We start from the raw sequence: 43,160 nt of genomic DNA, 5'->3' as shown, positions 1-43,160 counted from the left end.
AAGGTACCGGTATCATCGCCGGCGGCCCGATGCGTGCTGTATTCGATGCAATGGGTATCCGCAACATCGTTGCTAAGTCTCATGGCTCATCCAACCCATACAACATGGTTCGTGCAACTTTAGATGCTCTCAGCCATCTTCGCACACCAAGCGAAATTGCTGCTAAGCGCGGCAAGACCGTTGAAGAGTTGTTAGGTTAAGAGATTGGAGAACAAAATGGACAAGAAGACTGTCAAAGTTACATTGGTCAAGAGCCCGATCGGCTGCAAAAAAGCCCATCGTGCTACTGTTCTCGGTCTTGGATTGAGAAAAATTCGTCAAACCCGTGAACTCGAAGATACACCAGCAGTTCGCGGCATGATCAACACCGTATCTTACTTAGTACGTGCTGAATAATTGAGGAAATAACAATGAGACTTAATACAATTCAGCCAGCTGAAGGTTCCAAGAGCGCAGCTCACCGCGTTGGCCGCGGTGTAGGCAGCGGCTGGGGCAAAACAGCAGGACGCGGCCACAAAGGTCAAAAATCCAGAGCCGGTGGATTCCATAAAGTTGGTTTCGAAGGCGGTCAGATGCCATTGCATCGTCGTCTTCCAAAGCGTGGTTTCACATCTTGGACACACGCTAATGTTGCAGAAGTTCGTTTGTCTGACTTAGAAAAACTTGGTCTTGATGAAGTCAATCTTGGCGATCTCATCAACGCCAATGTTATCAAAGCTGACTCCAAGGACGCACGTGTCATTCTTTCCGGCGAAATTACCCGCAAGGTAGTTGTTCGCGGAATGTCTGTCACCAAAGGTGCTAAAGCTGCTATTGAAGCAGCAGGCGGCAGCGTCGTTGTAGAAGAAAAGAGCAAGTAATCAATTCATAAGGAACCGTCAACGTGGCCAAAAATACTCCGGCGAAAGCCAGCAGCAAGTACGGCGATTTATATCGTCGATTGATATTCCTTCTTCTTGCTCTCGTCGTATTTCGTATCGGCACGCATATTCCGGTTCCGGGAATCGATCCAGTTACTCTGCGCGAGCTGTTTAATCAGCAGCAAGGCGGCATCTTAGGACTGTTCAACATGTTCTCCGGTGGCGCCTTGTCCAGGTTCTCCATTTTTGCACTTGGTATCATGCCGTACATCTCGGCATCCATCATTATGCAAATGCTCTCTTATGTGCTTCCTTCCCTTGAAGCCTTAAGAAAAGAAGGTGAATCCGGACGCAGGAAAATCACTCAATACACTCGATACGGTACTTTATTGCTTGGTGCATTCCAGGCATTAGGTATCGCAGTCGCATTGGAAACTCAGCCCGGATTGGTTATCGACCCGGGTATGTTCTTCCGCTGCGTCTGTGTAATTTCTCTCGTTACTGGCACCATGTTCTTAATGTGGCTTGGCGAACAAATTACAGAGAGAGGTATTGGAAACGGTATTTCCATCATTATCTTTGCCGGTATCGTTGCAGGTCTTCCGGCAGCCGTCAGCAGCTTGTTCCAGTTGGTTTCCACAGGAGCAATCAGCCCGCTGTCCATGATCTTCATTATCGCCATTGTGATTTTGGTTACCGCTTTCGTTGTGTTTGTTGAGAGAGGACAACGCAGAATCACAGTCAATTACGCTAAGCGTCAGATTGGCAACAAGGTTTACGGCGGTCAGAGTTCTTATCTTCCTTTGAAGATAAATATGGCTAACGTAATTCCTCCTATCTTCGCATCTTCCTTGATTCTCTTCCCAGCTACATTAGCCGGATGGTTTACAAGCGGAGATTCCACACGTTGGATTCGCGACTTGGCTGCTTCTTTATCTCCCGGCCAACCGTTATATACATTGCTTTACGCAGCTTTGATTATTTTCTTTGCTTACTTCTATACGGCATTGGTTTTCAATCCGAAAGAAACTGCAGAGAATCTTAAGAAGAGCGGCGCATTCGTTCCAGGTATCCGCCCGGGTGAACAGACATCACGCTACATTGATAAAGTTCTCCTTCGCTTGACATTAGCAGGCGCGTTCTATCTGGTGTTTGTATGCTTGGTTCCTGAGTTCTTGAACTTACGCTTTAACGTTCCTTTCTACTTCGGCGGTACATCCTTATTGATCGTCGTGGTAGTAACCATGGACTTTATGAGTCAGGTTCAGGCTTATCTCATGAGCCATCAATATGAATCGTTACTCAAGAAGACAAACTTCAAGGGTTTCGGTCCAGGTTCCCTTCCCCGTTAAAGGAAAGTAACCATAAATTTGCGCAAGAGTGCGTGATTTTTGATAAAATCACGCACCTTACGCTTAACTTGTCTTTATGCACTACATTTAGACAAGTTTTAACTTGTTGATTTTGCGAGAAGTCAACACACATTTGGAGATTAATATGAAAGTAAACGCTTCGGTCAAAAAAATGTGCCGTAAGTGCAAGATTATTAAGCGCAAAGGTGTGGTTCGCGTAATTTGCTCCGATCCACGTCATAAACAGCGCCAAGGCTAAAGAGGTTAAATAAATGGCTCGTATCGCCGGTATTAACATTCCACCGAATCAGCATGCTGAAATCGGTTTGACCGCTATCTACGGTATCGGTCGTCCACGTGCACGCCAAATTTTGGAATCGGTTGGTGTAGAAACATCTAAGAAGGTAAAAGACCTTACAGACGCTGAACTGGAAAAGATTCGTGATGCAATCGGCCAGTTCACAGTTGAAGGTGACCTTCGTCGTGAAGTTCAGTTATCAATTAAGCGCCTTATCGACTTAGGAACTTACAGAGGAATGCGTCATCGTCGTGGTTTACCTGTTCGCGGACAGAGAACACGCACCAATGCTCGTACCCGTAAAGGTCCGAAGAAAGCTGGTGTAGCGCTCAAAAAGTAAGGTATAGACGACTATGGCAGGTAAGATTCCAAACGCTCAGCAGATCGCTGCTCAGCGCGCACGTAGAAAAGTTAAGAAAGTTGTTAACGAGGGTATTGCTCACGTTCACGCTTCCTTTAACAACACTATCATCACAATTACTGACCGTCAGGGTAATGCAATTGCTGCATCCAGCTCCGGCGCTCAGGGTTTCAAGGGTTCTAGAAAGTCCACTCCGTTCGCTGCACAGGTTGCTGCAGAACAAGCCGGACGTCATGCTCTTGAATACGGTTTAAAGAATGTTGAAGTCCGTATTACCGGACCGGGACCTGGCCGTGAATCCAGCGTCCGTGCATTGAATGCACTCGGCATTCGCGTCACTTCGATTCAGGACGTTACACCAGTTCCTCATAACGGTGTTCGCCCATCTAAGCGTCGTCGTGTTTAATTTAACAAATTCCCGCGTTTATCAGTTCTAATCTGATGGACTGAATGTGGAACACACAGGATAAGAGAAACAAATGGCTCGTTATACCGGACCTAAAGAAAAGCTCGCACGCCGTGAAGGCTGCGACTTGAACTTGAAGAGCGCAAGACGTTCTTTCAGTTCAAAATGCAAATCCGAAGAAGCTCCTGGTCAGCATGGCCGCACTTCCGGTGCCAGATTGTCTGACTATGGTCAGCAGCTTCGTGAAAAGCAAAAAGTTAAACGTATGTACGGCGTTCTCGAACGTCAGTTCAGACTTTATTTCGAAAAAGCCAATTCTATGCGCGGCAACGTTGGCGAACAGTTACTCGGTTTGTTAGAGTGCCGTTTAGACAACGTCGTCTACAGAATGGGCTTCGGCTGCACACGTGCAGAAGCTCGCCAGTTGGTTAGCCACTGCGCCGTTACAGTCAACGGTAAGAAAGTAAACATTCCTTCCTACCAAGTTCGTGCCGGCGATGTTATCGCTATTCGCGAAAAAGCCAAAAACCAAACCCGTATCAACGAAAGCGTTAAGATGGCTGAATCTAACGGTTTCCCTGATTGGGTTGCAGTTGATTCCAAGAAATTGGAAGGTACATTCAAGAACGTACCAGCTCGTGACGAAATCGCTCACGACGTCAACGAATCTCTGATTGTTGAGTTTTACTCTCGCTAATTTATGTCAAAGCGGTGTAGTGCGCCGCTTGATACAATGTCTACGATCCGGTCTTTGGGGCTCGGATCGTAAACTCGTTTTTAAAGCCCCGTTTTTCCTAGCAGCCTTATCGGTGTAACGAGCCGAGGGTATTGTAAAAAGGATATTCAATGTCGGTTAACAATCTTTTAAAGCCACGCAGCATTGAAGTTGAAACAGCTGAAGGCAATCCATATTCCGCAACAGTAACCATGGAACCGTTTGAAACCGGTTACGCTCACACTCTTGGAAATGCTCTCCGCAGAGTTCTTTTGAGCTCCATGATTGGTTATGCTCCAACTGAAGCACAGATCGCCGGTGTTGTACACGAATACAGCCAGATCGACGGTGTTAAAGAAGACGTTGTGGACATTCTTCTTAACGTTAAGGGCGTTATCTTCAAACTCGAAAACAGAGATGAAGTTACCGTTACATTGCGTAAAGAAGGCACAGGCCCTGTCACAGCAGCTGACTTCGACTTACCGCACGACTGCCAGATTTTGAATCCTGACCATGTAATTGCCAACCTTTCCGGCGGCAAGCTTGACATGCAGATCAAGGTAGAAAAGGGCAGAGGCTACCAGCCAGGCGATATGAGAGCTCTCAAGGATGATTACAGCAAAGCCACTATCGGCAAGATCATCATGGACGCTTCTTTCTCTCCTGTTCTTCGTGTTGCTTACAAAGTTGAAAACGCTCGTGTTGAACAACGTACAGACTTGGACAAACTTGTTCTTTCCGTTGATACAAACGGCGCCATCCTTCCGGAAGAAGCAGTCCGTCAGGCTGCCCATATTCTTCAGGATCAGCTTTCCGTCTTCGGCGGCATTGCCACTATCGGCATTGAACCAGTTGTTCCGGTTCAGGCTCAGCCTGTCATCCCGCAGCAACAGGAAATCCCGGTTGTTAAACCACAGCCTCCAGTTGATCCGATCCTCCGCCGTCCGGTTGATGATCTTGAATTGACAGTTCGTTCTGCCAACTGCTTGAAGGCTGAAAATATTTACTACATCGGCGACCTTATTCAGAGAACCGAAAATGAACTTCTTAAGACACCTAACTTAGGCAGAAAATCTCTTAACGAGATCAAGGAAGTTCTCGGAACTCATGGTCTGACTTTAGGTATGAAGTTAGACAACTGGCCACCAGTAGGACTTGATTACTAATTTTTTGTAGTACTTGTCGTATTTATTGTTTTAAATCAGAAAGCTGTGTACAATCACGGCTTTCAAACCCGCCCGCCCGGTAGGGATAGAAGAGACGGGAGATGCCTAAAAGGCACCCTAACAAAGACTTTTTAAGGAATTTATAAAATGCGTCATAAACTTGGTCTCCGTAAATTAAACCGTACATCTGCACACCGTTTGGCAATGCTCCGCAACATGATGAACTCCCTTCTTCGTCATGAAGCTATCAAGACAACATTGCCTAAGGCAAAAGAACTTCGTCGCGTTGTAGAACCGATGATCACTCTTGCCAAGGAACCGACAGTTGCCAACAGACGTTTGGCTTTCAACAGACTTCGTGATCGCGAAATGGTTGTCAAACTCTTCAACGAAATCGGACCGATGTTCAAAGAAAGAAACGGCGGTTACACTCGTATCCTTAAGATGGGTTACCGTGTAGGCGACAATGCTCCGATGGCTTATGTAGAATTGGTTCAGAAGACTACGGATAACAAGCCAGCTGCTGAAGCAAAAGAAGAAGCTAAAGCTGAATAATTTTTAGTTTCGATGATATTTTCAAAAGTCCGCAAATTGCGGACTTTTGTTTTGGGAGGTACTAATGGGAAACAAGGCTGAAACAGAACTCGATTCCATCCGTTTAGATAAATGGCTTTGGGCTGCACGATTTTTCAAAACCAGAACTCTTTCTCAAGACAATATTGAATTGGGCCGTGTAAAGGTCAATAAGGCTCGTGCTAAGGCGAGTAAAGAGGTCAGAGTAGGAGATGAGCTGGAAATATTTCGAGGCTCTGAGCGCTTTATAGTGATTGTTAAAGCTCTTTCCGGAAAAAGAGGCCCGGCTCCTGTTGCAGCGACTCTTTACGAGGAGACGGAAGAAAGTAAATTTAAACGGGAACAGATTAAAGAAGCCGCGGCTTTAATACCGGTTCCGGGAGCTGACCATAAAGGGCGCCCGACTAAGCGTGAAGGGCGAAAACTCCGTGAGTTTCAGCATAATTTCAATCCGACCCATGATTTTTGACAGAGAAATCTCTATCTCAACTACCTAAATGGTTAGGTTGTTGCCTCTACGGATATCGATGATAATTTCTTCATCACTTTGGGAGGCAATATGAAAACTATTTTTAAGATTTCCATGGCAGCGGCTCTTCTTTCTCTTTCTGCCTTTTCTTCTTCCGTTGCCATGGCTGATGACACCCAATTACTCGGATATTCAAAAGGTGCCACTGTCATCTCTCCCAAAATAGAAAACGGTCAGATAGATACTATCGGCGGCATTATTTACTCTCAGATTAAAGGCTTAAGACATAATCGGGCGTTGCGCATGACAGTGCTGATTCCTCGTGACAACAAGCTCAAACCTGCGATCATTTATTTTCCCGGTGGCGGCTTTACTTCCGCCGATTATGAAAAGTACACAGAAATGCGGATGGCTTTGGCAAAGGCTGGTTTTGTCGTAGCTGCTTGTGAATATCGTACTGTTCCGAATAAATTTCCGGCACTCCTGCAAGATGGTAAAGCAGCCGTTAGATTTTTAAGAGAACATGCTAAAGAATTCGGGATTGATCCGGAAAGAATCGGTGTTCTTGGAGACTCTGCCGGCGGTTATGTCTCTCAGATGGTAGGGGCTACCAATGGCGAAAAGAAGTGGGATGCGGGCGACTATTTGAATCAAAATTCAGATGTTCAAGCGGTTGTGTCCATTTACGGCATTTCTGACCTAAGAAATATCGGTGAAGGACATCCGGAAAACATTCGAAAAGTACACGACTCCGCTGCAGTCACAGAAGCTCTTTTAGTCAATGGCCCGGCATTCAGAGATTTTGCCGGTGCCTCCGTTTTAGAAACTCCGGAGAAAGCATTAGACGCGAGCCCTATCGGACATGTTGACGGAACCGAACCTCCTTTCCTTCTGATGCACGGCGCAGAGGATCCTTTGGTGAGTCCCGTTCAGAGCAAACAGATGTATGAAGCTTTGAAGCAAAAAAACGTTGATGCCCAATATATTTTGATGAAAAATGCTAAGCATGGTGATATCAGCTGGTATCAACCTAATGTCATTAATGCCGTAATAGAGTTTTTCAAAGCGAAGTTAGGAGAACCCAAAGAAGGCGGTGCCAAGACGACCGCACCGGGAGGCAACCTCTAATTGGCTCTATAAACGTAAGGAGGTCTGATTTTCGGTCAAGCCTCCTTTATCACGAATAATTCACTCACTTTTCTGCTGTAGCACTTAAGTTGAAGCATTGCTTTGATTAACTTAAACAAAATAGTTAAAAATTAAAATACAAGGAAAACCTCGATTATTATCTAACGCTATAACAACATTTATTTCGACTATCTATAACAATAACAACCTAACCTCACATGGCAAAGTTCAGTCAAAGTTGGTACGCATCAATTGTTCAGGGGAAGAACAAAACCAATTCCGCGGATGCAATTTACTCTAAAGTGCCGGTCATGCCATGGATTCATCATCGTCTGCATCCCATTCTCGAAAAGCTCTTTATGAAGTTGGGAATCGTCAGAACATTGAGAGAAGGCGAGAAAATTTTTTCCTCAAAAGAGAAGGTTGACCACGTAGTTTTAGTGACAAAAGGTGTGACCGGTCGGGCAATTGGTTCTACTAGCGGCGAGACTCAGGCCATTGCTTTATCAACTCCCGGACATATTGCTGCCGGCAACCTAAATTTCTTTTCCGGCCGTCCTGCTGCCGGACATTACTTTGCAGTGACAAAGGCGGAGGTTGTCTGTGTTCCGCAAAGTATTTTGACAGGAGTCGCCAAACAGGATCGAATCATTAACGAGCTGCTCCAAGTCCAGTTTGAACTTGCAAGCCTCTCTGATCGTGTCGGTTTTTGCTGTTTGTCTCTATTGAGTACCGAAGACAAGCTCAAAGCATTGACTTCGACATGGGCCTTGAATTACGGAACTATGGTCTATGACAATGAAGGCAGAAAAATGATTCGTATGCCGGTGCCGTTGACTAGGAAGTATCAGGTTCTAGTGACAAATTGTTCTTCCGTCTGGCTGGACAAAGTCCTCCATAAATGGATTCGTGAGAAGAACTGGAAACGAGATGGTGAATTTGTTTTAGTTAATCCAGAGCTGCTGGAGCCGTTTTATCTGTGGATTAGAGGCTGCATGGACGAAGCTGATTCCTACAACTATCCTAGAACATTAGCCGAACAAATTCTGTTTGAAGATGAGCAGAGCTAATGCACATTGAACGCTGGTAACTTGTTGGCACTAGCCGGAAAGGCTCTGTTGGTTGTATTCGATCTTTTAGAAGACACGCCTTAAAAGTTCCGGATAGATAGGCCGATAAGGCGCATTCAGCTTAAGAGCCCGCATTTGGAACTCGTTAAGAGCAGCGATAAAGGAAATAATAAAGATTCCAGAGTTTCCAACCAAATTATTGGCATATAAATCAATAGGATATTTTTGTACTGAGAGATAACCCTAAGGATAATTTCCTAGGTAATTGGGATGAGAAATCTAGGGATAACCAAGGAAAGTACACTAGTCTAATTGAGGCTTTGGGAAAATATTAGAGTGATAGCACCCCACTATAACTTCCTTCTCTCGGAGGAGATAATTAATGACAAACCTCAATGTAACTTTGAGCCGTCGCGGCTTATTCAAAACTATCCCAATTGCTGCAGCAGTACCGAGTGCAGCCTCGATGTTTATCACAGGAGCCGCTAAGGCACAGGAAGCTGAAGAAACCGGCTTTACTATCTGCGATAACTGCAACCAAATGCCGATGTGCGGTATTAAATTCCAAAAACAAGGCAACACCATTGTGTCTGTCGGTAATTGGAAAGAACATCAGCAGAAACTTCTCTGCAACAAGGCTCTGGCAACTCTGCAGAGACTCTATAACCCGAATCGCCTTCTTTATCCAATGAAGAGAACAAACCCGAAAGGCAGTGATGATCCTGGGTTTGTCAGATGCTCTTGGGAAGAAGCTTTGGCTATGATTGCCGCCAATTTGAAGACGGTCCGTGAAAAATATGGTCCGGAATCCGTTCTTTTCTTCTGCGGTGACCCTAAGGAACCTCGTCCCGCTGTTATGCGCTTGGCTCGTCATTTCGGTTCTTGGCACTATGCTACTGAATCCTCCGTTGCTTGCCGTAAAGGCTCCATGCTTGCTGAAGAATTAACCTTCGGTGTGGAATATTCCGGCGGCGGCTGCGGCCCGAAAACTAAGAGCTATTTGGTAATCGCTACAAACGGCGCATGGTCAAAACCGCATGGTTGGTTAAACGGTGTAAGAGCCGCTAAAAAACGCGGTGTAAAGATCGTCGTTGTCGATGTCCGCCGTACAAAGACAGCTGAACTTGCCGATGTTCATCTGCAGCCTCGTCAGGGAACGGACGCTGCCTTAGCAGCCGGTGTTTGCCGTGTGCTGTTTGAGGAAGGTTTATACAACAAAGAATTCTGCGACAAGTGGGTTCATGGAGTAGAAGAGTACCGCAACTACTGCAAACAATTTACTCCGGAAAAAACTGAAGAGTTGACCGGTGTACCGGCAAATCTTGTTGTAGAAGCTGCTCATGCTTACGCTCAAGGTCCAGGCAGCTTTACTTTGACTTCTCAGTCATTGTCTCATTCTACAAACGGTGTAAATAATTCCCGTGCTTGGTTGTGCGTTCCTGTTATTCTCGGCTACGTAGATATTCCCGGCGGTGCATTATTCGGAGTCGGTCCGGAAGGCTATATCTGCCATGACAATGGTCTTACCAAAGAGTTTGTGGACTACAAGTGGTTCCAATCCCATAAGAAAGATCGTTTAGATAAGGACTTCGTGCCGGTTTGGAACTACACACAGGTTCAATTTAATCCTAATAAGCTTCCTGAATGGGTTAAAGAAGGCAAGCTTAAGGCTTTCTGCGGATTCGGTTTCAACGTCATGATTTGGCCGCAGCCGGATGTGTATGCCGAAGCTATCAAGAATATGGATTTTGCATTTGCAACCGACTACTTCTATCGTGATATTTCTCATAAGAATCTTGATTTGATTCTTCCGGCAGCGATGAACTATGAACGTTACGCTCCGTTTGCAACATTCGGAAATAAAGTAGCAGTCAGAAAACCGGTCAAACCATTGGGCGAAGCTAAAGAAGACTGGTGGATTGCATTCCAGATCGGTGCGCTTGTTGCCGATCCGAAAGACTTCTTTGACGGCGATCCCGTTAAAGCCTGCGACTCCATTCTTCAGAAGTGGGGAACAACGTATGCAGAAGCTCAGAAGAATCTGCCTAACATGACCGTTGTCAAAGCACAGAAACAAGAACCGTTGAAGTACGAAAAAGGTCTCTTGAGACATGACGGTCAGCCAGGCTTTGAAACACCGTCCGGCAAGATAGAGTTGGTTTCTGAAATCACCAAGAAGTTCAACTTAGGAACTTATCCGGAATATCAACAGCCGATGCAGCCGACCGCTCAGTATCCGCTGAAGTTAATCAACGGTACACGCGCTCCCTACATCACACACTCCAAAGTGCGCTCCGACTCTCCTTACTCTTTGGAAATCGAACCGATGTCTACTATCGATATCAATCCGAAAGACGCGGCAGCCAGAGGTATTAAAGAAGGAGACAAGATCGTTCTTAAGAATCAGAACGGCGAATGTCACGGAAAAGCCAGAGTCTCCATCATCGTTCCTCCGGGACTGGTAGGCATGCAGTACGGATGGAGAGGAAATCAGAACTCTCAGGTTCTTATTCCGCGTACATTCGACAAGCTGTCCGGCTATGCACCGTACTTTGAAACCTGTGTTGAAATCACTAAGGAGGCCTGATCATGAGCAGATACGGAATACTCGTCAATGTTGACAACTGCATTGGATGTCAGGCTTGCTTTATCGCCTGCAAACAGGAAAATAAAGTTGCGCCGAACATTCAATGGAATCAAATTCACCGCAACGAAAACGTCAAAGAAAACATCATTAACTACTACCGTGTAAGCTGCCAGCACTGCGATAATCCAGCTTGCTTGCCGGTTTGCCCGGTCAAGGCTATCTATAAAGGACCGAACGGTGAAGTCCTTGTCGATCAGAGCAAATGCGTCGGATGCAAGGCTTGCTTGGCTGCTTGTCCGTATGGCGCTCCGCAGTTTAATACCAGCGGAAAGACTTCTTATTACGACAAGGATGAGTTGGTTATTGTTCCGTTGCTGGATCACCAAAAGAGGACTCCGGGCAAAGCAGAAAGATGCACACTCTGCCCGCAGAGGACTTCTAAAGGCTTACCTCCGAAATGCGTGGAAGCCTGTGCAGTAAATGCATTGATGTTTGTCGACTATGACAACTTAACTGATGATCAGAAGGCCCTCGTGGCCAAGTCTGTGGCAATGAACGAAAAAGCCGGTACACAACCGAAGGTTCGTTATATTGCCAGCCATTGCGACATTGCCGGTCTAGCTGATAAAGTTAGATAACCGATAAGTTGTTCAAAAATTACATAAACATTTTTGCCCCCGCTTGAGCAATTAGGCGGGGATTTTTAACGAAAGGAAGTGTATGACGCAGAGTGCAAAAGAATTTCTGGAGGAATACAAAGGCAGCCGGTTAGGTTGTTACGAATTCTTCAGTCACTTTTTCGGCGATAAAAGAGTTCAGCCCTTGCTGGATGTTTTTCCGATGGTAGAAGCTTTTGTCCGCGGAGAAAATGCTTTTTTAAGCGGATCCAATGTGACGGCAGACACGCTTTCAGAACCTCCTCAGGAAGGAAATAAGCTGGAAGCCGAGTATGCAAAGCTGTTTTACGGCGTTGGTTCCAGAACCATCCCTTTGTCTGAATCCGTTTACAGAAGCGAAGAAGGAATTCTTTGCCAAGGGGCTTGGAGAGACATCAAAGAGCTTTACGGGAAGCATAATTTCCAGCCTAGGCCTGAAAAAGAAATGGAAGCTGATTCTCTTTCGATGGAAATGGCCTTTGCCACAGTTTTGGTCATGCAGGGCAAAGACGGGAAAGATCTTTTAGAACTGGTTGAGGATCATCTTCTTCCGGTTGGCAAAGCCATTGCAAAACAGATTCGGGAATCAACAGAAAACGAAGATCTGCAAAACATCGCTTCTACGATGACTGTGTTTTTGATGACGGAAAGAGCCTTGCTGGAGCAGAGTCTGAAGGAATAGGCTGAGAGCTTTTTGTAGTTTTGAAAAAGGACGCTAGTTGCGGAACGCCGTCCTTTTTTTGATCGTGTTAGGGGTCTATTTTTCTTGAAATTCTCTGTCCTTGCAGAATCTGTGGGCTAATAATTTTTTTTCTAAGGCAAGAGAGTTCTGAGATACACTCAGAATAGAAAGTTCAGGTCTCGGTTTATTGCCAGGCAGAATAAGGACAAAAGAAGGCCTGATTGACTTCAAATTAGACATCACCAAGGAGGAACTATGAACAAATTAAAGACTTTCTCAGCAACCGCTTTGGCCGCTGCACTGTCACTGGTCTCAGTGTCCGAAGCTGCTCCGCAGCGTGACCAATTTTATTGGCTAACGGAGATGAATAAGGCTTCCGTAGTCATCAACGCTGATGAGAATTTGTTAGATAAGGATTTGGCAAAAAGGATAGCAAAAGGAATTTCAGAAGTTGCTGCTGATGCTTCAAAACCTGGCGCCAAACGACCGAACAAAGTGATCGCTTATGAACCGGAGTTGATTAAGAAAGTCGGAATGGATGCCACGATGCTTCACATCGGCCGCTCCAGCCAGGATATGCATGCCTCATATAACACAATGATTCTCAGAGACTACATTCTCTCCATTTCCGAGGCTCTGGCTAAGACAATGCAGCTCCTGCAGAACATCGCAGAGAAAAATATCGACACCGTCGTTCCGAATTACACCAACGGTGTTGCAGCTCAGCCCAATAGTTATGCGCACTATCTTTTCGGTTACCTTGCTTCCTTTGAACGTGATCAGCAGAAGCTGAAAGAATGCTATGAGCGGATTAACTATTCTCCGATGGGAACGACTGTGCTGAATGGAACCAGCTGGCCGCTGAATCGTCAGCGCATGTCGGATTATCTGGGATTTAAAGCACCGGTATTAAATGCGTACGATGCCGCTCAGACAAAGCCGATTGATGAATTGATCGAAATCTCCAATGTTGTTACGGGAATCGCTTTGCATGTCGGAACCTTCATCCAAGACGTGATGACTCAATACGCTCAACCGCGTCCTTGGATTATTCTTCAAGAAGGGGGCGACAATACTTACGTTTCTTCCGCTATGCCGCAGAAACGTAATCCGGGACTGTTGATCAATACTAGGAAAGCTGCAAGCACAGTATTTGGCGATGCTCAGACAATGTTGATTCGTGCACACAATATCGCTCCAGGATTTAGTGATCCAAAAGGAGCTTCTTACTGGCCGACGATGGAACAAACGCTGGCTATGCTGAAAAGTTTTGACAAGTGCTTAACGGCGTTAAGAATCAATCCAAAGCGTGCCTTGGAGGAGCTCAATCTTGACTGGACTGCTTCTCAGGAAGTTGCTGACGTTCTGATGAGAGAGTACAAGCTGCCGTTCCGCGTGGGGCACCATTTTGCAAGCCAGGTGGTCGGATATGCACGAGCTCATGACATCAAGCCGTTAGATTTTCCATATGCAGAAGCAAAGAGAATCTACAGCGAAGTGATTAAGTCCGAATATCCAACCGGTAATCCTAATCTGCCGATGTCTGAAGAACAGTTTAAAGCTACTTTGAATCCGATTGAAATTATTAAGAACCGGAAAACTGCCGGAGGTCCGCAGCCGGCCGAGATGAGAAAGCAGCTTGATATCATGCAGGCTTCCATTCAGGACCAAGAGAAATGGACTCAGGAGCAGAAGCAAAAAATTAACGATGCTTTAGCCAAGCTCGATAAAGACTTTGCTGAATACTTGAAGTAATCAAGTAGTTTTGCAACGGACCGGTGAGTTTTTTCGTGACGTAACGAAAAGAAGCACCGGTTTTTAATTCACCGGTCAAAAAGTTTTACACGCTTACTGCTCAAATAAGGATGAACTCATGGAGGCTGTCGGCCGAGTTGATAAGCTTAATCACCATCATTTTGGAGATTTAAGCATGAAAAAACTATTAATCGCAGCTGCCGCAGCCTCTGCCGTTTTGTTTTGTTCCACGGGGGTCTTGGCCCAAACAGCAAAAAGCCAAGTACCTACACTGAAGCAGCAGGTTGAAGATTTGAAGGAAGCGGTGCTGATGCTCCAAAAACGAGTGAACTACCTTGAAAGTATCGTTCCCACATCCTCCATTCCTTTGATGCCGGCTGATCCTAAGCTTTCTCCGGTATCTACTTCCGGCGCAGTCTTTCTTCTAGGCATTGATCAGCCCGTGAAGAACGGAAACGGTTCGGAATTTGTTCTGACGGTTGTCAATCCGCAGAGCATTACCTATACGAATGCTCACTTTACGATTCACGTATTCGGCAAAGATGCCGAAGGCAATCCTGACGCCTACAAGAACGCTTATTTGCTGACGCGAGAAACCAAAGTTATTCAAGCCGGAAGCAAGAACCAATTCCGCTTTGTTGTTCCTGACATGCCGCTGGATAATTTTGCCGTTGCCTATGTGGTAGGTATTGAATTCGGCGGTATCGCCACAGAAAACGCCCAGTAAGACGAGATAATAAATTGAAAGCTCTCGCAGACGGCAGCGAGAGCTAATCGGCTTTATTCGAAATTTGGAACGAGACCTTTTGCTCGTGCCTCCTCGATTGCACTTCTAGCCGCCATAATTCGCTCGATGCATCCTCTGTTTTCTACCTGAGAAAACCAGTTTACAAAGTCTCTTATCGCGGGATCCGACAAATATCGATCACGCCGCGCAAGTATGTGCATATTCCAGTCCTGGCGCTCCCAGCCGGGAAGAATAGGAACTATTTTTCCTTCCTTGAGCTCTTGAACGACGTGGCCCAGATATAAATCCGGCGTAATGCCCTGGTGGTTCAACACCATGTTCCTAATAAGTAATTGATCGTGACTTAGATAAATTTCACGCCAATGAATAATGTTGCTTGGGACACCGTCACGATACAGAAGCATAGTCGGCGCACTATTGGGCATAACCTGTAATAGGCCGACATGCTGGGACAAATCTTCGGGAGTTCGAGGAACTCCATGAGCTTCCAAGTATTGCGGGGAGGCAAATATGGGCGTAGAGTTTGAAACCACGTGACGTGCAACGATTTCCGATTGATCTGCCGGTGAGTGGTTTACGACAGCAATATCGGTATCTCCGTTTAACAGATCCCGAACTGTCATTTCCGGAAGCATGGAAAACTGAACGCGAGGATTGAGCCGAGAATACTGCATCAATTCCTGCGAATAGAACTGCTGAGTCATCTCGACCGGAGCAGAAAACCGAATCAAAATCTTATAAGAGGTGCCTTCGCAAAATTCATCAAGTTTGCTGAATCCGTCCAACAAAGGTATGACCATCGGAAGAATCTGTCGACATCTATCCGTGGGAATGAACGGCCGTTTGTTTTTAACCAGAAGCTCAAAACCAACGTCTTTTTCTAATCCGGCAATAAGCCTGGAAACCTTTGCGCTGTCTAGATCAAGAAGCAACGCCGTCTGAGTAATGTTGCCTGTCTCTACAGTGACTGTGAGCGCACGCCAGGCAAGCAAGTTATCTTTTTGCTTCATACTGCATTTTGAGGGGGTAGGTTTAGAGGTGATCCTATAGGCAAAAATCGTTCTGATCAATACATTCGTTGCGTGGTGTTCCTAAAATTTATCTATAACTTATTGAATTATTGTGACATTGTTATTTTTGAAGAGTGACAGACAAAAATGCTCTATTAACAACTGAAGAAGAAAAATAGAATGGAGTCATCCCCAATAACTAATAGCTCCCCATCATGAAAAACGTCACTCAAATACCACTTAGTCCTAAAGATTAGGGCTGCAGTTTAAAGGCCAATCCCGGGCCCACAGTTTTATTTATCTCGTTCTCATCGGATGCCTGAAGAGCATCCGAAGGGGAGGAATTTGTACCAATTTTTCTATCCCCCAAACTCTTAATCCTTGGAGTAACTTTATGAAACTATCCCAAATTAGCCGCAGAAGTTTCGTCAAGGCAGCCGCCGTTGCCGGCGCAACAGCAGCTTCGCCGTTTTCTCCGGCTTTTTCTGCCGGAACTTCAACTGCGCAAAAACCAACGGACTCTCAAAAAGACGACACTCAGATTATTACTACTACCTGCCGTGCCTGCATTCATAATTGCGGTGTCCGTGCTCATGTCCGCAACGGCCGTGTCATTAAAATTGAGGGAGATCCGAACTATCCGATGACAGACGGAACACTCTGCGCCAAAGGTCTCTCCGGCATCAATGCTCTTTATCATCCGGACCGCAACAAGTATCCGATGATTCGAGTCGGAGAGCGCGGAGAGAATAAATGGAAACGCATCAGCTGGGATGAGGCAATTGATATCATTGCTCACAAAATGATGGAAGCCAGAGAAAAGTACGGTGCTGAATCGGTAATGGCCTCCACCGGAGGCGGCGGAAACCCGCACTTTAGAATGATTGCCAGATTCTGCAACATTTTCGGTACGCCTAACTGGTATGAACCGGGATGCGCACAGTGCTTCCTTCCCAGAACATTGGCCTTCGGCATGATGTACGGCGGACCTTCTACATCCATCGCTGACGAATGCGCTCTGGAAATCTACAACAAAAACACTCCGATGAAAAACATCGTCCTGTGGGGAACTGACGTCTCCTACAGCTGTCCGGCAGGCGGCGGTCATGCCCTTGCTAACCTTCGAGCAAAAGGGGTTAAAACTGTTTCTGTCGACCCGAGATTTGCGCCGAGCGCAGCCAAAGCCGATGTTTGGCTTCCTGTACGTCCCGGTACCGACGTGGCTCTTCAGCTTGCTTGGATACGCTACATCATTGCTCACAATCTTTTCGACAAAGATTTTGTGCTTAAATGGACAAACTTGCCTTATCTGGTCGACACAAAGACTAAGATGACAGTCAAGGCCAATGAGCTTTTCAAAGACGGTAAAAAAGAAGATTTTGTGGTTTGGGATGCAAAAACCAACCAGCCTCAGCCGCTTCCCTATCCATGGAACGACAATCTTGATCCGGTTCTAGACGGCGAATTCACTCACAACGGGAAAACTTACAAGACCGGTTTCCGCCTGCTCAAGGAAAGAGCAGAACCATGGACACTTGAAAAAGCCGGAGAAACCTGCTGGCTGAAACCTGAAAAGATTGAAGAAGCGATCAAGATCTACGCTGAGGGCCCGGGAGGAATCTCCTTGGGTGTAGCAACCGACCAGAACCCGAACTCCGTTCAGGCGGCTATGGGTGCCGTCATCCTTAACGCCTTAATGGGATATGTGGAAAAACCCGGAACGTTGATGAACAGAAATCCATTGGCTGTGCCGCCTAAGAACAGCCTGGTATCCCGCTGTGAACGCCTGCTGCCTCCGGGTCAGCTTGCTAAACGCCTCGGCGGCGTAGAGTTCAAAGGACTTCTGTCTTGGGACGCAGCTCAGCCAAGCCGAATCCAGGAAGCGATCATGACCGGCAAGCCATACCCGATCAAAGTATGGCTCGAGCGCTCCGGCAATAAGCTCGGAGTCGTCGGCGATGCAGGTTCTTGGGCTGAAGCCACTAAACACGTGGACTTCATCGTCCATATGTTTAACTACCCAACATCCTTCTCTATGTATGCGGACATGCTTCTGCCTACAACAGAATGGCTCGAAACCGATTTCCTTGCTGAGTCTCTCAATACGGTTTGGGCTCGTCAAGCTGTCGTGCATACTTGGGAAACACGCCACGAAACAGTTATTTGGTCAAAAATTCTCAAGCGCTGCGGTGAATTAGGTCACGAAGTATGCCGTAAGTCCTTTGATCCGGAATTCATGGGAGCAGATCTTCCGCAGTGGGATTCAATGGATGAAATCTTGGATCTGAAACTCAAGCCGCTCAATATTACGTTTGCTGAGCTGAAGAAAAAAGGCTTTATCGAAGCAATGCCGTATGACAAATGGAACAGCTACTACGTCTATAAGAAGATCAATCCGAAGACAGGTCTCCCGGTAGGCTTCGGCACAGCTTCAAAGAAATTGGAACTGTATACCGACCGTTTCATCACGATGGGACGCACCGGTGCTCCGTACGCTCTGCAAAAACTTGATCCGGTAGAAAAAGACTACGATCCGCTGCCTTACTACATGGAACCTTACGAAAGTCCGAACAGAGAAATTGCCAAAGAGTACCCGCTTGTGATGACCAATGGACGTCTGCCTATGTTCCACCACAGCACTCTCAGGAACATTCCTTATCTGCGTGAAATCTATCCTGTTCCCGAAGTTTGGATTAATCCGGAGACGGCCGCCAAGTACGGCATTAAGCAAGGGGATTGGACATGGATTGAATCTAAGCGCGGTAAGACACAGGGTAAAGCAAGATTAACCGAGGGTATCAATCCGGGTGTTCTTTACATGGAACGCTTCTGGTTCCCGGAAAAACTTGCCTCTGACACTCACGGCTGGAAAGAAGCCAATGTGAACGTTCTCTCTAAGAACACGGCTCCGTTTAACGACATGGTAGGTACGTACACACTTCGCGGCTACCAAGTTCGAATCTCTAAAGCAGATAAAGGACCGGAAGGCGTATGGACGAAACCGGAGCAGTTCAAAGTCTGGATGCCCGCTCCATCAGAGAACACCCCAAAGATCGAAGGATAAAAAATGGCACAAAAAACTCTCGTAATTGACCTCGACCGCTGCATCGGCTGCTTTGCATGTGAAGTCGCATGTAAGAATGAAAACAATGTTCCTCTCGGTGTGTACTACAACAAAGTACTTTCCATCGGACCCGTCGGAAAATTTCCCGAACTCAAGCAGTACTTCCTGCCAACCGTTTGTCAGAATTGCCGCGACGCACCTTGCGTGAAAGTCTGTCCTACCGGAGCTTCCTTCAAAACCGAAGACGGCCAAGTACTCGTGGATAAGGAAAAATGCATCGGCTGCAAGATGTGCATCGCCGCTTGCCCCTACGGTGCCCGTTCCTTTAATCCGGAAAATAAGGTTGTGGAAAAATGCACTCTCTGCCGTCATTTGCAGGAAGTCGGCGAGCAGCCGGCCTGTGTTAAAGCCTGCTGCGCAAGTGCTCGTTTCTTCGGGGATATAGACGATCCGGAGAGCGAAGTTTCCAAGGTACTTGCCGCTGCCGGCGAAGAGAACGTCCACAGCATGCCGGACTCCGGAAACCATCCTTCCGTCCGTTATATTCTTCATAAGAAGACCGGTGTATGGATGAACAAACCTCCGAAGATGCTATAAGGAGAAGAAATGGTCGGCGACTGGACTTTATCAATCTTTGCAGCCTTACTTTGCGTAGGTGCCGGTCTTTTCGCTGCCCTGGCCGCTTCAGAGTTCTCCGACTTTACTGAGAGGACTCTGAAGATCTGCGCAGCACTCGGGTTTGTGTGCTTAAGTCTGGGCGGTTTTGCGGCGATCTCGAATCTTGGAAGGCCAAGTATGATTTTGGGTGTCTTCGGAAATCCAAAGTCATGGCTATTCTGGGAGATGATTGGCGTCACGGGCGCTCTGGCCGCAGGCTTGATTTATCTTATCTGCCTTTATCGAGAAGCGGATCAGACAAAGACTCGGGCTTTCAGCTTGATTTCAGCGCTTTTTTCTCTCATTGCGGTTTTCGCGCTTGGAGCGAATATGGTGATGAGCTGGCGTCCCGTGCTCAACTCTTACATGCTGATGCTTCCTTTCATCGGTTTGTACTGGAGCGCCGCTTCACTTTGCTTTCTTGTGGAATGCGAATTTGAAGATGCTGAGATAGCTGAAGCAAAAATATCTTCTGCGGCTGCAGCTTGCGTTACCGGTCTTGGCTATGCGGCATATGCCGGATATCTTCTTTGGGATCCGGAAACGTCGGAGGGGGCTCGCGAAATTCTTTCCGGGAGTCTGAGTCTGAATTTTTGGATCGGATGCGGCCTCTGCGGCGTTGTACTTCCGCTGGCGGGCGCCTTTACTAGAAAAGCAAAGATGCTCTTGGCAGCTGTCGGGTTGGCAGGGATTTTTATCGCCGTATTTGTATGGCAGAATTTGCTATTGGACATCGGCCAGGCCGCGTGGCATTTCTTCAAACCTTAATTCATAGGGTCGGAGCTTCGGCCCCGACCTGTTCTTGGGAACCAGACATGCAGCTAAATGATTCTAAGATAGTACTACCTATGTACCCGAGCTACGAGGAGTTGTTCGATTTCGAAATTAACTACACCTTGCTTTCTCGTTTATTCAAATCCGAAATCACGCAAGACGCAAAGGAGGAGCTTCTCGGTCTTAAGCTATCTGACTATTGTGACCATCCTCTTATCAGCAAAGGGGCGAGATGGATCGATGAAGCGATCCGTCAAGAGGGGCCTGATAATCAACTTGATCTTTTGGCGGCCGAGTACGCGGCGGCCTTTATCGGAACTGCGGGCTCGAAAGCAGCTTATCCTTATGAGTCGGTCTACACCAGTGCTCAGGGGCTCGTCATGCAGGAAGCGTATGAACAAGTCCGCCGGATCTATAGAGAACACGGTCTCGAAAATCAGAGCGACCTGTATGACGATCATATAGCGCTAGAGCTGGATTACTTGGCTTATCTTTGCCGGAGAGCAAAAAATGAGAAGCCTGCATCACCGGAATATATGAATTTTCTGCGGGATCAAGCGACATTTCTTGAGACGCACATTTTTAATTGGCTGCCTAAATTTCTCAACAAAATCTACGAGAATGTTGACTCTTGCTTCTACCGCGGAGCGGCGATGATGCTTGAAGGAACCTGTCAAGACCATCAAAGGATGCTTAGCGGGGTGCAGTTTGACGAGGCCTCCAATTGAAAATTTAAATTTCCCCGATACCAAGAATTTCGTTACGAAGCTATAGGCAGATAGTCAGCTGGTAACTGAAACAATAAAACTATTGCTCTTTCCTCAAAAAATAATGATGACCTCGACTTATGCCCGCTTGGACTTTTGTTCTGAATCTCAAAAGTAAGGCATAGGCAATCTGTTGGATTAATCGGCAAGGAGGCTGCTGCTATGAGTTCTCAATCTTCTTCCATCGGCCGAAGGGGCCTTTTGTTGTCTGTGGGAGTTTCGGGTGCTCTTTTTGCGCTCGGGTGGGGCGCTTCCAAAGTCGAATCGGCACCAGTAATTCGACCGCCCGGTGGACAGGATAAAAACTTTTTATCTAAGTGCATCCGCTGTGATCGCTGCCGAAGTATTTGTCCCACCAATGTCATTTCGATTGGAGGTCTCGCAGACGGCGTGCTGAATCTGCGAACTCCGGTCATGAATTACCGATACGGTTCCTGCGACTTCTGCGACAAATGCATTGAGGTTTGTCCAACCGGAGCGCTTACGGCGTATTCGGGAGAGACTACACCGGTCGGAAAGGCTCGTTTAACCGATATCTGCATTGCTCTTAGAACTCGGGCTTGTACCAAATGCAAAGAAGCGTGTCCTTATGATGCTATTTCTTTAGCCGAAGGAAAGGTTCCGGTCATTGACAATGACAAGTGCAACGGCTGCGGCGTGTGTGAAAATATTTGCCCGGCCAATGTGCTCCAGGCTTATACCGGGCGAAATCAACGCGGCATTGAAATTGTGTCTTTAGAGGCAGAGAAAGCATAGGAGCAATTATGAAAAAATTTTCTATTCTTCGCGCATTGTCTCTTGGCCTTTTCCTTTTAGCTGTTGTCTGCGGTGTGATTTGGCAGACAGGGTGGGGGACTCTTTCTTCCTTTGGCATTGGGTCTATCGCTCAGATTTGTCCGGTTGGCGCATTAGAAACCATTTTTGCGTCCGGTTCTCCGGCTTTATCCGTTCTCATTTGTCTTGGAGTATTCGTAGCGCTTGTGGTGGTGTTCGGGCGATTTTTCTGCGGCTGGCTTTGTCCCGTTCCGCCTTTAAGAAAAATCTTCGGAGCCGAACCAAAGCAGGAGACATCTTGTGTGAATGATTCCGAAGATGAAGGCACAAGTCCCTCTCGAGAAGAGACTTCTTCGGAACCCAAAAAATCGAGTGCTTCGGCTCAAACGTCGTTGTCTTCCAAAGCTACTTTCATTAATTCAGCTGCACTTGAGAAGAAAGGGCCGTTTTTTGTGCTGGCGGCCGCGCTAGTTTCTTCTGCAATTTTTTCTTTCCCTGTTTTCTGTTTAATTTGTCCGGCCGGGCTAACCTTCGCATTCATTATCGGCATTGTTCATATGCTGAAGTTCAATGACCCGACAATTACTCCGCTTGTGATTCTCGGAGTGCTTTTCCTGGAAATCTTCTTTTTGAGAAGATGGTGTCAATTTATTTGTCCAATCGGAGCCTTTATTTCTTTAGTGAGCCGATTAAATAAGACATTCGTTCCGAAGGTTGATGGTCAGAAGTGCCTCCGAGCTTTCGGCCTAAACTGCCAGGTCTGCAGGAATGCTTGTCCGGAAGGGATTGATCTGAAGAAGACGGTTCCGAGTGCGGAAAGTTCCAGATGTCTGAAATGCGGAGCTTGTGCACAGCGCTGTCCTGTCTCTGCGATTTCTTTTCCATTATTAAAGAAGTCGAAATGTTCGGAGGAAAAGACGGCTAATGTTGTCTATCTAAAAGAGAGGTTCCCAAGAGGGGCTGCAACGGAACAATCTGTCGTTTCTAAGGCCTCTTTTGATGCTCCTCAAGAAACCTTCTCTTTGAAAAATGCCATTCTTGAAAGCAGCCGATGCATTCAATGCGGAGCGTGTGTGAAAGCTTGTCCGCAGCACAATCCTATTCCCGAGGTGCTCCGATCCATTGCCGCAGGGGATACAAAAGCTGCCGGGAAACTTTTGATGCAGTCAGGGAAAATGCCTGAACTTTGCTCTCAGCTCTGTCCCAAAGATAAATTTTGTATGGCGGCATGTCCCTTGGGCAATTTCTCAGATCCAATCAACATTCACGCATTGATGTACTTTGCCTCTTCTCGTTCGCTTGATCGAGGATACAAGATCGCAAGAGCTCGGACGATGAAGAAAAGTCCTTCCGTCGCAGTAATTGGTGCTGGCCCAGCAGGACTTGCTGCAGCTGATGTTCTTCGTGCTCAGGGGTACAAAATTACGGTTTATGAACGGGAAAAAGAGATCGGCGGTCTGACGATGTTCGGTATTCCGGCTTTCAAACTCTCTAAAGAAAGAATCCTTACCCGAAGAAAGCTCTACGAGAAATCCGGCATCGATTTTCAGCTCGGATATGAAATCAAGTCAGCACAAGAGCTCCTGAGTATCGTTGATACGCACGATGCAGTTCTCCTTGCAATTGGTGCAGAAAATCCAATTCATCTAAACGTACCCGGAGCAAATTCAAATTTTGTTTTTCAAGCTCTTGAGTATCTTCATGGAGAGCCGAAAAAGGATTCCTTGGCTCACGACAAACATGTAGTCGTTTTAGGAGTTGGAGGAACAGCCTTAGATTGCGCACGGACCGCACTGCGCCAAGGTGCTCGAACGGTTACCTGCGTGTTCCGCAAATCTTTGTTGAAAGCCAATCCGCCAAGGGAGGACTACGAGGGTGCCCTTCGGGAGGGAGCTAAATTTTTAGAGGAAACGGAAATTCAATCGGTTCAACCGGATAAAACAGTTAAAGTTATAAATCGGGAGGGGATCAGCGAAGTGTTAAAAGCCGATCTGGTGATTTGTGCTTATGGTTTCAGCGGGCCAAGAGATGAAGTTTTGAAAGAAGCCGGGATTGTTATTTCCAAAGGATCTTTACATACCAATCTTCCCAAGGTATTTGCTGCCGGAGATGCGGTGAGCGGGCCAAGCTTTGTGACGACGGCTATAGAAAGCGGACAGGGTGCGGCAAAGGCTATCAGCCAATTCTTGAGCGACGGCTGTCCAGAAAGGAAGCGTTCGAGGCAAAACAGGAAAAATAAAGATGACGGACAAATTAGTAATCGAGAACCTGCTCAACCGGCTATTAGTTAAGTGCAGTACTGAGATTGAGCGCAGAGCCCGGTCAGGAGGAGGGGAGGCAAATTCTGCGCAAATAACTTTCGAAAGGAATCGCTGTGTCAGAACGCTTTTCCCGAAATCTTCCTGCGAAAAGTGCATTGAAGTCTGCCAGCCAAAGGTACTTAGTCTTAAGAATCAGTCCGTTTCCATCGAAGAAAGCTCCTCTTGTACCGGGTGCGGTAAGTGCATTAGAGAGTGCCCGACCGAGGCTTTCTCTTTTGGCCGGTTCCCGCTCTATAACTTGCTGAGCGCATTGAAAACGCATTTCTGCAATCTTCACGAAAGACCTTCACGCTCTCGACCTTTAGTTTTTGTTTGTCCTAAGGTGGCTCAGGAAAGCCATGCGTTTCCGACAGGTTGCTTTGGCGGCGTAAGTCCGGCGCTACTGCTTTTGGCCCATTTAATTTTTAATGCTGAAATTAAGCTTCATTGTTCGGATTGCAAAAAGTGTTGTGCAGCCTCACTAAACAACGCCGCTCAAAATCTTATCAACGCTTGCGAAAAGCTTTCATCAGATTTGGGCGTTGATTTCCGACCGACGCTTTTCGAGGCGCAGCCGGAGAACAATGTAGATCTAGGGCGCAGAAGGTTTTTTAGCCGGGTCTCTGAACGGCTTCAAGGAATTTGCGACGTGGCCTCTCTTTCAGGAGGTGCGCCTAAAACTGATAAAGTTTTTCCGATGCTTGAACGAGAACTTCTCTTAGCTGTTATCGAAATACTCAAAATCAAAGATCCTAAGTTCGAAATTCAGGCGAAATTTTTTCCTTTGCCCGGCGTATTTAAAGAGAAATGCAACGGCTGCAATTTGTGCGTTCTCTTATGCTCATCTGGCTGTTTAACTAGTAAAACCGAAGACCAGAGATTCAAACTGCTCGCTGATCCCCTTCGCTGTGTTGATTGCGGAAGATGTGTTGAAGTTTGTCCTTCAAAGGCAATGGTCATGCGGTTAATTCCCGGTTCCGAAGAAATCCTTTCCGATTCCGTAAGGATTGTTTTAACGAAAGACAATGCGCATGAGGATGAACAGGATCAATCTGCAGAAGCCCGGATGCGGGAATTTTTTGATACGCCGATCTATCGAAGCTGATTTTGGGAGATTTTGGAGCAGTGGATACCTACTCCAAATTAATGGGCTAGGAAGGTCAGAAAAAAGCTCCCACGTACTCTGAGACTTGAGCACAAAAGAGTTTTTGGAGCAAAGAATTCTTGAAAATTTTTAAGAGGTGCAATATCTCCAGCCACTGCGGCCTCTACAAACAAACAGACTGCGCCAAGGAAGCGCAGTCTGTTACAAGGATTACTTGCCTACTTCTCTGCCGGCAATGGTTCCGTAAATGAGTGCATCAGGAACGGCATTGCATCCAACTCTATTAGTACCATGAATGCCGCCTGTGATTTCACCTGCAGCAAACAAACCAGGAATTGGTTTCCCGGCCTTATTCAAGACTCGAGTGTCCTTATCGATTGTCAAACCACCCATCGTATGATGAACCGAAGGCGTCATGAGAGAGGCATAGTAGGGACCGCCCGGAAGTTTATTTCCATCTTCGCAGCTCATGCGGCCGAACTCATCTCCTTTCTGTGTCTTACAGAACTCATTCCATTTTTCAACAGTGCGCTTGAGATTTGTCGGATCCATTCCGACTTTCTTAGCAAGCTCTTCTAAGGTATCGGCTTTAAATGCTTTCTTTTGTTTTAAAAGATCAGAAATTAGGATTCCATAGGGGCCTCTGCCTTCTTTATCTTTTAGCAATGTCTGTTCAGTGCCGATGATGTAGAAGATATGATCCGGTTGGGCAAGAGCAGCCTTTGCCAGAACATCGCGTCTTCCTTGTTCGTTCACGAAACGATTGCCAAGTTTGTTGACGTAAATATTGGTTGATTCAACGATCTTGTGATTGGTCGAACCAGTTGCGGGATCAGTTGTCGGGAGAAGCTGGATATAACCCATGTCTTTTACGCCAGCTCCTACTTTCAAGGCCATATTGATGCCGTCACCGGTGATAGCCGGCATATTTGTGGTTTTAACTTTTTCGTCCAGCTTTTTATCCCAGAGCTCATCATATTCGTTACGCATCTTCACGTTGGCACCAAAACCGCCGGAGGCTAAGATGACTCCTTTGGATGCAAGAATCGTGTAAGTCTTACCATCTGGACCTTTGGCTTTCACACCGATTACTTTGCCGTCCTTGGTAATAAGACTTTCCGCTGGGGTGCTCATCATAAAGGCAACAGGTAATTTTTCGGCTTTGATGAGGTCCAAGTATGTGTCGATATAGCCCACGCCAGATTTGTAATTGCTTGCTCGGTGAGATCTCGGCCAGAGAGCCCCAACGAATTGTGTTGGTTTCTTCTGCCAAATGATTCCCATTTTTGCAAGGGTTCCTTGGATTTCCGGAGCTTCTTTAGTTAAACGATAAACAAGTTCTAGGTTTGCTTTGTAATCGCCAGCTTTCCAGCTTTGAAGAGCATGAAGTTCCGGAGTATCAAAAAGGCTTTCGGAACCTGACTTCTTATAATCGGCCCACTGTTGTTTGACTTGTGCAATGAGATCTTCCTGGAGCTTGTTTTGCGGTTTTTCAGCAAGAAGTTTTTCAATCGACTCTCTTTGACCGTCAGTCATCTTGATATCTTTTTGACCTTCTGGATCTGCTGCGTTAAAACAGCCGCCAGACACGGAGGTGTTGCCGCCCGCAAAGTGAGCTTTCTCTAGAACAATAACGTTTAATCCTCTTTGTGCAGCTGCGACAGCGGCTGATAATCCTGCTCCGCCAGCCCCAACTACAATCACATCAGTTTTCTCTTCAATATTGCCTGTTACTTTTTGTGGCTGTGGCACCATCTTGGAGAAATCTTTTGGATTAAGCCCAGCCTGCTTCAAACAGTCTTGGACTGCGGCCTTGATTGCGAAGGTCGTTAAGGTGGCCCCAGAAACATTATTTACGTTGGTAGATTGATTTTTAACGATGTCGGCAGGAACTTTTGCTTTGGGGAGGTCTGCAACAGGATGAGTTTCACTCCAACTGAGAACCTTTACGTCCTCAATCTTATTGTTAGCTATTTTGACTTGGATCGTCACATCACCATTGCGGCCTAAGGTAGTTGCAGTGTATGTACCGTCTTTTGCCATTGAAGCTTCTTGAGCGCAGAATGCGGCCGCTACTAGGGCAGCAAGGACTGAAAATTTGAATTTCATAACTCTGTTCTCCTTGGAATGATTTTCACATAATCACGATAAGTGAAAATCCTGATAAGAACTAGTTAGAATTTCTGAAGTAGTTCTCAAAAATTAAGAAATAGCAGATGATCCCAAAAGAGAGCCTTTTAGCATGGAAAGTATTTCAAAAGACGTCGCAAACTCTGAATATCTCGCGAACGGCGATAGAGCTTGATCTAGATTTGAAAACTGCTTCACGGATCCTTAAAGAACTCGAAAAAAATTTAGACTTTTCATTGTTTGATCGTTCCTCGCGGCCATTTCGAATGACGCAAGAAGCTGAGCAAATTCTTCCTTGTGTTCATCAGCTTCTGAAAAGTGAGGACAAACTGTCATTAAAGCTCCAGGAGGTAGCTTCGAAACCCATAGACATCCGTTTGTCTTTACCGGTAAACATGACGCGAGAAGATCTTTTTCCTGTCATGGCAAAGTATCGGGAGCTTCATCCCAAATTCAATGTTCGTTTTCTTAATGATTGCGATCATCAACATTTGCTGGATGGAGAAACAGATATTGTTATGCTCCCATACAGACCTGAAAACGCCGACGGAAATCTCGTGCTGTTTGATGCCGGTTTTAGTTTCAACATGTTGTTGGCTAGTCCGGAGTATGTTGAGCGGAACGGTAGTCCTTCCTGCGTAGAGGACTTAAAGAATCACGTCTTGATTTTGCGCGACAGCCGAATATATCCAACGACCAGAACTTTAGAACATGCAGGTAAGTGCGTTTCATTGACTTCTGATTTTAAGCTTGTGTATCTTGGAGACGCTTTTTCTTGCAGAAGTGCTGCGCTTCTGGGACATGGAATTGCGGTGGACTTGTCGGTCGCCTATTGCAGCGACGATATAAAGGACGGCAGGCTCATTCCTCTGCTTCCGGGATGGCATCGGCCACGATGGGATATGACAATTGCCATTAGAAAAGAGGACGCTGAGAATAAGCCTTTGTACGAATTTGCCTCCTGGTTTGCAAACACTCAAAAGAAGGCTTATCCAAAGCGGTGGGGCCCGATTTTTGAAAAATATGGTGTGACACCATAAACCTCCTTTGAAGTTAAGTTGGTATGCCTGACTTCTAAAGGAGGTCTTCAAAAAGATCAAATATCAGATAGAAAACTTCGATACTTTTCCTTCGCACGGGTAGCCGTTGGAGATCAGTAAAGTTTTTGAATTCAAATCCATGACCATAGAATAAATCGTACACGCACGAAGGCCGGAATCTCTTACGTCCTCGTGATAACAGAGTGATTCCGGGAAGAATTCATGTGAAGTCAAAAGACTGTATATCGCATTAAGACCATCGGCTTTGCCAAGTTTTTTGATTTTCCGGCGAACAGTATTCAGGCGAGTGTAGGTTGAAAGCGGTCCGGCTTTGCCTTTGTCATGAGGAGCGATCAGCGGAGAGAGGAAATGATTTGTGTGAGCCAATGGTTCCTCTTCTGCCATCAGAACGTCAAACTCATTCGGGGAATACTCTACAGCCATTACAAGGTCCTCAGCCGAACCAATCGTTAAAGTAGCAGAACCGGCTCTCGGAACGTGGGCAATGCAATCTAACGCTTCCGTCGGCAAAGTAGTGTTGAGAATGTTGCGCATGATTAGGTGAAGAGGTACACCTTCTTTTCCGCTGCCGATGCTCACGGCATTAAGGCACAATCCGATGCCGCAGGAGTTAAGACCTTTGCCGCCAATCAACCCAGCTTCTGCCACCATCAGAATATCGGGAGCTTTCTCCTGACGAATTTTAAGGATGCATGTATTTTCTCGCGCCGGCATGAACCAGTCCCAAGTTTGGCCGAGCAAGACGCTTCCGCCGGTGGTTTGTTCTTTCAGAAAGGCCACCGCCGTACAGCCGTCTGAAGCGGCAAACATGATTTCACTGCGGCAGTTAAGAGTAAGGATTTCTTCAAACGGTAAATCTGCACCGCTTGCGACGCCTTTCATTTCTTCAATAGCACCTGGGCAGAATTTTTCGATATACGGAAGGAATTTCTTAGACGTTGCCATTGCTTTCTCCCATGAAATATTGGAGAAAGTTTTGAAAATCATTTTGTAGAAAACGATATTTCTTCGGACAGCTTCTTTGACCGCCATTCCGTATGCCTTTCCTCGTTCGAAAGGTGTACCGGAAAGTTCGATGACCGGATATTGGCAAGGAACCACTTGAAGAGGCTGAACAGCAGGCGCTTGTGGAAGAGTAACTGCCGCAAAAACATTTGAAGTCAACAAAGAGGCAGCACTTGCACCAAGTACTGTTAAGGCCTTTCTTCTGGTTACAGACATTTCTTCTCCTTCTAGATTGAGACAAGTCAGGTTATCAAAACCGACGATACTTTGGAGTCCTTCAAATTAGAAAAAAGCGATTCGGACAGGTGTTGTCCAAGGCCTTAATCTTTTCCTGGAGAGACCCTGTTGTGGGGGATCCCGAGTAAGTCTTCAGAATCCTTTGCAGTTCTCTGTCCGGCCAATATGCTAGTGATTAAGCAAAGATCGCTCCAAGAGAATCATGTCCTTCAATACAACGTTTCCTTCTACGATAGGATGGTCGTAGTTGTCGGTGAAGAAATTCGGAATTACGCCCGTTTCTCGGAATCCGCACGAATGATAGAAGGGAAGAGTCAAATGACTGGCACCGGTTCCCACGCGCAGGCGCGAGTAATTCTTATATCTTTCGGCAATGAATTCGATCATGGTTTTGCCATATCCTTTGCGTTGAAAATTCGGTACTACGGCAAGGTTTTTAATTTCCAAGGTTCCGTCTCCAACGTCGGCAACGACGCAGACAGCCTTTACACCATTGTCATCCAGAGTCCACAGTTCACCGTTTTCCAAATAACGGTCAATCATATCCTCTTGTTCGTCTGCAAGGAGAAGAAGCTCGAGGAATCTTTTCTTATTTTCTTGTATGAGTCGAAATATAGCCATTCCGGTAATTCAGTGTTTTAAAGTGCTTGTTCGTATTCTTTCTATTTTGTTCGGAATCCAACAACCTTTGTGCCAAGAGAGCTGCAAAGGTTTGCGGTCAGCAAAGGAAGAAATTATTGTTTTTTCGGAAGACCATTACGAATGGAAGTCTTTCCAGCAGAGACCAAACTTGGCGAGATATTTGCGCAGACGATCTGAATCATTGCTGGACTTCTTTTCGAGGATGGAGTTTGAAAAGAGTTTCCTGCTGGCATCAGCAAGACTTTTAGATGTTTTGCAGACTTCAATAACTTTCTCTAATTGGCAGCGATCGAAAAGATCTAATTTGTCCCATGTCTCACCAATGATTTCAGAGGAAGATGTGGCAGGAGACTGAACTTTCTCGTCAGGATGCCACCGATGGACAAGCCTTTTCCATTCCGAGTCGACAGTTTCTTCCGTGATTCTTCCTCCATCTGAGAGTGTTGCCATTCTTATTACGGCTCCGGACAAATCTCGAAAGTTGGATTTCCATAAAGCTTGATCACACAGAGATAACTGAAGAAACTTCTCTCTGGCTTCTTTGTTGAAACTGAATTGTGTGCCGGTATTGATAGAAACTTGCTGAAGTTCATAATCAAGGTTTGGTTCAATATCCTCCGGCCGCTCTTTGAGAGAAGGTATTTTGAAAGACCACAATTGGATTCTGGCTAGAAGATCTTCTCTAAACTTTCCTTCTTTCACCATTGCAGAGAGATTCTTATTCGTACCGCAGATTAGCTGGAAATCGCTTTGGCTTTCGACATCAGAACCGAGAGGATAAAAGCGTTTTTCTTCAAGAGCACGCAGCAGCATGGCCTGTTCATCAAGGCCGAGTTCTCCTATCTCATCCAGGAACAAAAGTCCGTCGTCAGCTGCTTTGAGAAGACCCTCTCTGTGATTGACTGCGCCGGTAAAAGCACCTTTAACGTGGCCGAAGAGAGCCGACATACAGGCGTCACCTCTCAAAGTAGCGCAGTTAAGTTCGACGAAGCTGCCGCTAACCATTCTTTGCTGTTTTTTCCAGTCGTATATGAGGCGAGCCATCTTGGTCTTTCCGACACCGGTATCGCCGGTCAAAAGAATCGGCGACTTGGATTTGACGCTAACGGTGGCCAGCTCTCTGATCATCGTGTTGAAGACCGGGTTCTTTGTTTCAATACCGGACTTTAAGAAGTGCACTCCTTCTTTCTGTTCTTGATGGAAACGCTCTGCAATCATGTCGTATTTGGAGAGGTCCAAATCAATGATTGTGTAAGTACCGGTTGGATCTCCGTACTTTTGCATTTGAGTTTGCAAAATTTTCCCCGGAATGTGACGTGATTCGGTTAGAAGAAAGAGACAGATTTGGATGACATGAGTACCGGTAGTAATGTGGACCAAGTATTCTTCGTTATCGGTATCGAATTTGTAGGTCTTTAGAAAGTCGAAGATACCGCTATACACGGTTTGAAAGTCCCAAGGATCTCGGAGCCTGATTTGATGAGTATTGAATTCTGTTTCCGGAGAAACTTGAAGAAAGTCTTCACGAACTGAAGAGGCGAGTTTTTGGTAGGGGACGTCATAAAAAAGCTCGTACCTGGCCACCATAAGGTCTTCTTGCTGGCCTAAAGATACTGTCGGACGCCATTTAGACCATTTTGCTCTTCCGGGCTGATCAAGATTTGTCCCGAGAAAACCGAAAACAACCGTTTTTTTCATTTTTATCGCTATAAAAATTTATAGAAAAATATTTTAAAGTATAAATTTTTATCTTCAAGTTCAACGAAAAGATAAGTCATAATTTTATAACTACATGAATTTAAATAAGAATGAAAAGTTGGCATGACTTTTGCTATAAGAAAGGATGAGACTTAAGAGGGGAAAATGAAAACGCTAAAAATAGACGGAAGCATGGGACACGGAGGAGGACAAATTTTGCGCTCTTCTCTTGCTCTTTCCTGTATCTTGGGCATTCCTTTTGAAATGACTGACATCCGTAAAGGACGGCCGCAGCCGGGACTTAGAAAGCAGCACTTATGCGGCGTAAAGGCTTGTGCAGAAATTTGCGGCGCTAAGGTTGAAGGAGCTGAATTGGGGTCGGATGCGTTGAGCTTCACTCCTAAAAAGATCAAAAGCGGTTCCTATCATTTTGCAGTTGGAAGCGGCGGCAGCGCAACGCTGGTTCTACAAAGTGTCCTTTTACCATTAGCCGTCCAGAAACTGCCTTCTCAAGTGATCGTCGATGGCGGAACTTATTGTCCGCAGGCACCTACAGGAGAGTTCTTTGCTGAAAGTTTAGTCACACGAATGAACCGGATGGGATATTCAATCGAGGCGAATATCGAGAAGTTTGGTTTTTATAAAGCAGGCGGAGGACAAATCAGTGTGGCATGCAATTCTCCGAAACAGTTTAGACCGGTTAATTGGGTGAGAAGAGAAAAACAGCGAAAATGCACCGTTCAGCTGATAACGAGTCATTTCCCGGAAAAAACAACGCTCAAGATCCGCAAGCTGATAACTAAAGAATTCGAGAAGATGAAATGTGCGGTTCCGTACGAAATGGAGATTATTGAGAAGTCAACAATAGAAGAACCTGGTGCAGCCGTTATCGTAAGAACTGGATCTGCCGAATATCCTCTCATATTCAGTGATATTGCAGCCTACGGATACAGCTCAGAGGCTCTAGCTAACAACCTCGGAAAGCAGTTGCGGAAATTTTTTGCCGCGGAAGTACCGGTAGAAGCACATTTAGCCGATCAACTGATTCTTCCCCTAGGTTTTGCCGCAGGCGGGAAATTCTTAACGTCGGATCTTACGGAACACTTGGAAAGCTGCTGTCAGACGTTTGAATTGTTTACCGGGAAGAAAGTTGGATTGGAAAAGGACCGCAAAGAATTGCTTGTTGAAGTGCCAAAAATACAAGGATAAAAAATGCTTAAAAGAAAAGAGTTAGATGAGACTCCAATTTTTAAAACAGAAGAGCTGAGAAACGCTTTTTATGAAGCACTGCACAATGCCTATCGAGAAGGCAAGTCGGACGTTGAGCTCAAAAAGGCGTTAAAGCAATTAGCCTCAGCGTTAAAGCCGACAAAGGTTCTTAGCGGCGATCTCAAGGAGATTTTCGCAGTTGCTGCTGAGAAACTAGAACAATCCAGAGCCAACAGAATTAACTTTTGCGAGAGAAAAGAGAAGGCTCCTTGGAAACTTTGGGGCACGGAAAAAGTGGAAGCAAAGGCTTTGGAACAAATGGATGACGCCGTTAGTCTGCCGATTTCTGTGGGAGGGGCCTTGATGCCGGATGCACATCAAGGCTATGGATTGCCGATCGGCGGAGTACTGGCAACAAAAGGCGCTGTCATTCCTTATGCAGTAGGTGTAGATATTGCGTGCCGCATGAGAATATCGATTTTGGACGTTCCTTATGAAGAGTTCGAACGAGATAGAAGAAAATTCGGCGAGGTCCTTTTGCGTGAGACTCGTTTCGGAGTCGGAATCGCCTTTGATCCAGGAATGAGAGTCCATGAGGTTATGGAAGATCCCCTGTGGAAGAAACCGGGCGTTTTAAAAGAGAATTTCCAGAAAGCCAGATCTCAACTAGGAACCAGCGGTCACGGGAACCACTTTGTTGAATTCGGCAAACTTACGGTTGAAGCCGATATTGACGAACCAACACTGAAAATAAAAGCGGGCACTTACACAGCTTTGCTTTCTCATTCGGGCAGCCGAGGACTTGGTCAGCATGTCGCTAATTTTTATTCCGAACTTGCGGCATTTTTGCATCCGGAATTGCCAGAAAACTTGAAACGACTCTCTTGGTTGGAGTTAGATTCACAGGAAGGAAAAGACTACTGGGAGGCGATGGAACTTTGCGGGCGATACGCAGCGGCCAATCACGAATTGATTCACAAGCATGTTATTGCCGGCCTTGGATGCGGCGTTCGCGGATACGTTGAAAACCATCACAATTTTGCTTGGAAGGAAGAGTTCAACGGAGAAGAGGTGATTGTTCACAGGAAAGGAGCGACTCCGGCGGGAGAAGGAAAACTGGGAGTGGTGCCAGGTTCGATGGGAACGCCGGGATTCATCGTCAGAGGCAAAGGCAATCCGGAATCTTTTAACTCCTGTTCTCATGGTGCAGGCCGAGTTATGAGCCGTGCCGCAGCATATAGAAATCTCAAAAGAGAGGATATGAAGAATTTTCTTCGCGCAAGAGAGGTGACGCTGATTGGCGGTACTTTGGACGAGTCTCCTGAGGTGTACAAGGACATTAATAAAGTGATAGCAGGCCAGACTGACTTGGTAGATGTTCTGGCAAAGTTTGAGCCGAAGGTCGTCAGAATGGCGGAAGAAAAGGCTCAATGGACTCAAAGGCGCAATAAAAAGAAAGCAGCAGGTGAGGCGGAAGTGTGTATGTAGGCTGATTCCTCAAATGATTTGTTTTGAACTCCGGGATCGAGGTGTCTCGGAGGTGGTGATTTGGGTGGTGATTAATTATTTTTTGGGACAAGGTGAAAATTATTTTTAGAGACAGTTGGGGGTATTTTTAGGCGGCAAAATTTTTTATTGGGAGAGTGGAAGATCTCCAAAACTTAACGTACTTGATTGATAGATTAAGTTTTTCCAAGAACTGGGACGTAAGATAGATGCACTGGGAAAGAAGGCGTCTGTCGGGATGGAAGAAAAAAGACAGCATGTGATTGATGCATATAAAAAGCGCCTAGGTCTTGCAAAAATGAAGATCTGAAGAGCAGAAGAAAACTGTCCATAAAAAATGCCATCGTAAATGGTGGTGATTTTGCGGAAATTTTTGTCATGGCGAGAAGAGAGCTGCTGACCAGAAAAAGTGTTAACTATGTGAGTTTTGTCAGCGGCTTTTCTTCTGCCATTAAAGCGGAATGAATCTTTAACGGTCTGGATTTACGTGGAAACGCTATCTTATTGATTTTGCTGATATGTGTAGGTCCACATCAAACTTTTCTAAAATTAATTTTAGAAAAGTCTAGACTTTTCCAAAATAAGTTTTAGAAAAGTTTAGTTTGTTTCGCTCATCAAGCCTTGATTAATGGTTCTTTTGTTCTGTATGAGTGGCTTTAAGTTGTTCTGCTTCTTTGATAACAACGCTGACGGGTGAGTGTTTTGCCACTCTATGGTGCATCTTCTCCGGACTTAACAGTCCAGATGGAAGGATTCATGAAAAGAAAAACCGGCAGATCATTTCAAGGAATTTTCTGCCGGTCTTTTGATTGTTCTCTTACTCTAATTGACTACCGCGAATTCGGAGTCGAAAGCAAGATTCCTTTGGCTAAAGCCAAATTAGTATTCATCAAACATACGTTGAATTTCTTTAGGATCGCTGGTCTTTGTCAGAGCCAATTGCAAAAGTAAGCGAGCCTTTTGAGGATTCAAAGTATCGGATTCCAAGAATCCAGCATCTTTCCACTTAGCAAGAGAAACTGTTGTTGGGCCGTTTGGAACCCGAGCGCTTCTAACAACAACGACGCCGTTTTTGACAGCATCCTTCAAACCTGCTTCTGTCGGATCAGCAATGGAGCCATTTCCTGTTCCAGCATGAATGATGCCTTTGGCACCGGCTTTAACAGCAGCATCTGCCATTACGCGGTCAGCATCAACGTGGGAATAAATGATGTCTACGCGCGGCAAAGTTTCCAAGTTGGAAACGTCAAATTCGCTGTTGGTGGTGTGACGTTTGGTGGACTGCTTGTAGAAGCGGACTTTTCCGGCACCGATGTAGCCCAGAGCACCGAGTTCAGGAGACTTGAAGGTTGCAACGTTAGTTGTATTAGTCTTAGTAACGTCTCTGGCACCGTTGATGACGTCGTTCATAACAATCATGACGCCTTTGCCTTTAGCTTCCGGAGAAGTGGCAACCTTAACGGCATTCAAAAGATTCATTGGGCCGTCTGCTGAGATTGCAGTAGCCGGTCTCATAGCGCCAACCAGAACAACCGGTTTGTCGCTCTTGGTTAGAAGGTTAAGGAAGTAGGCTGTTTCTTCTAATGTATCGGTGCCGTGTGTGATGACGATGCCGGATACAGAAGGATCTTTAAGGAGTTCGTTGACACGTTTAGCAAGCTTCAACAATGTCGGTGTGTTCATGTTGTTGGAGGAAATCTTAACGATTTGTTCTCCGGTCACATTAGCAATATCTTTGACTGCTGGGACAGCGTCAATCAAAGTTTGAATAGCCAAATCTCCGGCTTTGTAGCCGGTTACCTGTGTGGCGGAAGCGGCTGTGCCGGCAATAGTACCGCCAGTGGCAAGAATTTTTACATTCGGGAGGTCAGCTGCGAATGCAAAAGAAGCGGAGCAAACAGCAAGAGCTGCGATTATTGATTTAATTTTCATGTAGTAGTTCTCCTTGTATTGGGATCGTAATCCCGATACAGATCCTAGCTCACTACTTAGAAAATGGGAAGGTTTTTCAAAGTAAAGGACTCTAGTTTTCAGGGTAAGTGCGGTCATGAAGGAAACGGGAATATCAAAAAATAAAAATCGAGGTAAAAGCAAAAGTCTCGGTCTTTATTGTCCTAACATCAACGTTCCTGCGATGAAAAACATAACGACGGCAATTAACAGGTCCAAAACTTTCCAAGCGATTGGACGCCGGAAAATTGGTCTGAGCAGTCTTGCTCCGTATCCAAGACTATAGAACCAAAGAAAACTTCCCAAACAGGCTCCCATGCTGAAGAAATATTTGCCGGGGTCACCGTAGGCAGATGCAATGCTGCCGAGCAAAATCATGGTGTCAAGGTAAACATGAGGATTGAGGAACGTGAAGCCTAAACAGGTAAGAAGAACCTTGGAGAGACTAGGCAACGAAACAGTATTTCCTGCGACTAAGGAGCCGGAAGACTTAAAAAAACTCTTCAAGGACAGCAGACCGTAAATAAACAGGAATGCCGCGCCGCCATAGCGGAAAATGTCGAGGAAGATAGGGAACTTTTGAACAATGGCGCCGATACCGAAAACACCGCACCAAATCAGCAGGAAATCGCCTAGAAAACAGATTGTGCACACCGGAAAGACGTATTTCTTGTGCAGTCCGATTTTCAACACATAAGCGTTTTGTGCACCAATAGCAATGATCAATGACAAACCGGTCAACAGACCTGAAATCAATACTGAGAAATCAAGCATGGCACAACAAAGAAAAATAAAAGCTAAAAACGACAAAAATATATGTTTTTCAGAAGATTCCCAGTGAGATTATTGTCTTTAACGACGGATCATCGTCTCTTGTTGGAAAGCGACTGATATTGAATATTATGTTAAAAAATTCTTCTCTCTGAATGGAGGAAGACTTTTAGAGAAGAAGGTTTGGAGCAGAGTGCTTTGAATGTCAAATAATTAAGACTAAATACTATGAAAGAAAAATACGACCTATATGTCCTTTCTCTGATAGAGACTATACAGGTCGTCATCGAAATTAAAAGGATTCAAAACTCATTAGAAGTCATGAACCATGCCGAAGGCAATCTGGTATCCATTTAGGTTAGTCGTTTTCAAGCTGGTTCCCTTCCCCCAGCCTTTGCCTCCGTCAACATATCCCGCGAATCCATAAACTTTTGTTCGCTTAGAAAATGGATACTCATAGCCAGCACCGATATTCCAGAGATTTGCTTTTTTCTCTTTTTGGATAAGGGAAGCTTTTCCGTCCACCTTTCTCGTGATGTATTTGAAGCCTAATTTTGCGGTACCCGCGCCGATTTTAATTTGGGTTCCGACTTGGGCGGTATGCTGTTTGTATCGATCCTCTCCCCATTGATATTGATAAATTGCCATTGGACGAATTTGTCCGATTTGCCAATATCCTCCAATAGTCAGGTGATAGAGCGGATTGTGCTTAATACCAGTTTCATTTTTGTAGTCCATAGCTTCAAAGATAACGCTCCCGCTAGCTTCTTTGCTTCGGTAGAGAGCTCCTAAGCCATAATAGTGATTGTTTTTTGACCACTTGTTTTCGGAGTCGTCCGTGTTAGTGCCATTTGAATACATTGCATGGAGGGAGACGTTTCCAAAAGACGGTGTACTGTATGCAACCGCATTGTCTACACGGCTAAAATGAAGAGAGGTAGTTCCAGAGGCCCATCCGCTGGCACCATGGGTGACACCGAATACTGCGCCTCTCAAGATGCCCGTGGATTGGGCGAATCCCAGAGTTCCTAAACGGCCAAATGTTACACGTCCAAAACTGCCGTCGAGATAGAGAGAGGATTCTCTATTGAAAGCTTGATTGGTTCCTCCTTCTGCTCCGTCATCGATAGTAAATCCCTGTTCCAGAATAAAGCCGACTTTATAACCGTTGCCGAGATCTTCAACTCCTTTTATGCCCCATCGAGATCCAGCTGTAAAACCAGACTTAAGTTGGACAGCAGCAGCCCCATGACGAGTTTTGCCAGTTAACACGCTTGCATCAATTTTTCCATACATATCTACTTGGGAAGCTTGTGCACCAAAAGAAGTGATTAAGCCGGTACAAAATAAAGCAACGGCGACGGACCTAAATTTCAACATTTTTTTCCTTGGACGTAAATGAACATAGATAGTTAGAAGACGGGATTGTCTTCATTAAACTCAGCTGAAATTTTTATATCTTCGAAGAATCCTGTCCTCAGTTTGCTTTGTTTTTCTTTGGGTGTTTTGTTGAGTTCAAAAAACTTTTAGAAATGCTTAGCTAACTCCGAGAAGGTGTTTTTTATTCTATATATGTAACTTCTTAATACAAAAGCGAAGTTCGCAAAGGTTCTTTGTCATTTGATCAAAAGCTTCATCTAAGTAGTTTTGTTAAATCGGGGAAAAACTTGGCGGGAGGAACCTACTTATTTTGGTGGTGATTTGTTCAGATAGGGAAAACACGGTCTTATCATGGACAGACCAAACGGCGAAATACCCGCGTTGTTTAAGTATTTGAGGAGTGAAAAAATGGCTGATGTAAAAAGCATCAAGGGAACTCAGACAGAAAAAAATTTGGCTATCTCATATTTGAATGAAGCCCAGTCCTATGCTCGTTATACATACTATGCAAATCAGGCAAACAAAGAACTGTATTTCCCAATCGGCGTAGTCTTTAACGTTACGGCTGCTAATGAACTTCGCCACGGAAAAATCTTTTTAGGTTTCTTGCAGGGCGGCTCTGTTATGGCACCTACACCGGTGGATGCTCTTCCTCCAAGCGGAACTATTGAAAATCTGAAGATTTCTATTTCCGAAGAACAGAATGAAGGCGTAGACGCTTACATCAAGTATGCACAGATCGCAGAACAGGAAGGATTTACCGACATCGCCTCTAAGTTCAGAGCCATTGCACAAATTGAACAGGAACATTTGAACCGCTTCCGTCGTCTGCTCCAGCAGGTTGAAACCGGCACAGTTTGGAAGAGAGACAAACCAATTCTTTGGCAATGCTTAGTTTGCGGCTACCAAGTCGAAGCTTTGGAACCTCCAAAAGTCTGCCCGGCTTGCTCACACCCATATCAACACTACATGGCAACAGATATTCTTCTGTAATTTTGAAAGTTAGTTAAGAGGTGAAAAGGATCGTCTATCGGCGGTCCTTTCTTTTTGACACTCTTTTTAGGCGTTTTCATATGACAAACCAGCATTTATATGAAAGAATCCAGCAAAGTGTCTGCTAAATAACGGAGAACTTGTAAATGCATATTGATAATGAAATCAAGCTAGACTTCAAAGATGTATTGATCAGACCTAAGAGATCGACACTTTCCAGCCGCTCTAGCGTTGACCTAGTCAGACCTTTTAAATTCCTTCATTCAAAAACAGAATACGCAGGTATTCCAATCATTGCTGCCAACATGGATACGACCGGAACTTTTTCCATGGCCGAAGCCTTAGGCAAACATCAATTGTCCGTAGCTCTTCATAAACACTATGACGCTAAGGACTATGTTGAATTTTTCAGCAAACTTACCAACAAGAGCACTGCTTTCTACTCTTTAGGTATCGGTTCAGCCGATATGAAGAAGTTTGAAGAAGTGATGAAGGCTGCTCCCGATGCAATTAAATATGTCTGCATCGACGTTGCTAACGGTTATACGGAAACTTTTGTTTCCTTTGTCAGCTCCTTCAGAAAGAGCTTCCCGAACATGGTCATTATGGCCGGTAACGTCGTTACAGGAGATATGACCGAAGAATTGCTCTTAGCCGGTGCTGATATCGTTAAGGTCGGTATCGGCCCAGGTTCTGTCTGCACAACCAGAAAGATGACAGGCGTTGGCTATCCTCAGCTGTCAGCTACGATTGAGTGCGCAGACGCAGCTCATGGCCTAGGCGGACTGATTTGTGCTGACGGCGGGTGCACAAGACCGGGCGACATTGCAAAAGCATTCGGTGCCGGCGCAGACTTTGTTATGCTCGGCGGTATGTTTGCCGGCCACGATGAAAGCGGCGGTGAAGTTTTAGAGAAAGACGGCAAGAAATACAGAGCTTTCTACGGCATGAGCAGTAAATCTGCTATGGATAAGTATGCCGGCGGAGTCGCTCACTACCGCGCCGCAGAAGGCAAGACAGTTCTTCTTGAAGACAGAGGCCCTGTCGAAGGAACTATTCAAGACATTCTCGGTGGCGTTCGCTCTGCGTGTACTTATGTCGGTGCAAGACGTCTGAAAGAGCTTACAAAGAGAACTACGTTCGTTCGTGTAACTCAGCAGCTCAACGAAGTTTTCGGGAAGTCATAAAACTCAATTTTGGAGAAGACAGTGACGGAACAATTGAAGCAAGAGGAACAAACCGGTTTAGAAGAGCTGGACACTAAGCTTTTTGATCTCAGTTCACTCGAGCCGGCTTCGAAGTATCTGAAGACTGCTGTCAAAGCGTTAAACGGAAAATCCCCCGAGGAAGTGACGGAGATTGTTCTTTCCCATTTAACGGCTGACGGGAAGCAGCGTCTCCTAGAAGACTTAGTCGCTGATAAAGTCTTAAAGGAAGACAAGAAAGCCTCTCCAACCGAAGAAATGGATGAAAGAAATCCTGACACGTCTCCTTCGGCCTATCCGTACATTCATGGCTACAATCCGGACCTTTACAAGAAGCAGCTCTATCAGCTTCAGATTGAATTGCTGAAACTGCAGAAGTGGGTTAAGGAAAATAACAAGAAAGTTCTGATTCTTTTTGAAGGCCGAGACGCCGCCGGAAAGGGAGGAACCATTCTTCGTTTTACCGAGAGCCTGAATCCCCGCGGAGCCAGAGTTGTGGCTCTGCCGAAACCTACGCCGGAACAGCAAGGTCAATGGTACTTCCAACGCTATTCGTCTCAACTGCCTTCTCCGGGCGAACTCGTTTTCTTTGACAGATCTTGGTACAACCGTGCCGTAGTAGAGCCGGTCATGGGTTTCTGTACGGAAGAGCAAACAAAGCAGTTTTTGCAGGAAGTTCCTTATTTCGAAAAGAGCATTATCAACAGCGGGACGATTCTGATTAAGTTCTGGCTTTCTGTTTCCAGAAAAGAACAAAAGAGAAGATTTAAGCAGCGCCGCACGGATCCGCTGAAGAGGTGGAAACTTTCTCCTGTTGATTTGGCTTCATTAGACAAGTGGGATGAGTACAGCGAAGCTATTCATAATATGTTCGTAGCGAGCGATAATTTCTATGCCCCTTGGCTGGTTATCCGCAGCGACGACAAGATGAGAGCACGTCTCAATGCCATCCGCTATGTATTGAAGACCATAGACTATGCTGAAAAAGATCCTAAGGCGGTTGGACAAATCGATCCGTTAATCTTGTATCCTGCCGGTTCTTGCCTTGGCGAAACTAACGACAAGCTTGATATGCCAAGAGAGGATAAGAAGGAAAAGTCCGAAAAGCACAAGGACAAAAAGAAAAAATAAAGAAGGACAAAGATGAGTTCATTATTTGATTCTGCAAAATTTGTGATGTCCGTAGCCGACATTGAAGGTTTGCCGGACTCTGAACTTCCGGAGATTGCTTTTGCGGGCCGTTCAAACGCAGGGAAATCTACCTCGATCAACTGTATTTGCCGCCAGTCTCGTTTGGCATTTTCCTCAAAGACTCCGGGCCGTACTCAGCTTTTGAATTTCTTTGAGCTCTCTGTAAAAGGAGAGAAGCCTAGAGAAAGAATTCCAAAGGGCTATTTGGTTGATTTACCGGGATATGGCTTTGCTAAGGCTGCCCCTGAAACCAGAAAGACTTGGGAAAACTTAGTCGGCGGCTATGTTGTCGGAAGAGAGCAGCTCAAAGGCATTGTCATCGTGATGGATGCCAGAAGACCTTTTATGCCGGCTGATGAATTTTTGCTCGACTTTCTGCTCCCTCGAGAGGATCTGGCGATTCATTTTCTTTTGAACAAGTCCGATCAGCTCAAAACGACTGAGAAGAGAGCCGCCATGGAGATGGCGCGCAAGAGAGCGGCCGAGCTTGGCGGCAATATCACTTATCAGCTGTTTTCCGGCCTCAAGAAGGAAGGGATTCAGGAACTGCAGGATGTGTTAACCGGTTGGCTTGGCTTGCCGAAAGGATCCTAAAGATATTTTTCAGTAATTTGGAAGCGGGTTCGATGCCCGCTTTCGTTTTGAGAGTGTTGAATGGAATTCTTATCCGAAGGAATTTCTTCTAAAGCTTTTAAGCATTTAGCATTTCTAATGCGAGCTTTCTATTTTTCTTTCATCGGGCGTTTGCTCTAAAGGAAAGGATCTGCTTTTAACTCGAAGATAGGCTTGCACTCTCTAATAAGGGTTAAAAACTAGCCCCGAAATTGTTGTGTAATCTTGTACAAACAAGGATAATACCCACCTTTTCAGATGAAGCGTCTAGATTTTTCTCTCCTGTCGGTAGG

The 43,160-nt window shown here is 45.7% G+C and carries 39 protein-coding genes and 1 pseudogene; 32 read left to right on the top strand and 8 right to left on the bottom strand.

Annotated features, from left to right (window positions below):
• The 18 genes and pseudogenes from RDK53_RS08110 to RDK53_RS08025 all read left to right on the top strand — a co-directional run.
• Positions 1 to 200 (top strand): annotated as a pseudogene (locus RDK53_RS08110) (30S ribosomal protein S5); the annotation flags it as partial.
• 16 nt (positions 201 to 216) lie between these two features.
• Positions 217 to 396 (top strand): 50S ribosomal protein L30, encoded by a 180-nt coding sequence (gene rpmD, locus RDK53_RS08105; protein ID WP_066594917.1) that lies wholly within the window; start codon positions 217 to 219, stop codon positions 394 to 396.
• A gap of 14 nt (positions 397 to 410) precedes the next feature.
• Entirely contained in the window at positions 411 to 860 is a 450-nt protein-coding gene (gene rplO / locus RDK53_RS08100; RefSeq protein ID WP_277036406.1) for a 50S ribosomal protein L15, read from the top strand.
• Between the two features lie 23 nt (positions 861 to 883).
• Positions 884 to 2,212 (top strand): preprotein translocase subunit SecY, encoded by a 1,329-nt coding sequence (gene secY / locus RDK53_RS08095; protein ID WP_281523875.1) that lies wholly within the window; start codon positions 884 to 886, stop codon positions 2,210 to 2,212.
• Positions 2,213 to 2,357: 145 nt separating this feature from the next.
• A complete protein-coding gene (rpmJ, locus tag RDK53_RS08090) occupies positions 2,358 to 2,471 on the top strand; it encodes a 50S ribosomal protein L36 (RefSeq protein WP_008810441.1) in 114 nt (37 codons plus the stop codon).
• A gap of 13 nt (positions 2,472 to 2,484) precedes the next feature.
• Positions 2,485 to 2,850, top strand: coding sequence for a 30S ribosomal protein S13 (gene rpsM, locus RDK53_RS08085; RefSeq protein WP_217983951.1), 366 nt, complete (start codon positions 2,485 to 2,487; stop codon positions 2,848 to 2,850).
• Positions 2,851 to 2,863: 13 nt separating this feature from the next.
• On the top strand, positions 2,864 to 3,277 hold the full coding sequence (gene rpsK / locus RDK53_RS08080) for a 30S ribosomal protein S11 (protein WP_066594924.1): 414 nt from the start codon (positions 2,864 to 2,866) through the stop codon (positions 3,275 to 3,277).
• A gap of 73 nt (positions 3,278 to 3,350) precedes the next feature.
• Complete coding sequence (gene rpsD, locus RDK53_RS08075) at positions 3,351 to 3,974, top strand: 30S ribosomal protein S4 (RefSeq protein ID WP_066594926.1); 624 nt, start codon at positions 3,351 to 3,353, stop codon at positions 3,972 to 3,974.
• A 149-nt stretch (positions 3,975 to 4,123) separates the two neighbouring features.
• The gene (locus RDK53_RS08070; protein WP_277030098.1) at positions 4,124 to 5,158 is read left to right on the top strand and encodes a DNA-directed RNA polymerase subunit alpha; all 1,035 of its coding nucleotides are present in this window, start codon (positions 4,124 to 4,126) and stop codon (positions 5,156 to 5,158) included.
• Positions 5,159 to 5,305: 147 nt separating this feature from the next.
• Positions 5,306 to 5,713, top strand: a complete 408-nt coding sequence (gene rplQ / locus RDK53_RS08065) for a 50S ribosomal protein L17 (protein WP_066594930.1) — start codon at positions 5,306 to 5,308, stop codon at positions 5,711 to 5,713.
• A 64-nt stretch (positions 5,714 to 5,777) separates the two neighbouring features.
• Positions 5,778 to 6,200 carry an RNA-binding S4 domain-containing protein gene (locus RDK53_RS08060; protein WP_066594932.1) on the top strand — a complete coding sequence of 141 codons (423 nt, stop codon included), beginning with the start codon at positions 5,778 to 5,780 and terminating at the stop codon, positions 6,198 to 6,200.
• A 90-nt stretch (positions 6,201 to 6,290) separates the two neighbouring features.
• Positions 6,291 to 7,328 carry an alpha/beta hydrolase gene (locus RDK53_RS08055; RefSeq protein ID WP_308514102.1) on the top strand — a complete coding sequence of 346 codons (1,038 nt, stop codon included), beginning with the start codon at positions 6,291 to 6,293 and terminating at the stop codon, positions 7,326 to 7,328.
• 218 nt (positions 7,329 to 7,546) lie between these two features.
• Positions 7,547 to 8,398, top strand: a complete 852-nt coding sequence (locus tag RDK53_RS08050; protein WP_308514101.1) for a cyclic nucleotide-binding domain-containing protein — start codon at positions 7,547 to 7,549, stop codon at positions 8,396 to 8,398.
• A gap of 382 nt (positions 8,399 to 8,780) precedes the next feature.
• The gene (locus tag RDK53_RS08045; RefSeq protein ID WP_308514100.1) at positions 8,781 to 10,985 is read left to right on the top strand and encodes a molybdopterin-dependent oxidoreductase; all 2,205 of its coding nucleotides are present in this window, start codon (positions 8,781 to 8,783) and stop codon (positions 10,983 to 10,985) included.
• A 2-nt stretch (positions 10,986 to 10,987) separates the two neighbouring features.
• Positions 10,988 to 11,623 carry a 4Fe-4S dicluster domain-containing protein gene (locus RDK53_RS08040; protein ID WP_066594940.1) on the top strand — a complete coding sequence of 212 codons (636 nt, stop codon included), beginning with the start codon at positions 10,988 to 10,990 and terminating at the stop codon, positions 11,621 to 11,623.
• Between the two features lie 82 nt (positions 11,624 to 11,705).
• Entirely contained in the window at positions 11,706 to 12,323 is a 618-nt protein-coding gene (locus tag RDK53_RS08035; RefSeq protein ID WP_308514099.1) for a molecular chaperone TorD family protein, read from the top strand.
• Positions 12,324 to 12,578: 255 nt separating this feature from the next.
• Positions 12,579 to 14,078 (top strand): argininosuccinate lyase, encoded by a 1,500-nt coding sequence (locus RDK53_RS08030; protein WP_308514098.1) that lies wholly within the window; start codon positions 12,579 to 12,581, stop codon positions 14,076 to 14,078.
• A 175-nt stretch (positions 14,079 to 14,253) separates the two neighbouring features.
• Positions 14,254 to 14,805, top strand: a complete 552-nt coding sequence (locus RDK53_RS08025) for a hypothetical protein (protein WP_308514097.1) — start codon at positions 14,254 to 14,256, stop codon at positions 14,803 to 14,805.
• Positions 14,806 to 14,858: 53 nt separating this feature from the next.
• Here the strand turns inward: RDK53_RS08025 and RDK53_RS08020 are convergent, their stop codons facing one another.
• The gene (locus tag RDK53_RS08020; RefSeq protein ID WP_308514096.1) at positions 14,859 to 15,836 is read right to left on the bottom strand and encodes a LysR family transcriptional regulator; all 978 of its coding nucleotides are present in this window, start codon (positions 15,834 to 15,836) and stop codon (positions 14,859 to 14,861) included.
• Between the two features lie 394 nt (positions 15,837 to 16,230).
• Here RDK53_RS08020 and RDK53_RS08015 point away from each other — a divergent pair, with 394 nt between their 5' ends.
• The 7 genes from RDK53_RS08015 (at position 16,231) to RDK53_RS07985 (ending at position 25,277) form a co-directional block, all read left to right on the top strand.
• Positions 16,231 to 18,900 (top strand): molybdopterin-dependent oxidoreductase, encoded by a 2,670-nt coding sequence (locus RDK53_RS08015; RefSeq protein WP_308514095.1) that lies wholly within the window; start codon positions 16,231 to 16,233, stop codon positions 18,898 to 18,900.
• 3 nt (positions 18,901 to 18,903) lie between these two features.
• Entirely contained in the window at positions 18,904 to 19,497 is a 594-nt protein-coding gene (locus RDK53_RS08010) for a 4Fe-4S dicluster domain-containing protein (protein WP_308514094.1), read from the top strand.
• A gap of 9 nt (positions 19,498 to 19,506) precedes the next feature.
• On the top strand, positions 19,507 to 20,325 hold the full coding sequence (locus RDK53_RS08005) for a hypothetical protein (RefSeq protein WP_308514093.1): 819 nt from the start codon (positions 19,507 to 19,509) through the stop codon (positions 20,323 to 20,325).
• A gap of 47 nt (positions 20,326 to 20,372) precedes the next feature.
• A complete protein-coding gene (locus tag RDK53_RS08000) occupies positions 20,373 to 21,059 on the top strand; it encodes a molecular chaperone TorD family protein (protein ID WP_308514092.1) in 687 nt (228 codons plus the stop codon).
• Positions 21,060 to 21,260: 201 nt separating this feature from the next.
• Complete coding sequence (locus tag RDK53_RS07995; protein WP_308514091.1) at positions 21,261 to 21,854, top strand: 4Fe-4S dicluster domain-containing protein; 594 nt, start codon at positions 21,261 to 21,263, stop codon at positions 21,852 to 21,854.
• An 8-nt stretch (positions 21,855 to 21,862) separates the two neighbouring features.
• Positions 21,863 to 24,163, top strand: coding sequence for an FAD-dependent oxidoreductase (locus RDK53_RS07990; RefSeq protein ID WP_308514090.1), 2,301 nt, complete (start codon positions 21,863 to 21,865; stop codon positions 24,161 to 24,163).
• The gene (locus RDK53_RS07985) at positions 24,114 to 25,277 is read left to right on the top strand and encodes a 4Fe-4S dicluster domain-containing protein (protein ID WP_308514089.1); all 1,164 of its coding nucleotides are present in this window, start codon (positions 24,114 to 24,116) and stop codon (positions 25,275 to 25,277) included. The genes RDK53_RS07990 and RDK53_RS07985 overlap by 50 nt, the downstream gene beginning before the upstream one ends.
• Before the next feature lie 210 nt (positions 25,278 to 25,487).
• Here the strand turns inward: RDK53_RS07985 and RDK53_RS07980 are convergent, their stop codons facing one another.
• The gene (locus RDK53_RS07980) at positions 25,488 to 27,386 is read right to left on the bottom strand and encodes a flavocytochrome c (RefSeq protein ID WP_308514088.1); all 1,899 of its coding nucleotides are present in this window, start codon (positions 27,384 to 27,386) and stop codon (positions 25,488 to 25,490) included.
• Between the two features lie 107 nt (positions 27,387 to 27,493).
• Between RDK53_RS07980 and RDK53_RS07975 the strand changes: the two genes are divergently transcribed.
• Positions 27,494 to 28,447, top strand: a complete 954-nt coding sequence (locus RDK53_RS07975; protein WP_308514087.1) for a LysR family transcriptional regulator — start codon at positions 27,494 to 27,496, stop codon at positions 28,445 to 28,447.
• A gap of 63 nt (positions 28,448 to 28,510) precedes the next feature.
• Here RDK53_RS07975 and RDK53_RS07970 read toward each other — a convergent pair whose 3' ends face one another.
• From RDK53_RS07970 to rtcR, 3 genes are all read right to left on the bottom strand, one after another.
• Positions 28,511 to 29,689 (bottom strand): C45 family peptidase, encoded by a 1,179-nt coding sequence (locus tag RDK53_RS07970; protein WP_308514086.1) that lies wholly within the window; start codon positions 29,687 to 29,689, stop codon positions 28,511 to 28,513.
• Positions 29,690 to 29,878: 189 nt separating this feature from the next.
• Complete coding sequence (locus tag RDK53_RS07965) at positions 29,879 to 30,331, bottom strand: GNAT family N-acetyltransferase (RefSeq protein ID WP_308514085.1); 453 nt, start codon at positions 30,329 to 30,331, stop codon at positions 29,879 to 29,881.
• A 135-nt stretch (positions 30,332 to 30,466) separates the two neighbouring features.
• Positions 30,467 to 32,050 (bottom strand): RNA repair transcriptional activator RtcR, encoded by a 1,584-nt coding sequence (gene rtcR, locus RDK53_RS07960; protein WP_308514084.1) that lies wholly within the window; start codon positions 32,048 to 32,050, stop codon positions 30,467 to 30,469.
• Between the two features lie 165 nt (positions 32,051 to 32,215).
• Between rtcR and rtcA the strand changes: the two genes are divergently transcribed.
• Both rtcA and RDK53_RS07950 read left to right on the top strand, forming a co-directional pair.
• Positions 32,216 to 33,259, top strand: coding sequence for an RNA 3'-terminal phosphate cyclase (gene rtcA / locus RDK53_RS07955; RefSeq protein WP_308514083.1), 1,044 nt, complete (start codon positions 32,216 to 32,218; stop codon positions 33,257 to 33,259).
• Between the two features lie 3 nt (positions 33,260 to 33,262).
• Entirely contained in the window at positions 33,263 to 34,747 is a 1,485-nt protein-coding gene (locus tag RDK53_RS07950) for an RtcB family protein (protein ID WP_308514082.1), read from the top strand.
• Positions 34,748 to 35,644: 897 nt separating this feature from the next.
• On the opposite strand, the gene RDK53_RS07945 is transcribed toward RDK53_RS07950, so the two are convergent.
• From RDK53_RS07945 to RDK53_RS07935, 3 genes are all read right to left on the bottom strand, one after another.
• Positions 35,645 to 36,697, bottom strand: coding sequence for a type II asparaginase (locus tag RDK53_RS07945; RefSeq protein WP_308514081.1), 1,053 nt, complete (start codon positions 36,695 to 36,697; stop codon positions 35,645 to 35,647).
• A 174-nt stretch (positions 36,698 to 36,871) separates the two neighbouring features.
• Complete coding sequence (locus RDK53_RS07940; protein WP_308514080.1) at positions 36,872 to 37,489, bottom strand: LysE/ArgO family amino acid transporter; 618 nt, start codon at positions 37,487 to 37,489, stop codon at positions 36,872 to 36,874.
• A gap of 309 nt (positions 37,490 to 37,798) precedes the next feature.
• Complete coding sequence (locus RDK53_RS07935) at positions 37,799 to 38,866, bottom strand: porin (protein ID WP_308514079.1); 1,068 nt, start codon at positions 38,864 to 38,866, stop codon at positions 37,799 to 37,801.
• 408 nt (positions 38,867 to 39,274) lie between these two features.
• Here RDK53_RS07935 and RDK53_RS07930 point away from each other — a divergent pair, with 408 nt between their 5' ends.
• The 4 genes from RDK53_RS07930 (at position 39,275) to yihA (ending at position 42,849) form a co-directional block, all read left to right on the top strand.
• Positions 39,275 to 39,859 carry a rubrerythrin family protein gene (locus tag RDK53_RS07930; protein WP_308514078.1) on the top strand — a complete coding sequence of 195 codons (585 nt, stop codon included), beginning with the start codon at positions 39,275 to 39,277 and terminating at the stop codon, positions 39,857 to 39,859.
• Positions 39,860 to 40,005: 146 nt separating this feature from the next.
• On the top strand, positions 40,006 to 41,046 hold the full coding sequence (locus RDK53_RS07925; protein ID WP_066594972.1) for a GMP reductase: 1,041 nt from the start codon (positions 40,006 to 40,008) through the stop codon (positions 41,044 to 41,046).
• A 21-nt stretch (positions 41,047 to 41,067) separates the two neighbouring features.
• Positions 41,068 to 42,195 carry a polyphosphate kinase 2 gene (gene ppk2 / locus RDK53_RS07920; RefSeq protein WP_308514077.1) on the top strand — a complete coding sequence of 376 codons (1,128 nt, stop codon included), beginning with the start codon at positions 41,068 to 41,070 and terminating at the stop codon, positions 42,193 to 42,195.
• Between the two features lie 12 nt (positions 42,196 to 42,207).
• Positions 42,208 to 42,849, top strand: a complete 642-nt coding sequence (gene yihA, locus RDK53_RS07915) for a ribosome biogenesis GTP-binding protein YihA/YsxC (protein WP_308514076.1) — start codon at positions 42,208 to 42,210, stop codon at positions 42,847 to 42,849.
• The last annotated feature ends 311 nt before the right edge of the window (positions 42,850 to 43,160 follow it).

The sequence above is a fragment of the uncultured Turicimonas sp. genome, from assembly GCF_902477955.1.
Lineage (GTDB): Bacteria > Pseudomonadota > Gammaproteobacteria > Burkholderiales > Burkholderiaceae_F > Turicimonas.
Note: the sequence above shows the minus strand (reverse complement) of the source record. Positions and strands in the feature narration are given on the sequence as shown.

Coding starts and splice junctions, on each gene's coding strand:
- RDK53_RS08030 (WP_308514098.1), top strand. CDS start 12,579: ATGAACAAATTAAAGACTTTCTCAGCAACCGCTTTGGCCGCTGCACTG.
- RDK53_RS08020 (WP_308514096.1), bottom strand. CDS start 15,836: ATGAAGCAAAAAGATAACTTGCTTGCCTGGCGTGCGCTCACAGTCACT.
- RDK53_RS07970 (WP_308514086.1), bottom strand. CDS start 29,689: ATGTCTGTAACCAGAAGAAAGGCCTTAACAGTACTTGGTGCAAGTGCT.
- RDK53_RS08000 (WP_308514092.1), top strand. CDS start 20,373: ATGCAGCTAAATGATTCTAAGATAGTACTACCTATGTACCCGAGCTAC.
- RDK53_RS08060 (WP_066594932.1), top strand. CDS start 5,778: ATGGGAAACAAGGCTGAAACAGAACTCGATTCCATCCGTTTAGATAAA.
- rplQ (WP_066594930.1), top strand. CDS start 5,306: ATGCGTCATAAACTTGGTCTCCGTAAATTAAACCGTACATCTGCACAC.
- RDK53_RS07950 (WP_308514082.1), top strand. CDS start 33,263: ATGCTTAAAAGAAAAGAGTTAGATGAGACTCCAATTTTTAAAACAGAA.
- RDK53_RS07975 (WP_308514087.1), top strand. CDS start 27,494: ATGATCCCAAAAGAGAGCCTTTTAGCATGGAAAGTATTTCAAAAGACG.
- RDK53_RS07995 (WP_308514091.1), top strand. CDS start 21,261: ATGAGTTCTCAATCTTCTTCCATCGGCCGAAGGGGCCTTTTGTTGTCT.
- rpmD (WP_066594917.1), top strand. CDS start 217: ATGGACAAGAAGACTGTCAAAGTTACATTGGTCAAGAGCCCGATCGGC.
- RDK53_RS08015 (WP_308514095.1), top strand. CDS start 16,231: ATGAAACTATCCCAAATTAGCCGCAGAAGTTTCGTCAAGGCAGCCGCC.
- yihA (WP_308514076.1), top strand. CDS start 42,208: ATGAGTTCATTATTTGATTCTGCAAAATTTGTGATGTCCGTAGCCGAC.
- RDK53_RS07930 (WP_308514078.1), top strand. CDS start 39,275: ATGGCTGATGTAAAAAGCATCAAGGGAACTCAGACAGAAAAAAATTTG.
- rtcR (WP_308514084.1), bottom strand. CDS start 32,050: ATGAAAAAAACGGTTGTTTTCGGTTTTCTCGGGACAAATCTTGATCAG.
- RDK53_RS08050 (WP_308514101.1), top strand. CDS start 7,547: ATGGCAAAGTTCAGTCAAAGTTGGTACGCATCAATTGTTCAGGGGAAG.
- rpmJ (WP_008810441.1), top strand. CDS start 2,358: ATGAAAGTAAACGCTTCGGTCAAAAAAATGTGCCGTAAGTGCAAGATT.
- RDK53_RS07925 (WP_066594972.1), top strand. CDS start 40,006: ATGCATATTGATAATGAAATCAAGCTAGACTTCAAAGATGTATTGATC.
- rpsM (WP_217983951.1), top strand. CDS start 2,485: ATGGCTCGTATCGCCGGTATTAACATTCCACCGAATCAGCATGCTGAA.
- RDK53_RS07985 (WP_308514089.1), top strand. CDS start 24,114: ATGACGGACAAATTAGTAATCGAGAACCTGCTCAACCGGCTATTAGTT.
- rpsK (WP_066594924.1), top strand. CDS start 2,864: ATGGCAGGTAAGATTCCAAACGCTCAGCAGATCGCTGCTCAGCGCGCA.
- RDK53_RS08055 (WP_308514102.1), top strand. CDS start 6,291: ATGAAAACTATTTTTAAGATTTCCATGGCAGCGGCTCTTCTTTCTCTT.
- RDK53_RS07945 (WP_308514081.1), bottom strand. CDS start 36,697: ATGAAAATTAAATCAATAATCGCAGCTCTTGCTGTTTGCTCCGCTTCT.
- rpsD (WP_066594926.1), top strand. CDS start 3,351: ATGGCTCGTTATACCGGACCTAAAGAAAAGCTCGCACGCCGTGAAGGC.
- RDK53_RS08025 (WP_308514097.1), top strand. CDS start 14,254: ATGAAAAAACTATTAATCGCAGCTGCCGCAGCCTCTGCCGTTTTGTTT.
- RDK53_RS07990 (WP_308514090.1), top strand. CDS start 21,863: ATGAAAAAATTTTCTATTCTTCGCGCATTGTCTCTTGGCCTTTTCCTT.
- RDK53_RS08035 (WP_308514099.1), top strand. CDS start 11,706: ATGACGCAGAGTGCAAAAGAATTTCTGGAGGAATACAAAGGCAGCCGG.
- rtcA (WP_308514083.1), top strand. CDS start 32,216: ATGAAAACGCTAAAAATAGACGGAAGCATGGGACACGGAGGAGGACAA.
- RDK53_RS07940 (WP_308514080.1), bottom strand. CDS start 37,489: ATGCTTGATTTCTCAGTATTGATTTCAGGTCTGTTGACCGGTTTGTCA.
- RDK53_RS07980 (WP_308514088.1), bottom strand. CDS start 27,386: ATGAAATTCAAATTTTCAGTCCTTGCTGCCCTAGTAGCGGCCGCATTC.
- rplO (WP_277036406.1), top strand. CDS start 411: ATGAGACTTAATACAATTCAGCCAGCTGAAGGTTCCAAGAGCGCAGCT.
- RDK53_RS08040 (WP_066594940.1), top strand. CDS start 10,988: ATGAGCAGATACGGAATACTCGTCAATGTTGACAACTGCATTGGATGT.
- RDK53_RS08070 (WP_277030098.1), top strand. CDS start 4,124: ATGTCGGTTAACAATCTTTTAAAGCCACGCAGCATTGAAGTTGAAACA.
- RDK53_RS08045 (WP_308514100.1), top strand. CDS start 8,781: ATGACAAACCTCAATGTAACTTTGAGCCGTCGCGGCTTATTCAAAACT.
- RDK53_RS07935 (WP_308514079.1), bottom strand. CDS start 38,866: ATGTTGAAATTTAGGTCCGTCGCCGTTGCTTTATTTTGTACCGGCTTA.
- RDK53_RS08010 (WP_308514094.1), top strand. CDS start 18,904: ATGGCACAAAAAACTCTCGTAATTGACCTCGACCGCTGCATCGGCTGC.
- RDK53_RS08005 (WP_308514093.1), top strand. CDS start 19,507: ATGGTCGGCGACTGGACTTTATCAATCTTTGCAGCCTTACTTTGCGTA.
- RDK53_RS07965 (WP_308514085.1), bottom strand. CDS start 30,331: ATGGCTATATTTCGACTCATACAAGAAAATAAGAAAAGATTCCTCGAG.